Below are 57,671 nucleotides of genomic sequence, written 5' to 3'. Positions count from 1 at the left end.
TCATCCTCGATGAATTCGTAAATGGTTGAGGCTGTTTTCATAAGCGGCTCTGTTTCATCCGTTAACGTCACATGGCTGAAAGTATTGAATGAATTTTTCCCTAGCAATTCAACGGTCATCCAAGGACTTAACAGGAAGGCAGGTGTGCCAATAAAGCTCACATCTTCTAAGAATGTTCCGTAAAAAGATGATTCGTGCCATTGGAAAAGCTGCCTCTTCATTTCATTTAGCGGTACAGGCTGTCCGTCCTCTGCTTGCGCTGAAATGGTGAAAGAGAAATCTTCGGTTTGTTCTGCATGAATGACAATTTGTTTATGGCGTGTCATCAATTAATTTTCCTTTCTTCATTTCCTCTTGGAACGCACGCAGCCGTTTTGTTGAATCTTGCAGCTGCTGTACATATCTTTCCCACACCGCGGTTTTTTTCGTTTTATGATAAAGCGTACGCAGTTTTTTGAGCATTTTCACAGATTCCCGGTAAGCACTTCGATTCTTTTGATCGAGAAGCAGTGAGATTTCCCGGTGGTACGAAGGAATGAGTGCTTCAGGCTCTTCCTTTGCAATCTGTTTGATCAGTTCTTTCTCCAATTCACTGATGGAGAAACCAACGAGGCTGTGTATTTCAATCCATTCTGCATAGCGTTCTTGTGCATATAAGAGCTGACTATATTCAGTAAATGCATAAGGCATACAGATTTGGAGATAGCGTTCATACAAGAAATGATCTTTCGTCTGTTTAAAGTACGCGTCTAAATAAAAGAAGAAATCGCTGACGGCTCCACGCAGTTCTCTATAAGATAGGTCAAGCTGGCAATATTCTTCTAATACATATGTGATCTCTTGATACCAAAGTTTGAGACGCTTCCAGTCCTTGCGGTTTGTGAGATCCTTTAGCCAATTGAGCACATTTGGCAGCATATCTGCATTGAGCAATTTTAATTGCTGAAAAAGTCTTTCGTCTTCTTTTAGCAAATAATCCATATGCATCAGCCCAATGGTGCGCTCAACCGTTTGCTCCTGCTGTTGGGCGCTCTTGAGTAATTCTGTTTCTTTTTTGACCCATTTCCCTCTATTTAATATAGTTCCCCACATTTCCATAAAGACCGCAACTCGTTCATGCTGGAAAGGTCCGCTGATTTGAAGAAGTGTCCGAACGGCAGTTGGTGTGTTTTCAAGAAACGGATCGAGGGAAAAGGAAAGGGCGTATGTCCTCAAATGATCCACTGAATCAAAAATGGTGTTCATGAGCTGTTCTACATATGGATTCATTGAATAAAAGTCTTTTTCGGCATCAAGGCGGCCGAGGTCGATTAGCTCATGGAGCCTTAACCACACATCGATGGACGTATGAATCGCATACAAACTCTTGAATTCAGGTGAAGTGGGTGCGTGTTTTTTCAGGATCGATAAATAGCCGTAATACAAATGTTGTGGTGTTTGCTGGTGCTTCGGTGTCCGTTTCAGCCAGAGGTGAAATTCCTCCTGGAAAAAATTCAGCCAGCTCTGAAGTGATTGTTCATCTGGGCGCTTCACTTGGAAGTGCTGGCGAATGAGTTCTTTGCTGCGCTGTAATTCATCCTTCTCTGACCAATTTTCTGTAAAGCCGGTCACACTCTCTACTTGAGCGTATAGCGAAAAGAAAACAGCGAGGATGTGTTTACATAGTCCATCAGCTGGACATGAACAGCTGCTTCTCACTGGAAACAGCACATGAAGGTGGACTCTTGCTGCCACGACATCATGTACATAAGCTGACCATTCGGTATCAGACTCTTGCTTGAGCCGATATACGCTGTCCTGTCTATAAGTAATCAATGCTTTTTTGATGAGTTGCTTGTTTTCATCTGTTGCAGGAAGAAGTTCTTTGATCTGTTCGGCTGTTTGTTTGATTTCTTCTTCGTTGATGTTGTGCTGAAGCATTTGATCCGCTCCTAACCAAGTAAAAGATTCCAATTCTTTTATTATAGCTCAATGGTGATTTATAAAAAAGTTTTTCATGAAAATGGTCATAAATTTCAAAAGCTGTCGAATGATGTATTAGAGTATTGCATAAACCAACCATACAGCATATAATAATGAAATTAGTGGAATCGAAAGGATACAGACATGGATAATAAGGGTTTAAATCAAGAAGAGTTTTTAAAGATTTTGATGTACGCTCATGATATTGGTGAAAATTCCAATGATGTCACAACAAAAGAAATGCTTGAAAATCTGATTGCTCATATTCGAAATGGCCTTGTTTCATAAAAGTAACCCCCTGCTCTCTCAGCAGGGGGTTTTTGTATGCTTTTATGAATGGAACGAAAATTCCCGGCATACGATGACATTACAAGCATAAGGAGTATGGGGAGCTGATGTGTCATGAAGGTTGCGATTGCAGGCTGTGGATATGTAGGGCTTGTCACAGGGGTGTGTTTAGCAGAGGCGGGACATGATGTGACATGTATGGATATTGACCGGCGGAAGGTCATGCAGCTGAAGCAAGGGAATCCTCCGATGTACGAGCCGGGATTAAAAGAACTGCTCAAACGGAATATGGAGCAAGGACGCATTCGTTTTCACATGAATGGAGCGTCAGCCTATTCGCAGGCTGACGTGTTAATGATTGCTGTCGGTACCCCGCAGCAGGCAGACGGTCAAGCAGATTTGCAGTATGTCTTTCAAGCGGCAAAGGAGATGGGCTTACAAGCAAAGCCAGGCGCAGTGCTTGTCGTGAAAAGTACAGTGCCTGTCGGAACGGGCGATCAAATTGATCATTTGATTCATCACGTGTTAGGTCGTAAGGAGCCATTATCTATCGCATCGAATCCAGAATTTTTACGAGAAGGGTCTGCTATCTCAGATACGCTGCGAGCGGATCGGCTGGTGATTGGAGCCGAAACAAAGAACGGATTAGATCAGCTAGAGTCTATGTATGCGGATTTCCACATTCCATTCGTGAGAACAGATCGGAAAAGCGCAGAGATGATCAAATACGCATCAAATGCATTTCTTGCCACAAAAATCAGCTTTATGAATGAAATTGCTTCGATTTGTGGAAAAACGGGAGCTGATGTTGAGAGAGTTGCAGAAGGGATGGGACTCGATCAGCGGATTGGTGCTTCGTTTCTTAGGGCAGGCATTGGTTACGGAGGTTCCTGTTTTCCGAAGGATACAAATGCCCTTGTCCAAATTGCAGGGCATGTGTCCCATGATTTTGAGCTATTGAAGGCTGTCATCAAAGTCAACAATGAGCAGCGAGCAAGTTTTATTCGAAGTGTGAAGGAGCGGATGGGAGAAAACTTGGAAGGGAAGAGAATGGCTCTCCTTGGCCTTTCCTTTAAGCCGAATACAGATGATATGAGAGAGGCGCCGTCGATCCCAATCGCTCATCAGCTCCATCAATTAGGAGCGGAGATCGTGGCCTATGATCCTGCTGCCGCCCGCAATGCGGCTCAAGAACTGCCTGATCAAGTCTTTTTTGCTCAAACGATTGAAGAGGCGATCAAGGATGCTGATGCTGTCTGTATACTAACAGAGTGGGCGGATATTCAGTCCTTTCCACTTTCAGCTTATAAAGATTTCATGAGGCAGCCGATCATTTTTGATGGCCGGAATTGTCATACGCTTGAAGCGGCAGAAGTAGCTGGGGTCGAGTATCATTCTATTGGGCGTAGGCCTGTCTCTCCTATTTATATGTAAATGAAAAAACCGATAACAGTGAGATTATCGGTTTTTTTCGTTAATGAGGAAGAATGAATCCGCCATATAAAAATGCAGCCACAATCAGAAAGGCAGGGTGCAATTTGAATTTGGTCATAAAGAAAAATGAAATGGCAGCAATGGCAAGTGATTGCGTCCAGCCAATGGCTTTCACGGCATCTCCGCCAATTTCCCATGTTAATAAAAGCATCATCATCGCAATGACAGGCTGTACAGATAGAGTCATGCCTTTGACGACAGAAGATTGGCGAAAACGATCAATGAGTTTTAGCAATAAAATCAATCCAATAGCAGACGGCAGGACCGTCGCAAGCAGTGCAACGATAAAGCCTGGCCATCCCATGACATCATAGCCTACATAAGCCGCAATTTTCGTAGCGATTGGACCTGGAAGTGCGTTGGCTAATGCGAGCATATTGGAGAACCCTTCGTTTGTCATCCAATGAAAATGATTGACGATTTCTTCATAATTGAGCGGAATGGAGGCAGGTCCTCCGCCATACCCCAACAGATTGGATAAGAAGAATGCCCAGAATAAAAAGAGAATTAGCATCACGAAGACACTCCTTTCTCTTTATTTGTTCGAGTCCAGCGATCTTTCAGTTTGAAATGAAAGGCACCATAACATAAAAAGATGATGACAATGATTCCTGGATGAATCGAGAGTACTTGAAGACCGACAAATGCCAAAAGGAATAGGACGATTCCGAAGATCATGCCGAAGCCCTTCAACGCTTTTTGTCCAAATTCATATGCCATCATTCCTAACAGAACGGCAATCACTGGTGTCACAGCACCGATCATATTTTGAATGATGACTGAAGAGCTTAAGACGCTGACAAGTGTAACAAGTGCCACCATAGCGAGACATGTCGGTAAAATATGTGCAGCTGTTGCAACAATGGCGCCAGATACACCTTTTAATCGATAGCCGAGGTATGCCGACATTTTCGTAGCAATCGGTCCGGGTAATGCGTTGGCGATGGCGAGTGTTTCTCCAAATTCGTCATCATTGATCCATTTGTATTTGACGACCGCTTCATGGCGAATGAGCGGGATCACGGAAGGTCCTCCGCCAAATCCCAGAATACCGGTTCGCACCATGGCGATCATGAGTTCAAGATATGATTGCAAGTGGTTCAACTCCTATCTACAATTTCATGCCCATTCGGCTTTTGTATCGTTTAATGAGCATTTGACAGTCAACACTGACGACGCCTTCAAGTGGGTACAGCTTCTTTGTCAGGAACGTCTCCATTTCCTGTTCATTTTGAAAAATGCCATGCATATGCAGCTTGCTTGGTCCTGTCATATGATAAAGGCTTGTGACGGCTGTTTCCTGCTCAAGCTGAAGGGCGACTGTTTCTAAACATTTCGGCTCAACCTCTACGTTAAAAAAGACAGAGACATGAATGCCGATCTTTGCTGGATTAATGACAGCGGTGAATCGTTCAATGACACCTGCTTCAATGAGCTGCTGAATACGGGCTTGTACAGCAACACGGGAAAGGCCGACTTGTTTCCCTAGATCCGTGTAGGACATACGCCCGTCCTCGTGTAATAAGGAAAGAATTTGTTTATCTCTTTCATCTAATGTTAAGTTTGGAATGCGATATTCATGTGCCATCGTATAACCACCTTTCTTCTGTTGATATTCTATCATATTTTATTACGAATAGAATGTTTGATTTTTAATTGAGTAACGAAATGAAATGATGAAAGAAGATAATATATCTTTTTGTATGAAAAAACACCCCAGTATCACCGGGGTGTGTTCATTTTATTTTTCTGGGCTGCTTTCCGCACTGGCAATTTGCTGTGCAAGGTCAGCACGATCAATGTCTGCTTGGAAGAACTCCTGCGTATTTGGAAGGTGTAAATTCATGTGACGTTTTTGGGAAATTCGGATGGTCACTTGATCCACAGAGTAATCAAATACATGCCCGCCTACGCTGCGATCATCATCAATAAAGTGGAGATGATATCCGCTTACCGCAATGCCATGTGCGTACTGTGGTGTACGGAAGCCTGCGATCGTCCCGCGAATATGTTCAAAATCGAAAATAGGCTGTGACTTGACTGCCTCTACCATCGGAACGTAAGGTTTTTCCTGTTTTTCAACCGTACGGGTTTGAACCTTTTTGAATGACCCATCGATGCGGATCGCATAAAAGACATTTTTGCTCGGTAAGATTCGGTCGATTTCTTCCTCTAGCTCTTTGGACGTCATCGGTGCATCAATTCGATGAACGATGTCCGTTTCAAAGAATGCTAGAGAGCAGAATGGTGAATAATCTTGATCGGTTACTGGTGTGGCTGTTCCATCAGAGCGCAGTCGATAAAAAGCGCCATCAAAGCCGATTAGTTCCCCATCTAATTGATTGAATGTGCCAATGCCAAAATCACCATGCTCGGGAATATGTGATAGGGAGAAATCTCCATCGTATACGGCTTCCAGCAAGGAGGTCATGGTTGATACTTGATAGACCTCTTGCTTTTTGTCCTGCGGTATTGTGTTGTTTTGTTGATTCATTGGGTGCATCATACCCATATCCGCTCACTCCTTTAACGTAATGTATCGAAGTCTTATCTGACGTTCGTTGTGTGTTTTTCACGAAAGACTTCTGGCCATTTTTGACTGGCGAGGTCTGGGTTGTCTTGATAGTCTATCGGAATATCAATAATAACGGGTCCTTCTATGTTTATACCCTTTTGAAGGACAGTTGAAAGCTCTTCAGGTGAGTTGACACGTAATCCAGTTGCTCCAAAGCTTTCTGCATATTTCACTAAGTCGATCTGACCGAACTCAACACAAGACGTACGGTCATACTTCATTTCCTGCTGGAATGCCACCATATCGTATGTGCTGTCGTTCCAAACGAGATGAACGAGATTTGTTTTCATGCGCACGGCTGTTTCTAATTCCATGGCGGAGAAGAGAAAACCGCCATCACCTGAGACTGAAATGATCTTTTCATCTGGATTTAATATGGAGGCTGCAATCGCCCATGGTAATGCCACGCCAAGTGTTTGCATTCCGTTACTCACTAGGAACGTGTTCTGTTCATAAACACGGAAGTGGCGAGACATCCAAATGGCGTGCGATCCGATATCACATGTCACTTTCGTCTCATCTGGGATGATACGTCTCAACGTATGAATGACATCCAGCGGGTGTGATAAATGACTTTCTCTTTCTGGTGCTTTTTCGATATCACTTAACAGCTCTTGTAATTCTGTGACGAGATCTACGTTCTTTTTGCATAATGAAAGTGGAACGCTGTCGTGGGCTAGATGTTGCACCGTTTCAGATATATTGCCCACAAGCTCAAGCGTCGGTTCATAGAAATGGTCAATATCTGCCTGCATGTCATCCACATGGATGATGTGACGCTGCTGCGGTTTCAAATTCCAATGCTTCGGATCGTATTCGATTGGATCAAAGCCAATAGTTAAAATCACATCTGCTTTCTCAATGAGAAGGTCGCCTGGCTGATTACGGAATAAACCGATTCTGCCCACATATTGAGCCTCAAGCTCTCTTGAGAGAACGCCGGCTCCTTGGTACGTTTCGACAAATGGGATACCAAGTGTTTTTAATAATGTTCTTGTCGCATTTGCCGCAGCTGGACGGCTAGCTTTCATTCCCACAATTGCAACAGGTAAGTGCGCATTTTGAATTTTGGCGATGGCCGAACTGATGAGAGCATCCGGTGCAGGACCTAGTTCTGGAGAAGGGTGAGCAGACACTGGTGTTTGTGTGGTGTGTTCGGTCACGACATCTTGTGGAAAGCTGATAAATGCTGCCCCAGCTTGACCTCTTTGTGCCGCGCGAAAAGCATTTGTTAAGGCTTCTGGTATATTGTTTACGTCTTGTACTTCAACGCTATATTTTGTCACTGGTTTGAATAATGCCGCATTGTCGAGTGATTGATGTGTTCGTTTGAGCCGATCCGCACGGATGACGTTTCCAGCGATTGCAACAACAGGGTCACCTTCTGTATTGGCAGTTAATAGACCTGTCGCTAAATTGGATGCGCCAGGACCTGATGTGACGAGACAAACGCCTGGTTTGCCAGTTAAACGACCGACGGCTGCTGCCATGAATGCCGCATTTTGTTCGTGTCTGCATAGCACAAGCTCTGGACCTCTGTCTTTTAATACATCAAATACTGCATCAATTTTTGCACCTGGAATCGCAAAAACATGGGTCACACCTTGGGCAATGAGCGTATCAACAATCAACTCTGCTCCTCGTTTTGTTAGGGGTTGTGTTTGAGAATTCATTTACCCCGCACTCCTTTCGGCAAGTAAAATTTTTTATGAAAATATATTTTCATGATATGATTTACTATACATTTCACAAAATAAATTTTCCAATATATGTTTAACGTAGTTTTAATATGTTTCACGAATAAGTGTTTGAGGAGTGAAAGGATGGAACTGAGACATTTGCAGTATTTTGTCACAGTCGCGGAGGAGCTGCATTTCGGCAGAGCGGCCGCACGATTGAACATGACACAGCCTCCACTTAGTCAGCAAATTAAGCAGTTTGAGGAAGAATTGGGATTTCCTTTGTTTCACCGGTCTAAACGGGTGGTGGAGTTAACAGCTGCTGGAAAGGTTTTTTTACATGAGGTCCGGGGGGTGCTGCATCAGCTTGATAAAGCCGTTGATCATGCCCGGCATACGGCAAGAGGGGAGCTTGGGAAGATTATCATCGGTTTCGTTGGTACAGCGACATATGATATTCTGCCGCCAGTTGTCCGTGAATTCAGAGAGCTGTACCCCTCTGTCAGTATTGAGCTGCAACAGCTCTCTGTCCCGCAGCAGCTTGAGGCGCTTTTGAATGGTGAGATTGATATTGGTTTTTTGCATCCTACATCACCGCAAGAAGAATTGGTCAGTCGTTTAATGAAGCAAAGTGAATGTATTTTTGCGATTCCGAAAAACCATCCGCTGGCGGAAAAAGAAGCGGTCACGATTGAAGATATTCGTGATGAGCCGATTATTTCTTTATCAAAGGAATCATGGCCGTCCCTTTATCAGCATTTTGTCCTACTTTGTGAAAAGTACGGATTTTCACCCAATATCGTGCAGGAAGCAGCAGAATATCAAATGGTCATTGGTCTTGTCACAGCGGGAATCGGAATTGCTATCATTCCAACATCGGCCCGGCGTTTATTTAATTTAGATGTGGTGTATCGGTCAATTGAAGGTGAGCAGCTACTCGCGGAATGGACCATTTCTTATAGGCGAGAAAATCATAATCCGGCATTGTTTCATCTTGTCCATCATATTCTCCATCGTGCTGAGCCGGAATCAGGGAAGAGAGAACGGGGTATGGTATGATGTCGTTACATACAAGAGGAGGCATGTCTGAAGTGATTACATTACAAATGGATCAGTTGTCACGAAAAGAAGCATATAAAGTATTATCTGGTTCCGTCGTTCCAAGACCCATTGCATTTATTACAAGCCTTTCTAAAGAAGAAGTCGTCAATGCTGCACCATTTAGTTTCTTTAATGTCATTAGCGGCCATCCTCCGCTGATCGCTGTTTCTATTGGACGTCGTCAAGGAGAGATGAAAGATACAGCAAAACATATCATCGACAGGGAAGAATTTGTTGTCCATGTGAGTGATGAAGCGATGATTGAAGATATTAATGAAACAGCTGCTACTTTGCCAGAGGATGAGAGTGAGCTGACTCGTACCGGTCTTCATCAAGTGAAGAGCAGCGTGGTGTCAGTGCCAGGAATCAAGGAAGCACGCATTCGCTTTGAATGTCAGCTGGAAAAACATCTGACCTTTCAAAATGATGAAGGGGAGATCACAGTCGATCATATCATTGGCCGGGTGGTGTGTGCGCATTTAGATGAATCCGTCTATAATGCGGAAAAAGGATATATTTTTACGAATGAATTAAAGCCAGTTGCACGTTTAGCGGGGAATGATTATGCCCATTTAGGCACGCCATTTGTACTGAAGAGGCCGGAATAACATCTAAACCCCCGAGGCTATCGGGGGTCCAGCGTGTAGACAAACCCTCGCATTCTTTGTCAGTCCTGCGCTTCGGTGCTCACGAATGTCAATTCGCTCTGCTCCGGTCCTCGTCCTTCCTAGACTGCAAAGGTTTTCTATTACGCTGAAAAGAAAACAAAGTGCTAAAATAAAGTTCATTTCAGCCTTTGTCTACAATCTAAAACCCCCGAGGCTATCGGGGGTTTAGTGTTTATTTCTTTTGTTCTAGTTTCAATGGAGCGGCGATATTTTTTTCTACCTTTTTGCCTTTTAATACATCGTCCGCAGCGCCGACTGCCAGTTGACCGATCAGCTCTGGCTGCTGCGCGACTGTTGCAGATAGTTTTCCTGCTTTGATCGAGTTGAGTGCATCTTCGTTACCGTCAAAACCAACGACAAGAATGTCTTTTCCAGAGCTTTGGATGGCCTCTAGTGCGCCAAGCGCCATTTCATCATTGTGGGCAAAAACGGCTTTGATGTCAGGGTTTCCTTGAAGAAGGTTTTCCATCACGTTGAGCCCTTTTGTCCGGTCGAAGTCAGCGGCTTGTTTTGCTGTGACATCTAACTGTTTGTCTGCAATTTGATGGAAACCTTTTCCTCGTTCACGTGTCGCAGAAGCACCTGGTACACCTTCTAGTTCAGCCACTTTTGCTCCTTTACCGACTTTGTCGATGATAAAGTTAGCGGCCATTTCGCCGCCTTTGATGTTATCGGAAGCAACGAGCGCTTCAACCTTTCCGCTTTCTGCCGAACGGTCTAATGTGATGACCGGTATGTCTGAAGCATTCGCAGATTCGACAGCCGTTGATATGGCAGAGGAATCGGCTGGGTTAATGAGTAATGCATCAACCCCTTGTTGAATTAAATCCTCTACATCACTCGTTTGTTTGGCTGAATCATTTTGTGCATCGGCAATGACAACTTCGATGCCAAGCTTTTTCGCTTCTTTTGTCACGCCGTTTTTAAGAGAAACGAAGAATGGGTTATTTAAAGTCGAGATCGACAGTCCGATTTTCATGTCTTTTTTCTTGCCATCCTTTGTTGATTTGGCCCACTCTGGCGGTTCAAGCGAGCAGGCAGAAAGCATGAATAGTGAGAGAGTCACGATCAGGATTACATATTTTTTCATAGCAGCTGCCTCCTTAAGCAGATTTCTTTCTGTCGAGTAGGACTGCAATCAAGATGACAATCCCTTTCACAACAGACTGATAGAATGATGAAACACCAAGTAAGTTCATACCATTGTTCAAGACCCCGATAATGAGTACCCCGATGAGTGTGCCGACAATTCGTCCTCTTCCGCCGGATAGGCTTGTCCCGCCAAGTACAACGGCAGCAATTGCATCAAGTTCATACGACGTACCAGCTGTTGGCTGGGCTGAGTTGAGACGAGATGTTAAGATCGCACCTGCTAAAGCAGACATAAAGCCTGCTAATGAGTAAATCATGATTTTGACGCGTGGTACTTTAATGCCTGAGATGAGGGCTGCTTTTTCATTTCCGCCAATGGCATACGTTCTTCTGCCAAAAGGTGTTTTATGAAGCAAGACCCAAAGTACGATAAAGGTGAGAAGCATGGTGATCGCTGGAACAGGAATGCCTAAGAAATATCCACGGCCAAATAGCTGAAATGCATAGTTAGAGCCAAGCCCTGTAATTGGGTTTCCGTCTGTATAAACAAGCGTCAATCCTCTGAAAATCGTCATCGTCGCAAGTGTTGCGATAAAAGGAGCCATTTTTCCTTTTGTGATTAAAAGACCGTTGATCATTCCAAGGATGGCACCGATGATACATCCAACAATGATGGCAAGAATCGGGTCCAAACCAGATACAATAAAGCCGGCAGTCAGAGCACTAGACAGCGCTAGAATGGCACCGACAGACAAATCAATTCCTCCGGTTAAAATAACAAACGTCATGCCAAAGGCAATGAGGGCGTTAATGGAGATTTGTCTGAGTAAGTTTAAAATGTTTAATGGTTCTAAAAAGGCCGGATTTAAAATAGAAACAATGGCAACAAGGATGATGAGTCCTAAGAATGGCCCAAGCTTTTGCATGATGTTGTCAAATCGTCCATTTGAAGTAAGTGGTTTCATGTTACTTCCCTCCTGTAGCTAATGTCATAATTCGTTCTTGTGTAGCTTCTGTTTTACTTAATTCGCCGCTGATGGTTCCTTCATGGATGACAAGCACTCGATCGCTCATCCCAAGAACTTCTGGGAGTTCAGAGGAGACCATCAAAATCGCAACGCCTCGATCCGTCAACTCGTTCATGAGCTGATAAATTTCTCGTTTCGCCCCGACGTCGACACCTCTTGTCGGTTCATCTAGAATGAGTACCTTCGGTTGAATGCCGATCCATTTGGCGATGACGACCTTTTGCTGATTTCCACCGGACAGGCTGCGTGCAGAGATTTCAGATGAAGCGGTTTTGATCGTGAGTCGTTTGATAAGCAGGTCAACAAAATCCTGTTCGTTTTTCTTATCAATCAGCCCCTTTGGAGAGAAGCTATCTAAGTTAGGCAAGCCGATGTTTTCCCGGATGGATGCATCTAGCATCAGTCCTTCATCTTTACGATCCTCCGTGATAAAACCGATGCCAAGTTTGACTGCATCACTTGGTTTTTTAATAACAGCCTTTTTCCCATGAACCCAAATTTCTCCTTGATCCAGGGGATCGAGTCCAAAGAGCGACCGCATCATTTCCGTTCGGCCAGCGCCCATTAAGCCTGCAACACCGACAATTTCCCCAGCTTTGACGGAAAAACTGACATCTTGAAAGCGGCCTTTCCTCGTTGCTTGCTTCACCTCTAGGACGATATCACCAGTAGAAGGTGTGCGCTCAGGGTAACGATCGGTTAATTCGCGGCCGACCATTTTTTTGACGACTTCATGGAAATTCGTGTCTGGTATCGCTTTCGTATCGACCGTTTTTCCGTCACGCATGATGGTAATCCGGTCACAAATGGCGAAGATTTCTTCCATCCGGTGAGAAATGTAGACGATGGAAACGCCTTCTTTTTTGAGTGATTTAATGACCTGAAATAGCTTTTCAATCTCACGGTCTGTGAGAGCAGCTGTTGGTTCATCCATAATAATGACCTTTGCATCGGTCATTAACGCTTTCGCAATCTCAATCATTTGCTTTTGTCCGACAGAACAGCTTCCTGCCTCTTGATCGAGCGATAGGTTGACAGATAATCGGTCGAGCTGCGCTTGGGCGAGGGTTTTCATTTTCTTGGTGTCTAGGAGACCAAGTTTTGTATAGATTTCTTTCCCGATAAATAAATTCTCGAGTACCGTCATATCAGGCCATATATTCAGCTCCTGATGAATGAAGGCAATCCCGTTCTGCTCGGCTTCTTTCGGATTTTTGAAAGCGGTTTCTTTTCCGTCGATTTGAATCGTTCCTTGATCCAGGGGATAGAGTCCTGTCAGCAGATTCATTAACGTTGATTTTCCTGCCCCGTTTTCACCCATTAGTGCATGGACTTCACCTGTGACGAGGTCAAAGGAGACCCCGGCGAGAACGGTGTTTTTTCCAAAGGCCTTATGGATGTTATGCATTTCAATGTTCATAAGTGGCTCCTCCTTTTAAAAGATGACACCGGCATGAAGAATGCAGTTTGCGTATGGGGTGGCTTCACCCGTTCGAATCACTGCTTTTGCCTGTTTGGTCATGTCTTTAAATGTCTCGTGATCGACTTCATCTAACGGATGTGAGAACGCTTTCTTTAGAAATAAATGATCTCTCTCATTGGCTTCTTTGATTTCACTGGCGATTGTGATGTGTTCAACGGCCATTTCCTCAAGAAGGAGGGAAGTAACCTCCTGAAAGGATGGTGTGCCGATGGATAATGCAAGGTCGATCTTGACCGGGCCTTCTGGAATGGGCAGGCCACAGTCTGCGATGACAATCGTATCTGTATGACCAAGGTCAGCAAGCACCTTGGCGATATGACTATTTAAAATACCATTTTTCTTCATTTCTTATTCTCCAATTCTTCTCTTGCTGGCATGCCGCCTTGGGCACCAAATTTTGTGACTGAGATAGACGCAGCTAAGTTGGCAAAAGCAAGTGCGTCGTATAGGGATTTTCCTTCTGTCAGTGCTACAGCTAGAGCGCCGTTAAAAGTATCACCAGCGCCTGTAGTGTCGACGGCTTTCACAGGATAGCCCGGTACCAACACTTCTTTTGATCCATCAAAGTAACGAACACCATTTTTTCCTTCTGTAATGAGTAATTTGTTTGGATATTGGCGCAAAGCTTCTGCTATGGTGAGTCCATCAAACATAAGAGCTGCTTCGTGTTCGTTTGGCGTGATATAGGCAGCTTGATCTAATATTTGCTGAGAGACTTTGCGAGCTGGTGCGGGATTTAAGATGACTGGAATCCCTTTTTCGCTGCAAATGGCGCAGACGGCTTCGACTGTTTCTTCAGGAATTTCCTGCTGGATGAGGACGATTCCGATATTTTCAATAGAAGAAAGAGCATCTTTTACATAATGAGGTGTTACCTCATTGTTTGCTCCTTTGACGACAACAATGCTGTTATCTCCTTCAGCTAAAATGATATGAGCTGTTCCGCTTTCCATTTCGGTAACCGGTTTCATATAGGTGGTGCGAACACCTTGTGCTTGCAAATTGCGCATAATGTCCTGACCATACGCGTCATCACCAACTCGGCCGATCATATATACATCTGCACCGAGCCTTGCGCTTGCTACTGCTTGATTGGCTCCTTTTCCCCCAGGAACCGTTTTAAATGATTCGCCTAGGACGGTTTCTCCTGCACTAGGACGTTTATTCGATGTGACAACTAGATCCATGGAACAACTTCCTACGACAACTATTTGACTCATTGTGAATCCACCTTTCTTGTGGTCTCTCGTTCAATAAAAGAGACGGGCATTTGAATAACTGCTTGATCTATAGGCTGTTTTTGAATGGCTTTAATGATCAGCTTTGCGGCTTCTTTCCCCATATCATAGGCAGGCTGCCGGATCGTTGATAGAGATGGGAAGAGCAGTTCACTTTGCGGAATATCATCAAATCCAATGATTTGGACGTCTTCTGGAATGGCTTTTCCAATACGAAGCGCTTCGTGTACGATGGCTGCTGCGACGATGTCATTGCTGGCAATGATGCCATCTGTTTCAGGGTACAGCTTGAAAAGAGCCTTGGCGCTTTTTCGGGCTTCCTGAAAAGAAAAAGAAGCGTTAGACATCACATGAAAGTTAGCACCTTCTTCAGTCAGAACATCAAGTGCGCCTTTGAATCTTTGCCGCGCCGTTTGAAGATGAGCGGGCCCTTTTAGCAATGTAATCTGCTGACTGCCGCGTTTGATTAATTCCATTGCAGCCATTTTCCCGCCAGCCGTAGCATCTGCAAACACAGAAGGCGCATTTGGAACGGTACGATCTAAGAAGACAACAGGCAGTTCATCATCATTGTACAAATCCGATTCAGGTTCGTTTGTGACAGCGATGACACCGACCACCTGGTTTTGCTTAAAGGTTTGTAAATAGGCCATTTCCTTCTCCCGATCTTCATCACTGTTTCCGAATAATAACCGAAAGCCGTGTGCATGAATCTCATCCTCAACGCCTCTAGCCAGCTGAGGGAAGAAGGGGTTTGTGATATCAGGTAAGATGAGACCAACTAATCTTGATTCTCTTTTAAAAAGGGATCGTGCCACTTCATTGGGGAAGTAGTTTAGCTCCTGCATCGCTTGTGTCACACGGGTTTTCGTATCAATATGGACGTATCCAGTATCGTTGAGCACGCGTGAAACAGTCGCAACAGACACTTGAGCAGCTTTTGCAACATCTTTAATTGTAGCCAATGGAGTGCCTCCCTTCGTCGATGTGTAACCGTTTACACAGATAGATTATCACGAAAGCATTAAAAAGACAATCTTAAAAAAATAAAAAAAGAAAAGAAAGAGGACGTCTTCCTTTTCTTAACTAATAATGCCTGTTTGGGTAATGTTCACTTTGATTTTTGGGATGATTTTCACTTTTGGATAATCGGTGACCCAATTCATTTTCATATACTCATCATAATGTCTGACCCGGTATTTTCTGCCGAGGCTTAAGACGTCAGAATTTGCTTCTTGTAATGTAGCAACAATTTTTTCTGCTTCTTTTGTCAAGATGGTTGAAAGTCTTTTGTTCAGCATTTCAATTTTTTTGTCTGTATCTAGATTATCTTTTGGGTACTCAAGGACAGAAGTATTAAATTCAAATTTGAGTGAGTATGTTAAGTTTCGATGATCAGGATTCAGAATCTCAATGTCTCTCTTCACATCAGTGACTTGGATGGTGATGTAATTGTTTTCTTTTGACTTCATGTCGCTTCTCACTTTTTTTGTGAAGTTGGCATATTTGCCCATTTTTCCGTCCATGACGGTGAGCAGAATTGCATCTTGACCGTACAACTCGCCTTTCTTCTTCTCATTATCAAATAGAGCAACCCCCTTTACACTGATTAATTTCTTAGATTGATCGAAATGAATTAACGGCAGTGTGAAGTCTTCTCCAGTTTGGAGCATTTTAGATCGAATACTTTGAATGTTTTTAGGTGCTACTTGGGAGGAGCGTGATGCGGTTGTGATTAAGTTATTTAAATAGTCACTCACGATGAGTTTTTCCTTCAGCAGCGAGTTAATCACTTCTTCACAGGTTCCCCCTTGAACAACGGCAAGATTTGCAAGGAGAGGGCTTTTTGGATCACGATAAAACATATCTAAGTAGGGCAGAAGACGCTTTTGGGCAAATTCATCACCGATCAGCATCACCCGCATTTTCGACATGTCTATTTTTTGATCCACAATCCGGCTGAAGTTGGTTCTTGCTTTTCTTAAAGTAGGTGCTTCCGTTGTGAGAAGAGTGGTTAAAAAGCTACCTGTATTTCCTTGTTCCATACTTTGAGACTGCTGCACCTTTCGATAAGTAATCGAGTATCTTGCATTTTCATCCTCTCCCTGATCAACAGCGGAGGTTAACACAAGAGAGATGTTCTTTAATAAATTTTGATCCCAGCAGCCAGGCATGAATATGAGAGAAAGACACATAAGCAACGTCAGTATGTACTTATGACGCATGTGATTTCACCTTCCCTTTGCGATGTTTGATAAAGATGATAATGGCCATAAAGATTGGGAGTGTGTAAATAAATGAATATTGAGCGATGGTGGTAAAGTCATTAAAGCGCTGTATTCTAAAATTATCGGTTGCAAGGTAACAGCTAGCCGCATAAATCAAAATGGCAAAATATAACACATATTTTTTGTGTTCTTTTTTCTTAAGAATACTTGCCACGCCATTAGCGCAAAAGTAAAGGTAATTACTGAGAGTAGCTAAAATGACAAATACCCAGAAACTAAGAAAAATTAAATCCGTCCGCTCAATCACACCGAACGAAATGGTTTTTAACAGATACAGAACAGGGTTGGGAATGATTTTAAGCTCAATCGGACTGAAGAACATAAAACAAATCAATGTAATAAATAGGTAGTAAAGCGTCGTGCATATATTGGCAATGGTCATGACTTTATATCGTTGTTTAATGGTTCCTTTCATCAATGGAGAGATAATGAGGATCATCTCGAACCCGTTCATTGAGAGTACAACATCCTTTAATCCGAGCTGAAATTGAGAAAAATCAGTTTGAAAAAAAGGCAGGAGGTAATCGATATTGGTTCCTTTTAATGAATAGAGCATGATGAGAGATAGCATGAGCAAAAAGGGTGTCAAAACGAAGTTAAACCTGACAATGGCCGTAATTTGCTCCTTTGCAATGTAAATGATGGAGATCATCAGTAATAGATTAATGACCCAATTTGGTGTGAGCGGCAGCACCCAAATGCCAAGAATTCTTGTGAAAATGGATAAAACAACAATGCAGACGGAGGCGAAGTATAACGTATAAAGCGCCACCAAAGTCCGGCCGATCCATTTTCCGAACACTTCAATTAAGGCTTGGAAAAATGATGTATCAGGATACTTCTGAATGATGTAAATAAAAATGGTGTTAATGATTTGGATGAAAAAACAGGCTAAGATAATCGGCATCCACCCATCGTGTCCCATGTCTTTCATCAGCAAATGGGGGAGAGCTAAAATACCGACACCAATTTGAGATTGAATGACAAAAAAGACAGCTTGAGGTGGAGATATTTTATTTTTCATCTTTATTTTTCCATCCTCTCAAATTTTCAATTTGCTCTTTCTTTTTTGGATTTAAGTAAACAGGGCGCTTTTTGTACATCCACATCGGTAATCGGATCACAGTATCTTTTAAGTCCTGCCAGTTAAATGGAGCCACTGGTGATAAGTACGGGACACCTAGTGATTCGAGGCGGCATAAATTCATCAATACGATCGACAGGCCGAATGAAATGCCAATAAACCCAAACATCGATGCCATAAACATGAGGGGAAAACGCAGCATACGAATGGTTGACGTCATTTCAAAAGATGGAAGGACAAAGGAGGCAACAGCTGTCACGGCAACGACAATGACAAGGACATTCGAAATGAGTCCAGCTTTTACCACAGCGTCTCCAATCACCAAACCGCCTACAATCCCAATCGTCTGACCAATTGGCTTTGGCAGACGCACCCCTGCTTCTCGTATGAGCTCAATCGTAATTTCCATCAGCATTGCTTCAATTAACGGCGGAAAAGGAATGCCGATGATGGAATTTTTCATCGTAATCGCTAATTCATCCGGGACCACCTCATAATGAAAACCAATGACCGCAATATAAAAAGAAGGCAAAATCACTGCGATGATACAGGCAACATAGCGAAGAATACGAATAAATGTAGCCGGAATCCAGCGGCTATTATAGTCATCTGGTGATTGAAAGAAACTAAAGAACGTAATAGGCAGAATGATAGCCATTGGGCTGCCGTCCATTAAGACGACAATTCTTCCTTCAAGAATGGCGGATCTCACTTTGTCAGGTCGTTCTGTGTCAATAAGCTGCGGGAAGATGGAATACGAATCATCCTCAATCGCCTCTACAATAGAACCTGGGCTAAGCAGCGTGTCTACTTTAATAGAAGAAATTCGTTTGTTAACCTCATCTATCTTTTCTTGATTGGCAATATCAGAAATATAAACCGTCGCAACCTTTGTTTCAGATTTTGTACCGACCTTATGATACTGGATTGCAAGTTTTCGATCATTTAAGTGTGAACGCAGCAAATATAAATTGGTATCTAAGCTCTCAACAAACCCATCATGTGCGCCTGCAATAATACTTTCAGAAGAAGGTTCAGAAATGGAACGCAGAGGCGGCTGCCCAACAGCAAATATTTTGATCTGTGCGGATTTTTCATCAAGGAAGGCAATACTTCCGGCAATAATGCTGTCGACAATAAGCGTCAAGTCACCTGTTTCGAGTGAACTAAGAGATTTTGCATAGTCCTGCTTTCCAGGAGGGCCAAGCAAGTTGCCAATAATGAAGTTGTTTAATTTACTTTCATCCACTCTTGTTTTAATAAAAAACAGCACTGATTTCGTTTCATTCACCATCAATTCCCGGTATTCAAAATCAGCGCTTTGTTGAAATGCTTTTTTCAGAATCCGAATCTTTTCCTCAAAACCGCCTGATAAAAAGTGTAAGCGTGTTTGCTCATTCGTATTTGGCATCTTTAGCCTCCTCTCACAGATTTTTTAACCATAGTGTAAGCCGAGAAGATGATTTTATGCGTCATCTTTGGGGAAAGCATGACATGCACCGACAACTTTCAACTAAAATCACATTAAAAATGTTAAGAAATGATGAATCTTGATAAAAAGAAATGAATAATGTTTCATTGTTTAGGTCATAAGGAGTGAATATCGTAAAGAGAGGCTATAACAAAATGATTAATATTTGACATCTTATCCCAATTTTTTGTGACCTGGAAATAAGCAGATGACTTGATTTTTTGACAGGTGACCTTTGTCATAGGTCAACACATAGCGTTCTGACCAATGAGGATGACTTTCTAACCTGTTCATTTAAAAATATAAAATATTCTAAAACACGCACTATTCATTTAAAGCACTGATATGACTGATTTCGTAGAGATGAAAGGACTTTAAAACATTGATTCAAAATACATCTTAATAATTGTCGAAAAATTTAGGGAGAAAAGGACAAAAGATTTTTCACTGTTTGATGGTAACGCTTTCTCTTGTTTGAAGCAGAAATTCAGCCGTCATTTTGTCCGTCTTTTGGCCTTTTCATTTGAGCGTGAGGTAGGCAAATACGCCTTCTGATTAGAGGAATTTGGCATACGAGGAAGTGAAAGATTATGTTACATAATACCGATTGTGATTTTATGCTGAACCTATATACTGTTGATTGAATTTACATATCACACTCATAAAAAAAGGAGATGTAGATAAGCGATGTGGTTAATCGTTATAGCCTGTGTCATCATGTTAGGGATTGGCTTTATTGAAAAGAAGCGTCATCAGAAAAATATCGATGCCCTGCCGGTACGCGTCAATATTAATGGTATACGCGGAAAGTCTACCGTTACAAGATTGACAACCGGTATCTTAATGGAGGCAGGTTATAAAACTGTCGGCAAAACAACAGGAACGGATGCAAGAATGATTTATTGGGATACGCCAGAAGAGAAACCGATTAAAAGGAAACCGCAAGGACCAAATATCGGAGAGCAGAAAGAAGTTATGAGAGAAACAGTTGAAAGAGGAGCAAATGCCATCGTCAGTGAATGTATGGCGGTGAATCCAGATTACCAAATTATCTTTCAGGAAGAGCTGCTTCAAGCGAATATTGGCGTGATCGTAAACGTTCTTGAAGATCATATGGATGTGATGGGGCCAACTCTTGATGAAATAGCTGAAGCCTTTACAGCGACAATTCCTTACAATGGGCACTTGGTTATTACGGATAGTGAATATACAGATTTCTTTAAAGAGATTGCGAAAAAACGCAATACTGAAGTGATTGTTGCAGATAATTCCAAGATTACCGATGAGTATTTACGGAAATTTGAGTATATGGTGTTCCCGGATAATGCTTCACTTGCACTTGGTGTTGCACAAGCATTGGGAATTGATGAAGATACGGCATTCAGAGGCATGTTAAATGCGCCGCCTGATCCAGGAGCGATGAGAATTCTTCCATTAATGGATGCAAAAACACCTGGACATTTTGTAAATGGATTTGCGGCTAATGACGCAGCATCTACATTGAACATTTGGAAGCGTGTGAAGGAAATTGGGTATCCAACAGATGAACCGATTATTATCATGAACTGTCGTGCGGATCGCGTAGATAGAACGATCCAGTTTGCGGAGGATGTACTTCCTTATATTGAAGCAAGTGATCTTGTCTTAATTGGTGAAACGACAGATCCAATTGTGAAGGCATTTGAGGATGGAAAAATTCCGGCTGACCACTTACACAACCTTGAATATCAATCTACAGAACAAATTATGAACATGCTTGAGAAAAAGCTTCATAATCGAGTGGTTTATGGAGTCGGCAATATTCACGGCGCCGCTGAACCTTTAATCGAAAAAATTCAAGAATACAAAATTAAGCAGCTTGTCAGCTAGGAGGAAATATAGAAAATGTTCGGATCAGATCTTTATATCTCGTTAATTTTAGGTGTTCTACTCAGTTTAATTTTTGCAGAAAAAACAGGAATCGTACCAGCTGGGTTGGTTGTTCCAGGTTATCTGGCGCTCGTCTTTAACCAGCCAGTCTTCATTTTAGTTGTTTTATCTGTCAGCTTGCTGACATATGTGATCGTTCGTTTTGGTCTATCGAAATTTATGATTTTGTACGGACGCAGAAAGTTTGCGGCGATGCTGATTACAGGGATTGCCTTAAAGCTCATATTTGATTTCTTCTATCCAGTGGTTCCGTTTGAAATAGCAGAATTCCGCGGAATCGGAATCATCGTGCCTGGATTGATTGCGAATACAATTCAAAAGCAAGGTCTTACGATTACCCTTGGAAGCACATTACTTCTAAGTGGTGCAACATTTGCCATCATGTATGTTTACTATCTATTTTAAGATAAGGTGTGTCCAATGATGAATAAAAAATTGAGCTTTCAGGAAAAGCTGCTGAAAATCACAAAGAACCAAAAGAAAAAGACGAATAAACACGTACTGATTGCTTTACCGATTGTCATTGCTTGTACATTTCTATTTACATTTATCGGGAAAGCACAAGTACCAACTGTAGAAAAGAATCCAGAAAACATCCTGACCGCTTCGTTTGTCGGAGATATTATGTTTGGAAGAAATGTAGAGAAAGTAACAGTCCGCTATGGAAAGCAGCACCTGTTCCGCTATGCGAAGCCGTATTTTGATGTATCAGATTATGTAACTGGGAATTTTGAGCATCCAGTGGCTTCAGATAAGGAACAGGCAGCACAAAAGAATATTCATTTGAAAACAGATGAAGATTCTGTACAAGCGTTAAAGGATTTGAATTTCTCTGTACTAAACTTTGCGAATAACCATGCAGCAGACTACGGTGAAAAAGGCTTAAATAACACGATTGATGCCTTTGAAAAAGCTGACATGGATTATACAGGGGCAGGGCGCAACGTCAATGATGCGAAGCAGAACATTTCATACAAAGAAGTGAATGGCGTTAAAATCGCTACCCTTGGTTTTACAGATGTCTATGGAAAAGATTTTAAAGCAACAAATCGCAAGGCAGGTATTCTACCAGCTGATCCATCTATCTTTATTCCGATGATTTCACAAGCTGCTGAAAAGGCAGATATCGTTGTTGTTCATGCGCACTGGGGACAGGAATATAACAATGAAGTAAACGACAGACAAAGAGAGCTGGCAAGAGCGATGTCAAAGGCAGGTGCTGATATCATTATCGGTGCACACCCGCACGTTCTTGAGCCGATGGAAGTCTATAACGGAACAGCGATCTTCTATAGCTTGGGGAACTTTATTTTTGACCAAGGCTGGTCAAGAACACGTGATTCTGCCATTGTTCAGTATCATCTGAATGAAGATGGAAAAGCGACATTTGAAGTGGTTCCAATGTACATCAAAGAAGCGACACCTGCTCCAGTCAAAGCAGGATCTCTTGAATCAAAATCGATTATCCGTATGCTGACAAATGGCACGAATGCGGATTGGAAAGAAAAAGACGGACATATTTTCTTTGAAGTCGATCATTCTGATAAAGTTCAAACATTAAAAGAAAACGAGGGGAAGGATAAAAAATGAAATTCCTTAAAGCAAGCTGGCCGTTTGTTGCGTTAATTTTAGTCTTTGTCTTTATGTCTGCTTTTAAATTTAGTGACAGCCTCACAGATCATGAGAAACAAAAGATCTCGGTTGAAATGCAGAAAATTGAACAGCAAAAGCAGTCAAAAGCGGAAGCGAGTAAATAAAGAAATGATGATGAAAAGAGCACGCGAGGCGTGCTCTTTTTTGACGGAAAAAGGTGTAAAATGAAAGGGGTCATGTCGAAACTATAAAAGAAAGGAGGAAGAGAGGATGAAATGGAAAGGAATACTGCTTGGAGGATGTGCCATTGTAGGACTCATGCTTATGTCTCAAACAGAGGTGTCTGCTCAAACAACATCTCCTTTAAAACAAGCGGAAACGCTGATAGGTACGCCTTATCATAAAGGAGGAATCGATCCGAAAACGGGCTTTGATGCGTCTGGTTTTATACAATATGTATACAAAACAACAGGTGCATTTGATTTGCCGCGAAAGGTGATCGATCAATACCAAATCGGTGAAAATGTATCATGGGAAAAAGCGAAGCCCGGAGACCTTGTCTATTTTCGCAGTCTTGAAGAAACAAAAGACATCCCGACACACGTTGCTTTGTACGCTGGAAATGATCAAGTGATCCACATCACACTCAGTCAAGGGGTGGTGAAAACAGATGTCAGCAAAAGCAAATATTGGACCGATCGGTTCTATGCGGTCAAACGGCTGCCTGTCTCCCAAGAGATGTCGGATGATCAACTGGTGAAAGATGCGATGAAATATTTAGGAATCCCTTATGTATTCGGGGCATCAGATCCAAAAGTAGGATTCGATTGTTCAGGTTTTTTACAATATTTATTTGAAAAATCACTTGGGATTTATTTGCCAAGAAGTGCTGAGCAGCAATGGATGGTTGGAGAGAAAGTGGCACGAGACGATATTCGCCCTGGAGATTTTGTTTTTTTTAGTAACACGTATAAAAAAGGAATTTCACATGTAGGCATGTACATCGGAGGAGACCGCTTTATTCATGCGAGCCGTTCGGAAAGTGTGACGATTTCTTATTTGTCTGAATCGTATTGGCGTGAGAAATGGACAGGTGCGAAACGATTAACTGAGCTGAAACTAGCGAAAGAAGACCCAGTCGTATCAAAAGCCGCTACGTATATTGGAGAAGTACCTTATGTAAAAGGTGGCGCGAGCCCAAAGCAAGGCTTTGATACAGCAGGATTCACGCAGTATATCTATCAAGCAGTGCTTGGAATTGAGATGCCTCGCTATGCGCCGGGTCAAGTTAAAGCAGGTACACCTGTGAAACGATCGGAACTAAAGCCGGGAGATCTTGTCTTTTTTAAAGGGACTTCGTTGATGCCAGCCATTTATGCTGGTTCAAATCAAGTCATTCATGTGACGGTTTCAAATGGCGTTGTCATTACCAATATGAAAACAAGTACGTATTGGAAGGATAAATATGAGACGGCTGTTAGAATCAAAAAATAAAGAAAAAGCCCGATCAATGCTCGGATCGGACTTCTCGACTTCTCACTAGGCGCTGATCAGACAAGCGTCTTTTTTTCTTGAAATTGATTCTGCAAAAGCAGATCAATAAAATAGGCGACGCCATCTTCATGGTTGCCTTTTGTGATATAGGTGCTTTTTTCTTTAATGACATCCACCGCATTCCCCATCGCTATCCTGTGTCCTGCTTCATCGAACATGGATAGATCATTAGGGCTATCACCGATCGCATAAATATTGGATCGGTCTACGCCATAATGGGCTGCAAGTTTCTTGAGGGCATGTCCTTTGCCTGACTCTTTTGGCAGTACCTCAATGATATGTTCTCCAGATGAGGTCAATGAGAGCTCAGGCATCTTAGAAAGAAGATCTCGTGCTTCTTGCAGCTTATTCATATCAAATGAGAAGCATAGTAATTTATAAGTTGGTTCATTCGACTCAAAAATTTGACGGATGTCATCGACAGGTTTGATGCCAAACTGTTTAAATTGAGTCATCGCCCCTTCCCATAAATCAGCTACATCCTCGTTAGGATTGGCGCTTTTGATCATATCAAATTCAGCTTTGAGCTTTTCTTTTCCATCAAATGGGGAAAGGAGGGCATCGTCTGTATAGACCTCGAAATAAATGTTCCGTTCCACCAATTCCTTTGCAGCACGTCTTCCAGCTTCTTGATCAAGGGTGATTCTGCTGAAGAGCTTGTACCCTTCTGTATGGACAGTTCCTCCGTTTGCCGCAATAATGGGAATGTCCAAATCCCCAAGAAGCTCTTTTACATCAAAAGTCGCACGCCCTGTACAAATGGTCACAATATATCCAGCTTCTTTCGCACGAATCAATGCTTGCCGGTTTTGAGCGGATATTTCACTTTTTGTATTTAAGAGTGTACCGTCTAAATCAATCGCAATCATTTTTTTCATTGCTGTTATATCCTCCTTCATTCATGCAATAGCCTCTTCAAAGTATGTACGATTTCCTTCATTCTCATGAAAGAGTCGGATCGTGGATTCCTCTCTTTAAGGCTAAACAAAAATGGTCAATTGATCAAGGATATAAGAAAAAGCGCCCAAAAGGACGCTTCCAGCGTGTAGACAAACCCTCGCATTCTTTGTCAGTCCTGCGTGCTGGTGCTCACGAATGTCAAATTCGCTCCGCGCCAGTACTCGTTCTTCCTAGACTGCAAAGGTTTTCTATCACGCTGAAAAGAAGACAAAGGGCTAAAATCAAGTTCATTTTAGCCCTTTGTCAACAATCTGAAAGCGCCCAAAAGGACGCTTTCTGTTTTTATGATAATTCAAGCTGTTTCTTCAATTCCGTTTTGACTTCGTTCAGTTGGTTTTGATCCAATTGGTAATAATAAACGCCATTTGGCTGGTAATCAGATCCTTTTAGTTGAATCGTATCAACAGATTTCAGTGAAGTGAGTAGTGGGAAAAGACCGACTAGTTCTTTCATTGACAGGTTAGTTGAGACGTTATCACCTAGAGTATCTATGATATTGTCATAAGACGGAATGGACGTTACTGATTTTGATTTATCGAAAATGGCTTTTAAAACTTCCATTTGACGCTGTCCGCGCATGAGATCACTGTCTGCTTTTCTTGTTCTCACATAAGCGAGAGCTTGATTACCATCTAGTGTGTGAGTACCCGTTTGCAGCTGAACTTTGCCCTTTGTATCTTTAAGAATCTGTTTCACAACATATTCATCTTTAATGTTAACGGAAACACCGTTTAATTCGTTCACAATTTCCTTAAATGCTTTGAAATTACTTTCAATCACAAAGTCGACAGGGATATCTAGTAAATTCTCAACTGTACTCACCGTGAGGTCTGCATCACCAAATGCGTGTGCATGTGTGATTTTGTCATAACCATGACCTGGAATATTAACATATGAGTCCCTTGGAATACTTAATAATTTCACGGTTTTATTCGTACGATTTACTGTCGCTAATACCATTGCATCGCTTCGTGCTTGTTTGACGGTTTCGCCTGGTCTGCTGTCAATGCCAAGTAGCAAGACAGAAAAGCTGTCTTTCCCAGGATCAAATGCTTCAATCCGTTTGACAGATTGTGCACCGCGGTCTAGAGAGACTTGTGCTTTTTTCGCAGCTGTTGTCACTTTATAGTAGGCATAGCCGGTGACAGAAGCGGTTGTCAGTAAAAGAATACCAAAAATAAAAAGAGTGACTTTCACCCATGGTTTTAAACGCTTTTTGCCTTTGCGTTTACTTCTTGTTTGATCCATATATTTTAAACCCTCGCTATGATTTTATAGTAAAGATGTCCTTCTTCATGCTTACAAACTAAAACAAATATACCTTAAAACGGGATATAGTGCGACATTTTTTTCACTAACGCTTAATTGACGTTTCCTTATCTAAAAAAGTTTCAATGATACGCAAATGAAATATATTTGTCATAAAACATCGAAATGTTTGAAATGACAGGAAGTGAGGAAAATGATTTTTCATAGAGAAACATCCAGTCATTACATAGATAAAAGAGGGGTTATGATCATGAAAAATCGGAATGGGTGGCTTTATTTCTTCGGCGCACTTGGAGGCGCCTTATATGGTTATGATACAGGTGTCATTTCTGGCGCTATCTTATTTATGAAAGAGGATTTAGGTTTAAATGCATTTACAGAGGGACTTGTGGTCAGCTCGATTTTAATCGGGGCGATGCTCGGGTCTTCTCTTTCTGGAAAACTGACAGATCAATTCGGACGGAAAAAAGCGATAATCGCCGCAGCCATTTTATTTATTATCGGCGGATTTGGAACAGCCCTTGCACCGAATACGGAGGTCATGGTCTTATTTCGAATCGTGCTAGGACTTGCTGTCGGATGCTCGACGACGATTGTTCCATTGTATTTATCTGAACTTGCGCCAAAGGAATCAAGAGGGGCACTTTCCTCATTAAACCAACTCATGATCACATTTGGTATTCTTCTTGCCTATATTGTGAACTACGTTTTAGCGGATGCAGAGGCATGGCGTCTGATGCTTGGAATTGCCGTTGTTCCTTCTGTGCTCTTGTTATGTGGTATTTTGTTTATGCCAGAAAGTCCTCGCTGGCTGTTTGTCCAAGGACAGGCGGACCGGGCGAAAGAAATATTGTCAAAACTTAGACAAAGTAAGCAAGAAGTTGAAGACGAAATTGCGGATATTCAAAAAGCAGAAAGTGAAGAAAAAGGCGGTCTTAAGGAATTACTCGAACCATGGGTGCGCCCCGCTTTAATTGCTGGTGTCGGTTTAGCCTTTTTACAGCAGTTTATTGGGACAAATACGATCATTTATTATGCACCAAAAACATTTACAAGTGTCGGCTTTGGCGATTCAGCAGCCATTTTAGGAACTGTAGGAATTGGTGCAGTCAATGTTGTCATGACGTTTGTTGCGATTAAAATCATTGATCGTGTCGGGCGGAAAGCGTTACTCCTATTTGGAAATGTAGGGATGGTTCTTAGTTTGATTGTTCTAGCAGTGGTCAATCGTTTTTTCGAGGGATCAACAGCTGCAGGGTGGACGACAATTATATGTTTAGGACTTTTCATCGTCATTTTTGCTGTCAGCTGGGGCCCGGTCGTATGGGTGATGCTGCCGGAGCTGTTCCCAGTACATGTCCGGGGAATCGGTACGGGGGTATCGACCTTCCTACTGCATACAGGGAATTTGATCATCTCGCTCACATTCCCAACCTTGTTAAGTGCAATTGGCATCAGTAACCTTTTCCTTATTTATGCAGCCATCGGCATAGGTGCCTTCTTATTTGTGAAATATTTAGTCACAGAAACGAAAGGAAAAAGTCTTGAAGAGATTGAAGAAGATTTAAAAAAGAGAAACCGTGCCGTCGTGAATGACGAAGGGGAAACGGTATGAAAAAAGACCAGCTGCATGAGGCAGCTGGTCTCAGCGTGTAGACAAACCCTCGCATTCGGTGTCAGTCCTGTGTGTCGGTGCTCACGAATCTCTCATTCGCTCCGCGCCGATGCTCGTCCTTCCTAGACTGCAAAGGTTTTCTATCACGCTGAAAAGAAGACAAAGGGTTAAAAAATTCATTTTAGCCCTTTGTTAAACAAACGTTTAATCAAGAAAGGACAATCACTCATCTTCTGAACGTGCTGCCTATGACATACATATGGAACAGGCGGGCGAAAGGTGGAAATGAGATGAAAGGGAAAACGAGCATTGTGATGCTGACGTACAATGAACTGCACCTAACGAAAAAATGTATCGACAGTATCAAGGAGCATACTCGGCGTGATGAATATGAACTCATTATCGTGGATAATGCTTCATCAGACGGAACAAAGGAATATGTGAGACAACTGGAAGATGTCGTGTTGATTGACAACGAGAAGAATCAAGGCTTTGCCAAGGGCTGTAACCAAGGGGCGAAAAAGGCAACAGGAGATAGTCTTCTTTTTTTAAATAACGACACGATTGTGACCGAAAACTGGCTGTTGCCTTTAAGAGAAGCCCTTTTTGCATCAGAGCGTATTGGCATGGTAGGGCCTGTCTCCAATTATGTAAGTGGTCCTCAGCTCGTTCAGCCATCTTACACAGATGTGAAGGAGCTTCCTGCCTTTGCGAAGGCATATACGGCTTCGAAAAAAGGTCAAAGAACATATGTGCATAGACTTGTTGGTTTTTGTTTGCTGGTCAAAAGAGAGCTGATCGAGGATGTAGGGTTATTTGATGAGCGGTTTGTATATGGATCATTTGAGGATGATGACCTTTGTCTGCGCTCATTGCTGAAGGGGTACCAACTGCAAATCGTCCATGATTCTTTTGTGCATCATCACGGTCATGCTACCTTCAATGCCAATGAAGAAACGAACATCTCTACGTTGTTTGCGGAGAACAGGCTTCGTTTTTTAGATAAATGGGGCATTGATTTAAACTTGATAACGCCCCATCCATATTTTGCAGCACTGCTCCCTGAGGATGCCGGATGTGTGCTGGATGTTGGCTGTGGTGCTGGGGCGACAGGGCTTGAACTGATCAACCGGCAGTCCGTTGACATGTACGGAGTAGAGGCGGATGCATTAAAAGCAGAGATGGCAAAGGCGTATTACAAAGAAGTGATTGAGACAAAAGCGGAAGCGTATCCTTGGTCAGAGAAAGAAGCTTTTTTTGATGCTGTGATCTTTTCTGATGTGTTAGAGCATGTGTCAGATCCATGGCAGATGATTGCTCAAGCGCATGCGTCTTTAAAACCAGGTGGCGTGATCATTTGCTGCTTACCTAATATAATGCATGCGGAAGTACTGCTGCCTTTAATGACAGGTGATTTTACGTATCAAGATGTGGGGATTTTAGATCGAACACATATGAGATTTTTCACACCAAACACAATGCGGGCGCTCTTTCCAGACCATTTGTTTCATCGCGTGATTGAACAGCCCATCAATGTGCCAATTGATCAAAACGTTCAATTGTTTTTTGACGAAGTGGCGAGAGTAGGAGAGTCACTTGGCTTTCAAACAAAAGCATTATCTGATCAAGTGACGCTCTATCAGCTTTTGATCGTTGCACGTAAAAAAGGCGGTTCCCCCTCCGGGTAATCCACCTCAGCGTGTAGGAAAACCCTCGCATACTTTGTCAGTCCTGTGCGCCGGTGCTCGCGAATCCTTCATTCGCTCTGCTCCGGTACTCGTCCTTCCTAGACTGCAAAGGTTTTCTATCACGCTGAAAAGAAGACAAAGGGCTAAAACAAAGTTCATTTTAGTCCTTTGTCAACCATCTAAGGCGGATGACCGCCTTTTGTGCTACCATTTAAAGCTTTTCGTTGCGCCTTCTGCACCAAAGTTCAAAATGCTCACTTTTACGTCATATGCAATGTCTACTTCTTGAAATAGTGTATCCCATTCGTTGCGGTGCTGATCCCAAAAGTCTGGATACTTGATGCGCACCTGCCGGTTTAAAAAGATCGGGTCAACGCCCACATCTTTTTGCATGTGATTGACAGCTTTTTGAATGCGCTCTTTGATTTTGCGTTCAAAAATGCGCTCAAATCGTTTGATGTATTGCTCATCGTATGAGTTTTCAGGGGGATATTGATCTTCTGATAGTTTCCCGTTTGTTTGTACACTAATTTTAAAGGAAATCTTTCCGTTCTTCAGATAGGGTTCAATCTTGGACTTTGCTTTCTTGATTTCATACGTAATCGGAAAGCCTTTGTAGGTGGCGGGTACGACTCCGCCTGAGATGCGATTCATGACCCAGTTTAAAGATTGGACATCCTTTGCTGGTATGAATCCTATCAGTTTTCGCGTTTTCCCATGGATAATGCCTGCACCATCATAGGTGAGTTCTCCGTTTACGACATCCACACTTTGGACAAGAAAGCTTGTACCCATCTGAAAGTAATCCGACGCTCGGCCAATACGTGTTGGCAGTAAAATCTTCCCGTTAAAGCTCCGGTTTTTTGATGTTTCAAAAATATGCTCGACTGGAACCCTCTGTTGTGATTTTAATTTTTGATTGATGACTTTTGAAGCCTCATGGCGTGACACTAAGAGGTAGCTGCTTCTTCGAACCTCATCATCTCGTATAAAGTGGTTGAGTGTCCCTTGAATATCATGATGTTCAGCTTGATCTTTGCCAAACAAAAAGATTTTAAGGTGATCACTGTAAATCGGCGGGTCCTTCAAAGCGACATTGCTGACTGCTTCCAGTACATTTTTCCCCTTTGAGACGACATTCACATAGCCAGGGGAATCTGCTTCTTGTGTTCCGCCCATTTTAGGGACAAGGTTTTGATAGGTGAGTTTGACTCCGTTATCATCTTCCTCGTCAATGCCAACACCGCGCACAAACGATAATTTCTCAATATCTTTTAAGTCCCAGCAACCTGTCGATAAAAGCAAAAGACAGCAAGACAGAAAGGTGAGCCATAAACGCCGCACTTTCATGCAGATCGACCTCCCCATTTTTTACGTATCATGAGCAGAACAGCTGTTATAAAAGGAATCGCTAAAACAGCGAATAATGCATAGCCGAGTAAAGTCGAGTAGTAAAAGACTTCATTGATATTTCTCGGAAAAAGAGAGAGAGCTGAGGTCAGCAAAAACAGCAACCATAGCAGTCTCGTTAAATTGGTTGTCTTAAACACCGTTTGACAGCCTTTAATAGCAAATTGGAAAAAGCCAAGCATACAAATAAACTGCTGGCACGTCCAGATCGTCAGTAAGAAAATATCAAAGCGTTCAATGAAGACCCCTTCTAGTTCTAGCGCTTGAATGAGTGAGACAGTGGGCCAGGTGAGTGATTTCGTTTCTCCAACCGTCATGGAACCAATCACAATAAAGAGCGTGAGGGAGTAAATAAGTGTGGTGATCCCTACACCGATCGCTGCGGCCCATTTCGCTTTTGACCATTTGTCTTTATAGATAAGCGGTACGACAAACAAAATGACTTCAAAGCCTGTAAATTGAATAAATGTTTGAGAGAACAAATTACTAAAATCTTTAAACCCGTGAGCCATTACCGGGCGTAAGTAATCAAAATCAAATATTTTCAAACTAAACAGCATGAGCCCAATGTAAATGATCATGGTCATCGGATAAATATATGTCACCATTTTCACTACCGGAAAAATGCCGCTTTTTAAATGATAGATCGCCACCAGTAAAAAAATCATCACAATCACTGTCATCGGGGTCGATTGCAACAGGAAAAATTGAACCACTTCCCCCAGTACACGCGCCTCAAAGCCAACAATGGCTAGTAAATAACCGATCAGCATTAGGTTAAAGATCGTACCAAAGAAGGCACCGGCTCCTTTTGTATTCGATTCAAAAATGGTATCCGGTGCATTCTTCTCCGCAATCCAACCTAGCAAAAAAGCAACGAAAGCAAAGATGACTCCCTGTATTAATACAATGATCCAGCCATCAGGGAATCCTGAATTGGCAGAACTGCGAGGAATGGTTAAAATTCCAGCGCCTATCATTGTAGAACTGCACAGAATGGTGACTTGTAACAATGATAGCTTCTCAGCTCTGTACATCGTTTACTCTCCTTGTCTTTTGAGATTTTTTGTCTTGGCTGTTTTCGGTCTCGATTTAAATAGCCCTATTGGTAAACGAACGTACGTATCTTTTAAATCTGAAAACGGTGAAGACAAAACAGGTGTGAAATAGTCAAAACCAAAGGTCTTTAGCTGCATCAAGTGACAAAGTACAAATAAATAACACATGATGAGGCCGTATAATCCAAACATGGCTGAACTGAAGATCGCCATAAACCGCAGGATGCGTAAGGGAAAGCTGAAATCATATGATGGAGCAGTAAAATCGGCTAGTGCCGTCAGAGACACAATAATCACCATTAAAGCACTGACAATATTGGCTTGGACAGCCGCCTGTCCAATAATGACGCCGCCAATCAGTCCGATCGTCTGCCCAATCGCCCTAGGAAGACGAAGTCCAGCTTCCCGCAGCAGTTCAATCGTAAACGACATCAAAATGGCTTCCACTACAGGAGGAAAGGGCACATTTTGCCGGCTGCCTGCGATGGTCAGTGCCATTCGTGTTGGTAATAAACCAGGATGATAGGAAACAAGGGCGATATAGAGTCCCGGTAAAAAGATCGTCAAAAGCACGGCAATATAACGGAGCAAACGCAAAAGAGTCGCACTTGTCCATCTTTGATAATAATCCTCCGGTGATTGCATCAAGGCAGTGAGAGTCATCGGCATAATGAGGGCAAAGGGCGTCCCATCGAGCAAAATAGACACCTTTCCTTCGAGCACAGAGGCAATCACCCGATCAGGACGTTCTGTATTTTGAATCTGCGGGAAAATAGAGATATGACTGTCTTCAATCAGCTGTTCTATGTAGCCGCTCTCAGGAATATCATCCATTTTGATTTGCTTCATACGAGAGAATACATCATCTACTAGTTTGGGGTCTGCGATATCACGAACATACACAAGAGCAGCAGATTTCTTGTTACGAGTACCTATGTTCACCTTTTGAATGACAAGATTCGGATCGTTTGCTCTTTCACGAAGCAATGCCGTGTTTTTTTCAAGATTTTCAATAAATCCAATCCGGGGTCCTCTTACAAGGACTTCTGATTGCGGCTCCTCTACTTCTCTAAATTGAAAAAGATTCGTATGGAGCGCAAGCGCTTGAGTGGCCCTATCCACAAATAAAATAGCCCTGCCGCTGTATAACTGCTCGATGGCAAGGTTCATATCTTCCAGCACATCATTTTGAATGCCAAAGAACGTTTTAGAAAGGGAAGAAAGTGTGGTGTGGTCGACCTCGGTAATGGTCAGTTCCTTTTGCATAGGTGAAATGATTTGTTTGGAAAGCATCTCAAATTCTGTGAGTCCTTCAACGTACACGAGACATGCAGAGACAGCGGAAGGACCAAATGAAAAAGAGTGGAACACGATATCATCACTTTTGCCGGCAAAGCTTTTGACACGCTGAATGACGGACTCTATATCTTGTTCAATACGACTTTTCATAATACCTCACCCTCATGTCTTTTTTTATAGAGTGACTCGGAAGGAGAAGAATTATGCAAATAGAAAAAAGAGAATCCCCTAAAATAGGAATTCTCTTCACATGTTTATCTCGCCAGCCAGCCGCCATCTACGGCTAAAATATGACCGTTCATATAATCAGAGGCAGGGGAGCTGAGAAAGACGGCGGCACCTGCTAGATCTTCAGGCCGTCCCCAGCGTCCAGCTGGGATTCGTTTCAGAATCTCTTCATTTCGGTTCGCGTCGTCACGAATGGCTTGCGTGTTATTGGTTGCAATATAACCAGGTGCGATCGCATTGACCTGAATATGCTGACTTGCCCATTCATTTGCAAAAGCTTTCGTCAAACCTGCGACAGCATGCTTACTTGCTGTATAAGCGGGAACAAAGACACCGCCTTGAAATGATAGAAGGGAAGCGATATTGACAATTTTCCCTTGCCCTTTTTTCAGCATCTGCTGTCCGACCTTTTGCGTGAGGAAAAAGAGACTGTTGATATTCACATCCATCACAGTATGCCAGTTTTCCTCTGAATATTGAGCGGCCTCTTCTCTTTTAATGGTCCCAGCATTATTGATCAAAATATCTATTGAATGCTGCTTTAAAAGGGCATCAATATCCCGCTTTGCGGACTGAGGATCTGAAAAGTCTACTTGAATCGCATGAAATGATCTGCCGGTCTGTTCGACAAGTTCTTTTGTTTCATCAAGCGGCGTATGGTGGTAGGTGCCGATGATATCTGCACCTGAACGGGCAAGCGCTACGGCAATCCCTTGCCCAATACCAGTTCCAGGACCTGTGACAAGAGCTGTTTTGCCTTCGAGGGAAAAGAGGGACGCTACGAATGATGTCGTCGTCATCTCATTACCTCAGCTGGTCCATCGGGACAAAGTCCATATCTTTAAACGTATAGTTTTCTCCCGCCATTGCCCAAATAAATGAATAATTTGCGGTACCTGAGCCTGAATGAATGGACCAGGCAGGTGAGATGACGGCTTCTTCATTTGCTACAACGAGATGTCTCGTTTCAGATGGCTCCCCCATAAAATGAAAGACACGTGCGTCTTCCTCTATATCAAGATATAAGTACACTTCCATCCGCCGGTCATGTATATGAGCAGGCATCGTGTTCCATGTGTTATTGGTTTCAAGCTGAGTGATGCCCATCATAAGCTGGCAGCTTTGGATGCCGTCTGCATGAATGACCTGATACAGATTCCGTACGTTCGAGGCGGATGCTTCCCCTAAATGATTCGGTGTTAATTCAGCGATCGCAGCCTTTTGTGTCGGATACGCTCTATGAGCGGTGGCTGACACAAGATAAAATTTGGCCTGCTCACCTGATGAACTAGCAAACTGTACATGTTCGTGTCCAAGTCCAATATATAAGAAATCTTTATGCTCCAGCACAAATGACTCACCATCGACTGTAACCGTACCTTGGCCGCCGACATTTACAATACCAATTTCCCGTCTTTCAAGGAAATATTCTGTACGTAAAAAGTCGCCGGCATCTAGCTTGATCGGTTCTGATGTCGGCATAACACCGCCAATCACCACACGGTCCTCATGCGAATAATACAGCTTCAATTCACCACTGACAAAAAGTATCGGAATATGAAAATGACGACGAAGTTCCTCTGTTGTAAAACGCTTGACCTGCTCAGGATGTACAGCATAACGATTTTCCATTTGAGATAAGCCTCCCTTTCCATCTGAAACATATGATTATTTTATTTGGTATCGGTTTCAAGGAAAATTCTAGAGGAAAAAGAGAGCGGCGTCAACCATTAATTTGTAATCGCTTTCTTTATTTGTATAAAAGCTTTTTTTCTTCATGTTCATGAAAAAAATCTTCTGATACAGCTCAACTTGTGGTATGCTTTTTTTAAGTTTATTTGAAATCGGTTTCGAAACAAATGAGAAGATCGATCTTGGGAGTTTTTTGTATGAAAGAGAAAAAGCAAACGAAAGTCACCATTAACGATGTTGCAGCATATGCAGGTGTCTCAAAATCAACGGTATCCAGATACATCAATGGCAGAACAAATGAAATTTCTCCTGAAAAGGTAAAAAAGATTAAAAAAGCCATTGAGGAGCTCCATTATCGTCCGAGTCAGCTTGCCCAAGGATTGAAAGTAAGAAAGAGCAAGGTCATTGGTTTTATTGTGGCTGATATTACGAACCCATTCTCTGTTGCGACACTTCGTGGTGTGGAAGAGATTTGTGATGAATATGGATACAGCATCATGGTGTGCAACACAGATAATCGTCCAGAAAAAGAACGAGAAATGCTTCTGAAGCTGCATGCGCATTATATTGAAGGGCTGATCATTAATACGACGGGTCAAAACAATGACATTTTGCAAGACTTTAAGCAAAATGGTGTACCGATTGTTCTTGTTGACCGTAAGTTACCTGAACTCAAGGTCGATACCGTCACAACGAATAACCGTGACATCACGGCTCGTCTACTTCATCAAATGGTTGAAAAAGGCTACGAACATATCGCTTTCTTTACTGAGCCGGTTGATGGGATTAGTCCTCGTGAAGAACGAAAAGAAGCCTATGAACAGACGGCCATGAGTCAACATAAGACACCTATGATTGCAGAAATCAATTTAAAGCAAAAGGAACAAATGCGAGATGAGATTTGTCGTTTTTTACAATCAAACCATCAGAAAAAAGCGATTTTAGCAGGCAATGGATTACTCATGCTGAAGCTCATCAGTGAACTCGTCGATCTTGGGGTGAAGATTCCTGAGGAGATAGGCATTGCCGGATTTGATGATACAGAATGGTATAAGCTGATCGGGCCAGGCATCACTACGGTGGCGCAGCCATCTCATGAGATGGGGAGAGCGGCGATGCAAAAAATCAAGACGCGTCTTGAAGGGGATAAGAGTGCACCCCAGACCATTCAACTTGATGGAGAAATCATTGTGAGAAAATCTTTATAAACGTCAGGCAGAGAAGAGTATACATACGTGCATGCTCTCTCTTTTTCAACTGTTTTGAAACCGGTACCAAGAAAGGGGAGAAATCAGTGAAAGCATTGGATGTGATCACATTTGGGGAATCAATGGCGATGTTTTATGCAAAAGAAATTGGCGAGCTTCACCAAGTGCATACGTTTCAAAAAGCACTTGCTGGTGCAGAGAGTAATGTTGCGGTCGGCTTGGCAAGATTAGGCTTTAGCGTTGGCTGGATGAGCAAGGTCGGGGCGGACTCACTTGGTACATTTATTTTAGAAGAGCTTCAAAAAGAAGGGGTCGATACGAAGGCAGTACTCCGTTCAAATGATGGAGCCAAAACAGGGATATTGCTTAAATCAAAAGTCATCGATGGAGACCCTGATGTGACGTACTACCGAAAAGACTCTGCTGCGAGTACATTGAACCCAAGCGATTTCCCGTCCACTTATTTTCAGCAGGCAGGACATCTTCATATGACCGGAATCCCGCCTGCTGTGTCTAGTGAAATGAGAGCGTTTTCTTTTCATGCCCTTAAAGAAATGAAAGAAGCAGGAAAAACCATTTCCTTTGACCCGAACCTGAGACTTCAACTATGGGAAGAGGAAGAAGACATGATTCATACGGTGAATCAGATGGCTGCTCAAGTAGATTGGTTTTTCCCAGGGCTTGCAGAAGGTCAAAGACTCACGGGATGTGATGATCCGGAAGCAATTGCGGATGTTTATTTACAAAAAGGCGTCAAGCTTGTGGTCATTAAACTGGGAGCGGAAGGAGCCTATTTCAAAAGTGCATCCGGCCAAGGTGTAGTGGATGGTTTCCATGTGTCTCATGTCGTGGATACAGTCGGAGCTGGTGATGGATTTGCAGTGGGAGTGATGAGCGGTCTGCTGGACGGTTTATCATATGAAAAATCGGTAGCAAGAGGCAATGCCATTGGAGCACTTGCAGTCATGTCCCCAGGAGATCACGAGGGACTGCCGACTCGAAAAGAGCTTCAGGCATTTATAAAAGAAGCCAAACGATATCAAAGGCGACACGATATGAAGGGAGATGAGAGGTATGGGAAAGTCAGCAAGTATGAGCGTTAAAGAGAAGCTCGCAGCTTGTAAACTCATTGCGGTGGTCAGAGCAGGTAGTGAAGCAGAGGGGATAGAGATGATTGCTCGTTTAAAGAAAAAAGGGGTGCGGGCCATCGAAGTGACATATACCACGCCCAAAGCAGAGCGGATCATTGCATCTTACCAGCATGACCACGACTTGATTGTCGGAGCCGGAACGATTACAACACTTGAGCAGGCACAATCAGCCATTGAAGCCGGCTCTCAATTTATCGTCAGCCCGGGATATCTTCCTGTCATCGGAGAGCACCTATCTTTTCACGATACACTTTACGTTCCAGGTGTTTTGACCCCGAGTGAAATTATGCAGGCAAAAGCAAATGGATACAGCGTGTTAAAGCTTTTTCCGAGCGGCGCCTTCGGTTTGTCCTATATGAAAAATTTGCAAGGCCCGTTTCCAGAGATTGAGTTCATCCCAACAGGAGGCATTCATCCAGTCGATGTGCCAAAGTGGCTTGAAGCAGGAGCCGTGGCAGTAGGTGTCGGCAGCCAGCTTGAAAGCAGTACAGCAGAAGAATTACAAGCTGTTCTTTCTTCCACCATCATGTAGTTCACATAAACAACCGGCGGATGACTGCCGGTTGTTTGTTCGTTTATCTGACATAAAAGATGGGAAGGCGCTTCTTTTCACATAAAATGAGCATAAAGGAGAGGTCGATATGTACATTCAAGAAGATGAACTAAAAGATGGTCAAATTGAACAATTGATTAAAGCTCATTTAGAAGAGATGAAAAAACATTCACCGCCAGAAAGCATTCATGCCCTTCCGTTAGACGATCTGAAAAAACATGATGTCACAGTGTGGAGTGCAAGGGATGGAGAGGTGCTTCTTGGCTGCGGAGCCATCAAGGAGCTATCAAGTGAACATGGTGAACTCAAATCGATGAGAACGGCAGCAGCCCATATGCGAAAAGGCGTGGCGAAGCATCTGTTGACCCACCTTCTCCAAGAGGCGAAGCGGCGGGGGTATAAAAGAGTCAGCCTTGAAACAGGTGCGATTGCTTTCTTTGAACCGGCAAGAAAATTATATGAAAGCTTTGGATTTCAATATTGTCCGCCTTTTGGTTCATACCAAGAAGATCCGAACAGTTTATTTATGACAAAGGAATTATAGAGGTCGAGAGAGTATGCTTTTATAAGCAACTCTTTTTTTATGCGGCAACAATGGAAGGAGGAGAATGTGAATGAAATGGTCGAAGTTGTTCGGAATGGGCGCATTTCTCACATTTTGTGTCGTATCTGTTCTTTTTTTATCTATATTAGGTCAAGATTTAGTTAAAATTGAAAGCGCTTCCGACGAGACGGTATCAACTTATCAATATCACTTTGTTCTTGTACCGGAGGAACTTGATAATGAATATTGGCAATTGGTGCAAAAGGGAGCTGCTGATGCGGCGGAAGTTCATCGGGTGTATCTTGAATACCTAGGTCCAAAGCAAGCTGATTTGGATGATCACCTGAAAACCATTGATATGGCGATTGCTGGTCATGTGGATGGCATTATGACGCAAGGGCTTGATGCAAAGAGATACAAACCGCTCTTTCAAAAAGCAAGAGAGAAAGGTATAGATGTCGTCACAGTCGATACCGATGCAGAGGGGAGCAAACGTCAAGTGTATGTCGGAACAGATAACTATTATTCTGGCTTTATCGCCGGACAGGCACTCATCGCCGATACAAAAGGCGAACAGTATGTGGGCATTGTGACGGGACGGCTTGATGCGATTCACCAGAAGCTTCGCGTGAAGGGGTTTCGAGATGCCGTTTCTGGTGAGAAACGCATTCATATTGCTGGAATAGAAGAGTCGGCGATTACGAAATCAGGTGCTTCCGGTGCTGCGTATAAATTGTTAAATGATCATACGCAGCTCACCGCATTTTATGGAACAAGTGCATTAGACGGTGTCGGCATTATTCAAGCAACAGAGCAATATCATTCATCTAAAGATGTTTATGTGCTCGCATTTGATACTCTGCCTGATACGATTCAAGCGCTGGATGATGGGAAAATTGATGCAGTGGTTGTACAGCACCCTTATGAAATGGGCTATCAAGCGGTTGAATCTCTTGTTCGTTTGCAACAAGGGGATAAACAAGAACCGCTTCAGTACACAGGGACGAGTGTGATTCGGCGAGGAGACCTGCCCCTTCATCAAACAGAAAGACCACAGGGGGTTCAGCCATGAGAAAAATACGAAGTAAATTATTATTGGCATTTTTAATTCTTGTGCTCCTTGGTAATGTGGCCGCTTTTTTTGTGTATTGGAGCAGTTCAAAAATCACATCAGAATATAGCAAGAGCTTTCGTTCCTTTCTCCTGCTGAATGATATTTCGACAGAGGCAAAAACGATGTATGAAAAGGTCAACGCCTTTGCCATCGAAAAGGATCAGGCGTTTGCCAAGGGCTATGCTAAATCAAAACGGAAAATGACATCATATGATCAAGCATTACTCAAAGATGCTGGGCTTCATGCCGCCATCCCGTCCATTGAAAAATATCAATATATGATGCGGACGCTCATAAACGAAAGTGATGCCACAATGAATCATGTCAAAGAAGGGAAAATCAAAGAATATGCTGCAAGTGTGAAGGAAGTAAGAACCGTGTCCTCTTATATACAAGAGCAGACAATGACTCTTTTGGATGATGAATTATCTGAGTATCAAGTACTCTACCAATCCCTTCAAAAAAGACATCAAACGTATGCGCTTTTTACTCTATGTCTGTTTACATTATCGATAGGCATCGCTTTATGGATGGCCTATATCATTGCGGGTGGAATCTCAAGACCGATCGTTCATCTGTCTCGAAGTGCCAAAGAAGTATCAGAAGGGAATTTTGATGGTCCGAATTTGCATGTGTCATCAAAGGACGAAATCTCTGTGTTAAATCATGCCTTTGAGCGAATGCGGCGAGAGATGAAGGTCATGATTGAAGAGATGAAACAAAAGGCTGCTTTAGATCAGAAAATTAAAGACATGAAGCTGAAAACACTACAAAACCAAATGAATCCACATTTTTTATTTAATACATTAAACATCGTTTCACGTATGGCGTACTTAGAATCAGCTGATGCGACATCGAGATTGATACAATCCGTTTCTACGCTGATGCGGTATTCGCTATCTCCTCTCAGCGCATCTGTTACGTTAGAACAAGAAGTGAAAGTGGTAAAAGAATATTTTCATATACAAGAAACAAGATTTTCCGATCGTATTACATGCAAAACGGCCATAGATGAGTCGTGTCTATCTGTTCACATTCCGAGCCTTACATTGCAGCCGCTTGTCGAAAATGCCTTTATTCATGGGGTAGAACCAAAAGAGGAAGGGGGGCTTGTAGAGCTCTCTATTGATCGAGATGATGGCTTTGTCATGATTCGGATTCGGGATAATGGACTTGGCATCAGTGATCAAGAGAAAAAGAGATTGCTATCGCAAGAGGAAGAAGATCATTCAGACACACGTAGTAAAGGTCACTCGACAGGAATTGGTCTTCGAAATGTGATGTCGAGGCTGCGTTTGTTTTACGGAGTGCAGGATGCCCTTCAAATTGATTCAAAGCCAAACGAAGGGACCACCATTCAATTGACAATACCAATCAAGGAGGAACGAGCATGCTGAACGTGCTGATTGTGGATGATGAAAAAATTGAACGAATGGCGATGCGTAAGTTCATGACCGAATGGCTGCCAGACTGTCATATTGCAGGGGAAGCTGCGAATGGAAAAAAGGCGGTGGAATTGGCGCGGTCTAAGCCAATTGACCTTGTGCTCATGGATATTCAGATGCCTGGCATGGATGGACTCACAGCGATCAAACAGATCAAAGCAAGCTGCCCTTATACTAAATTTATTATGCTGACAGCCTACGATACATTTGATTATGCCAAGCAAGCCATGCAGGAAGGGGTCAAACAATACCTTGTCAAACCAGCTGATAAAGACGAAACCATTACAGCGATTCGTTCTGTTGCGGCAGAAATTCAGCAGGAGGTCTCCCTGCGGCAGGCGGAGAAAGTCAATCAGCAGTCGAAATGGCTGGAAGCCCATGTGTTGAATGGTCAATCTTATACTTCAACAGCGTTTGAGCGGCTGTTTCAGGATTTTCAAGCAGGTCTAGTGATCGCTGTTCAGCGGACAGGTGGGGATCAACTCCTGAATCATTTGCAGGAGTCTGCTCTTTTTCAAGCAGTGCCTATCCAAGTGAGCGGTGAGCTGTTTACATGCTTGATTTACAGCCATCAATCACCTGGTCACCTAAAGGCGAATGTACTGCAAGCCATTCGCGCTGCTATGACAAGCGAGCAGCATTCCTCTGTCGTTGGCATGGGTCATCCTGTCTCAAATCCACTTCAACTTCAGAAAAGTGCAGCAGAAGCGAAGCTTTCCTATTATCAGCGAAAAAAAGATGACGGCGCTGTTCGTTATGGCTTTTACCATACAGATAGACAATCTTACGTATTGATCAACTTGCCTGAGCTTGCCGATGACATGATGCTGGCACTAGAAGAAGGGAGAAGAGATGATGCTCTTGCTTACTATGATGCCTTCCAATTAGAAGGGGCAACCATTTCTCATGTGAAAGAGCTGCTCATTTTACTCAAATCACGACTTCGTGCAGATGTTCCTATCCTGGCTATCACTACAGAAACAGAATGCCGCCAATGCTGTGACCATTTATTTGATCTGTATGAAGCAAGAACCCAGACGGTGAATGATATAGAACGGGCGAAACGATACATTCAAACACACTTTTGCGAACATATCACGCTGGAGCAAACGGCCGCCTATGTTGATTTAAGCCCGACGTATTTCACCAAACGCTTTAAGGATGAGACAGGTCTGACGTTTAAAGAATATGTGACGACCTGTAGGATGGATAAAATGAAGAAGCTACTGAAAGAGAGTTCGCTTAGTTTAAAAGAAATCACCTATCAAGCAGGATATACTGATCCGAATTACGTCAGTCGTGTGTTTAAAAAAATGGTTGGCTGTTCGCCGAAGGAATATCGAAAACAGGTCGTAAAAAAATGAAGAATTTCATAAAAAAGTGAAGAAGTTTGCCTGAAAAAAGGCAAGGATCTGCCAGTATACTTATTTTGATAACGCTTACAAAATAGGGATGGGGGATCCATGATGAAGTTTAAATTAGGCTTTACTTTATTGGCACTCTGTATGCTGGTCGTCTCTGCTTGCAGTTCATCGACGAACTCAGATGCAAAAAAAGAGGGCGGAGCGGAGAAACTAGAAATTTTCTCTTGGTGGACTGGTGCAGGTGAGGAAGACGGGCTGAAGGCACTCATTCAATTGTTTGAAGAGAAAAATAAAGACATTCCAATTGAAAATGCAGCTGTCGCTGGTGGCGCTGGTACGAATGCAAAGGCTGTTCTAACAAGCCGGATGCAAGGAGATGATCCGCCAGCTACTTTCCAAGTACACGGGGGAGCAGAGCTGAATGAGAGCTGGGTAGCCGCAGGTAAAATGGAGCCGCTGGATGACCTTTATGAGAAAGAAGGCTGGAAGGATAAATTTCCAGAATCACTGATTGACCTTGTGAGCAAAGACGGGAAAATCTATTCCGTTCCAGTGAATATTCATAGAGGCAATGTGCTTTGGTATAACAAAAAAGTATTTGAAGATCAGGGCTTAGAGCCGCCAACGACGTTTGATGAATTTTTCAAAACAGCCGATGCCTTAAAGAAAAAAGGGATTACTCCACTTGCGCTTGGGGATAAAGAACCTTGGGCAGCGACTCATTTGTTTGAGAGCGTTCTTCTAGGAGTACTAGGTGCAGATGACTATCAAAAACTTTGGGCGGGCGACTTAAAAATGGATGATGCAAAAGTGAAGGAAGCGGCAGACATCTTTGGACGTATGCTCGAATACGTCAACGACGATCATAGCTCGCGTAACTGGCAGGATGCCTCACAACTCGTGGCAAAAGGGGAAGCTGCAATGAATGTCATGGGCGACTGGGCAAAAGGATATTTTGTGAATGATCTAGATTTGAAGGTGAATAAAGACTTTGGATACGTGGCAACTCCTGGTACGGAGGGCAGCTTTATGGTCATCACGGATACATTCGGACTGCCGAAGGGTGTCAAACAACCAGAAAACGTGAAAAAATTCTTATCTGTCTTAGGGTCTGTGGAAGGACAGGATGCGTTTAATCCGCTGAAAGGGTCAATTCCGGCTCGTGTGGATGCAGACGTATCAAAATATGATGAATACGGAAAATCAGCAATGAAGGCGTTTAAAGAGTCAAAGCTGGCACCGTCTCTTGCGCATGGCTCAGCTGCTGAAGAAGGTTTTGTCACGAAGGCGAACCAAGCCGTCAATATTTTCGTGACACAAAAAGACAGCAGTCAGTTCGTTTCTTCTTTAAAAGATTCAATGAAATAAAGATGAAAGAGGCGGCCGTTAGGCACCGCCTCTTTTTTAAAAAAAGGAGTGTAGCTTCATGCGCATGGACACATCGCCGATCACAAAAACACCAGCAGCAAAAGTGAAACGTGTTCGGAAAAAATGGAATGGAGACCAGCTGCTTGCCCTGCTATTTTTAGCACCGTCAGCTGTTTTATTATTCATTTTTGTTTATGGATTTATTGGCTGGACAGGATATGTTTCATTATCGAACTGGACCTCGATTGTTCCTGATTTTTCTTTCGCAGGTATGAAAAATTATGTCATGCTGTTTCAAGATTTTCGCTTTCAGTCAGATCTTCGAAACACGGTCTTTTTTACATTATTCTTTATTGGAGCAGTCATTGCTTCTGGGCTTGTACTAGCCATTTTACTAGACCAGAAGATCAAGGGGGAATCACTTTTTCGGAATCTCTTCTTCTTTCCGATGGCCCTTTCCTTTGTGGTCACAGGTGTTGTGTGGCAATGGATCCTAAATCCATCAACTGGGGTGAATCTGTTTTTAAAAACTCTCGGCATCCAGCCCAAGTGGTACACGGATACGAACATTTTAGCTGGATTTGTCTGGGGGAAAATTGAGTTTGGTGTACCGGCAGCAATGATTGCAGTTGTCATCGCTGCTGTGTGGCAGATGACAGGGTTCTCACTTGCGATGTATTTGGCTGGTCTTAGAGGCATTCCAGAGGAAGTGAGAGAGGCTGCTAGAATGGATGGCGCAACCGAGTGGCAAATCTACTGGAAAATCATTTTCCCGCTGTTAAAACCAATCACAGCGAGTGTCGTCATTATCATGGCACATATTTCTTTAAAGATCTTCGATTTGATTTACTCGATGACAGGACCAGGTGCAAACTTTGTCACCGATGTGCCAGGTGTTTATATGTTTGAAATGACCTTTAGAGGAAACCATTATGCAGGTGGTGCCGCCATTGCGATCGTTATGCTGATTTCTGTTGCGGTCTTTATCGTGCCGTATCTCCTGTCTAGCCGGAAGGGGGCTTCATCATGACCGCAAGAGGGTTTGTCCGTCCAGTTCTTTATGCGTTATTAATACTGTGCAGTTTGTTTTTTCTCATGCCTGTTTATGTCATGCTCGTCACAAGCTTAAAGCCATTAGGTGAAGTGACCCTTGAGCGAATGTGGTCGCTTCCATCTACACTAGATTTCTCAAGCTACAAAATCGCTTTTGAAAAGTTATCACCCAATTTAATGAACTCTCTTTATCTAGTCATTCCTGCTACCTTATTGTCAGCTGTATTAGGTGCGATGAATGGCTATGTGCTGTCTAAATGGCGCTTTAAAGGATCAGAAGTGGTGTTTACCTTCATGTTGTTTGGTATGTTTATTCCATATCAAAGTATCCTCATTCCACTTATTCAATTTTTACGTGAAATCGGCTTGTATAACTCCATTCCGGGACTTGTGCTTGTCCATGTCGTATACGGCCTGCCAATCACAACACTCATGTTCCGCAATTTTTATGTGAGCATTCCTGATGAAATGATTGAATCAGCGAAGATGGATGGGGCCGGATTTATCGGGATCTTCAGACATATGATTCTTCCGCTTTCCATCACAGGGTTTGTCGTGGTTGCCATTTGGCAGTTCACAAATGTGTGGAATGAGTTTCTATTTGCGGTCACTATGACCACGGCAGAGAATCAGCCGGTCATGGTTGCACTGCAAAATTTATCAGGCAGTCAAATTGTGCAATGGAATGTTCAAATGGCAGGTGCCATCTTGGCTGCGCTGCCGACACTTTTGGTCTATATTCTACTCGGAAAATACTTTGTGAAAGGGCTTCTTGCAGGCTCTGTCAAAGGGTAAATTGATTTTCTTGTTATCGTTTTCATTTGGTGTACTGAAAGGATTGACTTCTCTTTAGATAGCGTCATAATAAAAGTTGAGACTTGCTAGTTTTCATCATGCTAGGCAAGGATTATCAAAGGGTAGCAAAGGGAGGAGTCATCCTGAATGAAGCAGTCACCAATTTTTTTACTGCCTGAATTGAAGGAGAGAATATGGGGAGGCACAGCCTTAAGGGATCAATTTGGCTATGATATTCCTTCTGATCAAACGGGAGAATGCTGGGCAATTTCTGCTCATCCAAACGGACCAAGTGTCGTGCAAGATGGTCCATATAAAGGGAAAACGCTGATCGAACTATGGGACAATCACAGAGAATTGTTTGGGGGAATAGAAGGCGATCGCTTCCCGCTCTTAACAAAAATTTTAGATGCAAACCAAGACTTATCCGTTCAAGTTCATCCAGATGATGATTATGCGGAAAGACATGAAAATGGCGAGCTTGGAAAAACAGAGTGCTGGTATATCATTGACTGCAAAGAAGGCGCAGAAATGATCTACGGTCATAATGCAAGGACGAGAACTGAGCTTGTGACCATGATGAACAGCGGAGATTGGGAAGGCCTTTTGCGGCGAGTGAAAATTAAGCCGGGTGATTTTTATTATGTGCCTAGCGGTACCATTCATGCACTATGTGAAGGCACACTGGTTCTCGAAACGCAGCAAAGTTCAGATACGACCTATCGGGTGTATGATTATGAACGAAAAGACCAAAATGGCCATGAACGTGAACTTCACTTCACGCAGGCCATTGATGTCACAACGGTTCCTCATGTAGACGGTTATGCAGATGAATCAGTAGAAACTCGTCCAGGGGTGACCATTAGAACATTTGTAGAAGCAGAATACTTCTCTGTGTATAAATGGGAAATTGATCAAAAAGTAGAGCTATCGCAAGATTATCCGTTTTTGCTGTGCAGCGTTATTAATGGGGAAGGGTCCTTAGAGCATAATGGACATACATATCCGCTGCCAAAAGGAGCCCATTTTATCCTGCCGGCTGAAACAGGGAACTTCACCATTGAAGGATCTTGTGAACTGATTGTGTCACATATATAAAGAAAAAGACTTTCAAGCATGGAATAGAGCTTGAAAGTCTTTTTTAGTTAATTTAACACTTTATAAAAAGTATCCATTGCTTTTTTATTGTACTCTTTATAATTGAATGGAGCATAAGCAGGATTTGTATGATTACTAAAGTTATTTAGCCCTCCTACAAGTCCATCGACACTGTTATTGACTAAAGCACCATATTTGCCATTCTCTAAAACTGTTCGATTTGCAATAATATCTGTTGCCAAGATATCCATTCCTAACGTCATGGCTTCTAAAAGTACCATTGGCTGGCCTTCATAGTGTGATGATAAAACAAAGCAGTCACACATTTTTAGGACGGTAAATGGATTTTCAACTTGGCCAACTAAAAACACATAGTTTTGCAATTCTAATTCGTCTATTAACTTTAGAAGGTCATTTTTAAGAGGACCATCGCCGAGAATATATAGTCTGCTGTTTGCATTTGTTTCTAAATGTTGTTTAAAAGCAGTAATTAAATTATCTTGCCCTTTTTCTGGAGACAGACGTCCCATATTAACAAAATTATAGTGTTTTTTGGAAGGGTAAGGAACAAATTCATTTCCTATTTCAAACCCTCGAACTTCAAGAATTTCAATCGCTTTTTTATCTACCCAGCCTACTTTTTCGTTATTAAACACTATGGAACAGTAAGTTGATATAGGTGTGGTAATTTCTTCTGTAATATCAACTTCTTTTTGATTGTAAAGATAAAAATCTTTCAAGACTTTAAACCTAGTATCTTCGTTCGTTTTGCTATAAATTTTAAATTCGTTCAAATGAAGAGAAGCAGAGTAGCTCACTTCTTTACGATTTAAAATAGTTTGATGATCTAATGTTTTAAACGCTTTTACATGTAACCATCCAATCACTTTTTTATCTAAAGAGAATTGGTAATATGTCGCTTCTTTTGTTTTATGGCTCTTGTGTACAGTCACAATAGCACCTTTATATAACTCAGCGCTGCAAACTTCTTCATATCCGAAATTTGGATATGCTTTTGTCCATATTGTATGATTCTCTGTATGGACAATTTTCATTTTTTTATTTATATTTCTTTCTAAAAGTGTTCTATTAGGCAATGAGCGAATAAACTCTGCATGTTCGTGGTAATTTTTGTTCAATAATGTTTGTATTTCTTTTTCCATCATGACTTGCTTTTCCTCAGATTGAACACTATTTACTTCATAATTCTTCAGTATTTTTAGTGCAGATGAGTCTATCCAGCCTATTAGTTGTTTGTTGATATAGAATCTGCAGTAGAGTGAACGTTCAGTTCTAGCTTCTCGGTCTATCTCTACCATAATATTCTTATAGGGGTGACTCGAAGAAACCTTTTTAATTCCCCTCGTTTTAAAGGGTTTCGTCCAAATATCATTATGTTTAGGGTTGGTGATTAATGCTAATTTATGAACTTCTTCTTCACATATAATACTATCTGGAAGAAGTTTAAAAGCATCTTTATTTAGCCATCCCACAACATGATCTTCATAAGAGAACTTATATAAAACTTCGTTTTGTTTTGTTACAGCTTTTCTTGTAATCATCACTACATTGTTTTCAAACTCTTTGCTTGAAAAAGTGGACAGGTTATCTTCTACTAACGTAGTGAAGATTTTATCATGTTTGCTGCTTAGAATTTTTGCTCTTGATTTAAAAGGTTTATTCGATTGGATAAGGCTTGATGTGTTTTGGTCACCAGATTGTAATTCTATTCCTAATATTTTGTCTGGATTGATTGAGTTCATCACATAATCAAACTTACTTTCATCTGCATAGTGAGATAAATTTTGTTTGTTCAATTCCATTGTGCCTTTAGAAACACTGACCAATTTATCAAATTTATGATATATGGTGAATAAACCTCTCAAATTTATTTTATGAGGCTTCTTACCATTGATCGTTCTTTCGCTATCAGAGAGAAGATCATTATGCATAAAACATATTTTTGTTTTAGCATCTGCAGAAACGAGATATTTAGCCCAATATAAACTATATCCGCTAAAATCAATGACATGGTCAAAAGTGGATTTTCCGAAAAGGCGACTAAATTCTCTGGAATAAGCATCTTGTGGATAGAGCTTTTCCCCGAATTTACTGGTTACTCCACGATTATGAATGAATTTATCTTTATAAACTTCTTGTAAAGTGTAGACAGGTAGGCCTGGCTTGAAAATAAACCTGACATTTTTATTGACTTTTGCAATATTATTTAATACCTCTTTGGAGTTTGGTGTGCTCATATAGCAACTAACATCATATTTATGATAATCAATATTTTGTGTTAAATTAATGAAAGAGGAAGTGATACCATTATTTTTCATTCCCCCAGGGTAAATCAATATCTTTTCTTTCTTTTCATGAAGAGCATTGATGAAACGGATGTCTTCCGTTTCATTGTTGAAAATAGATTTAACAACTCTCTCAGTCACTTTACCATCGTCATGTTTTGTGAAGTCATGTTTAAATTGATCATACTGACGTTTAAATTGTGAATTTATGTCTTCTATATGAGCAATCGAATCTGCCAAATTTTTAATGTTATAAAGGCGGGGACCAGGAAGGTCTTTAAGATTAAAATACATGCCTCGCTCTTCATTATATTCATCTGCATCCCACATATAAAAAAGAACGGGTTTATTTGTAACTAGAAAATCAAAAAATATACTTGAATAGTCAGTAATCAATAAATCGGTCGCACTTAGCAGCATATTTGTATCGATAAAGTCTGGTATCAGCCGACCTTGTAATTCTGCTGATTGACTGGCTTGGTGATACAGAAATGGATGAAGCTTAAGAAGGATATTATATTCTTGACTAAAGCGTTCATGTAAGTAATTCAGGTCAGAAGTGATCTGAGTTAAATTGTTTTTAACTTTACCTACACTTGTCCCTTTCCAAGTAGGTGCATATACAATGGTTTTTTTGTCTAAAGAAAGGTCTACTCCAAAAGAGTGAAGATCTTTTTTAAATTCAAGGGAATCAGTATTCAACGTTAAATCAATTCTTGGATACCCTTCTTCTATAATTTTTCCCGAGAAAAGATGTTTCAACTTATAGCTATTTATAAACATACTTGTTGTATGTTCATTTGGGCTAATGAGATAATCTGAGCTCAAAAAATTTCTCAATACATTCTGAGAATGTGCAGGGTTTCCTGGAATATCAAAGCCCATATATTTCAATGGTGTGCCATGCCATGTATTGATATAGACTTGTTCCTTTTTACATATAAAAAATGGTTGAAAAGTAGAGTTGTTTATTAAATATTTTGCAGTTGCTAAGTATTTCAAATAATCTTTAGAATTTCGCTTTACAAAAATGATGTTTTTATAATCGGTATACTTATCTAAAATTGGTTTTAATATTTCAAAATCATCAATTGACCAAATATGTGTATAGTCTTTGAAATGAGGCTGATGTAACAAATATTCAAAAATGGCTAATGGGCTATCGGTCATACTTTTTCCGTCTCTAGATTCATATAGTACGGTTTTTTCAACAACATCAAAACGTTGATAATAGTATGCATATAAATTGTTTCTTTGGTGTCTTTTATCCTTTATAAAATTCATTAAAGGGTCTTTCAAAAATTTTATTTTTCGTTTTAATATTTTTTTCTGACGTTTAAAAATTTTCTTGTTCATCATTATGACTCCTTTGGAGATTACTATTGAAAAAGTCAAGAAATTCGTTGTGATATAAAATACAAGTGAATTTGAAATTTCTATAAATTCTAATGATGCTAAATGATACTAAATGATACCATACCTTTAAAGGGAAATTAAGAAATCACTATATCTTTAAAGTAAATTTAAGATGATGTATTGAGGTGAAAGTCCCCCAAAAATGTCACTTTTCATAGGTGAATTTAAATATATTAAGCTTATTTTGTTAAAAAAGTCTGGTGTTTTTGTCGATAAAGAGATTAGTAGACTATTATGCAAAGTTAAGAGAGGGACAGGGACCGTGAAAAAAACCATCAAGATTATGTTACTCGCAGCTGCCTTTGGTATGACATTACACACAGGTAAAGAAGTGCAAGCAGCCTCCTATGTCGATCAATCCATTTATACGATTAGCACCTCAAAAGTATTTACAACAGAAGCAGAAGTGAAAAAAGCGGTTGACACGTTGAAAAAGGACAAAAAGTGGACAGCCACTTATCAAACGTCAGGAAATACATCGACTTATCAACTAACTGCCTCAGGATATGACTCACAAGTAGCAGCTAATGCAAGTGCCGCTGCATTAAAAAAAGAGTTAGGCATGAGCGGTACGGTGTCTCCAGTAGGTGACCGCCTTCCTTTACAGAAAATCGTATCTGATCCAATCAACGATGAAAGTCAGGCGAAAAAACTGACGCTCGAGCTGACGAAAACATCAGGACTCAATAGCACGTATGAAGCTATCAATCAAAGCAGACCATCTTATCAGGTCATTTCAGGAGCCATTGATTCTGAAACGAAAGTCAAAAATATTCAAACCGAACTACAAAAACAGGCCGGAGTCACTAGTACATATCAAACCGAAAACAAAGCGGGCACTGTGTATCAGCTGATCTCAGGCAATATGGTTGGACAGAGTAAGGCAAATACCATCCTGCAAGGTTTTCAAAAGGAATCTGGTTTAAAAGCAGTACTCCAAACGGTAGCAGCAGGCAAACCGTATTACATCGTCACATCTGCTGCACAAACGAATCAGTCTAAAGCGCAAACCCTTCTGACCCAGCTGCAAAAAGAAGCGAAAATTAGCGGAAAGATTCAGAAGGCTGGAGCTGTTAAAAATGTATATAGCATGGAATCAGGCTATTTCAAAGACAATAAGCAAGCAGCCTCAGCGGCGGCTCAGATTAAGAAACAAGCTGGTGCGTCAGGTACTGTACAGCGAGTAGGAAAAACGAAAAATTATATCGTAAAGCTCAATCAATTAAATGACACAACTTACGCAAAAACAGTTGCCTTTTTCAAGAAAAAGAAATGGCGCTATACATCTAAAAAGATCTCCTCTACACAGCCATATCAAGTAGTGACTGGGAATCTTTTGGGCGATGATCAAGCGAAAAAAGCAACGGCATTTTTCCAAAAGAAAAAAGTATCCGCCACAACGAAAAAAACAGGCAAAGCATCTGACAGCACGTATCGACTTGTTGTGAATCAGGCAACGGATCAGACAAAAGTAAATAAAGGTGCTGCATACTTAAAAGCACAAAAGGTGACAAGCAGCATCACAACAGGCAAGGGACAAGCCGTCAGTAAAGCATACAGCCTAATGACAGCCCCTGTATATGATCAAAGCAAAGTAAAGCAAGCGCAAGAGATCATCAAGAAAAATGGAGTTGCCAGCAGTACAAAAACATTAACAGAAGCTGTTAAGCAATACCGTATTACGACAGAGGCGACTGTGAATCAGACAAAACTGAATCAAGCCTTAAGTTATTTAACCAAACAAAAAATGAAAGCAGCCGCTCAGAAAGCGGGAGCAACTGATTATGGTCAATATCAGATCAAAACAGGGGTCATTTCGACTGCTACGTTAAGAGATCAAGGCATGACATTCTTCAAAAAGCGAAATGAACCAGCTGCTTATACAACAACGACAAAACCGGCATATAAAATCAACATCACACAGCAGTTTACAGGTTTACCAAATGCGAATGCGGCCATTGCTTTTGTGAAAAGCCAATACGGCTGGACAGCCACAGCGACCAAAATCAAAAACGGTCCAATGGTGATGCAGACGAATTATAACCTCACAGTCAATGAGATGGTAAACAAACAAATGAAGGTGTCACCGCAGACAGATGGTGCAGCCTATGTCTATGCGACATATGTAGACCCAGCGACGTCCACAGTGAATACAGACGGGCTAAATGTACGTTCTACACCTGATTCAAGTTCGGCTAGCAACATCGTCGCACAGCTGAACAAAGGAACAAAAGTGAAGCAGCTTGGAAAAGAAGGCAACTGGATCAAGATCAGCCTCGGCTGGAGAAATGCCAGTTCAGCAGAAGTATTAAAATATGTAGACCCAGCGAATATCGCGGAGGGCACTCAATCTTATTTTCAATTTCTCAAACTCTCTGAAGCTGCAAATCTCAATCCGACTGAAGTGAATACGAAGATTTTAGCAGGGAAAGGGATTCTTGCCGGAAAAGGACAAGCCTTTATCACAGCAGCAAAAACGTATCATATTAACGAAATCTATCTGATTTCACATGCATTGCTTGAAACAGGAAACGGCAGTTCCATTTTAGCGAACGGTACGAAGTTTAATGATAGAATCGTGTACAACATGTATGGCATTGGTGCATATGACAGTAACCCGAATTACCTCGGAGCAAAATATGCGTATGAACAGCAATGGTTCACACCAGAGGCAGCCATTATTGGCGGAGCAAAATTCATTGGCAACAGCTACATCAATAATGCCACATACAAACAAGATACCATTTACAAAATGCGCTGGTCTGCGACAGCCACTCATCAATATGCAACAGATATTGGCTGGGCTTCTAAACAGGTCACTCGTATGTATAGTTTGTATAACTTACTTGATAACTATACGCTGTATTATGATATCCCCGTGTATAACAAATAAAAAAACGTCCGTGCTTCTTAATGAGAAGCCGGACGTTTTTTGTGTAAGAGCTGATGTTCAATAAAGGAAAGAAGCTGCAGACTTGATTCCCCTTTTGAATATTGATTCCATTCCTCAGCAAAGGTTTTCAATAAGTCTTGATTGGCTGATTCGTTTAGCTGCTTAAGCTCCGTTAAGAGCATAGCTTGAGTGACACAAGCCTTTCCTGGAATGATGTCTTCATAACGTTCGACTAAGCCGCGTTTTGTGCGATAAGTCTCTAGATCGTAAGTGAAGAACAACACAGGCTTTTGGAGCAGCGCATATTCAAACACAATAGACGAATAATCTGTAATCAGGACATCGCATACAGAGAGCAATGGAAAGAGCGGCTGATCGGACACATCAAATATCCACTCACCATCTGTTTCTGCTTTGGCTAAATGTTTCACTGCAGGATGAAGTTTGACGAGCAGGATATAGTCACCATTCAGCTCTCTATGCAATTGTTCTTTAGAAAAAGGTAAGACAAGACCGTCCATTGCAAAGTCCCGGTAGGTCGGCGCATACAGCAGCACTTTTTTGCCTTTTGGAAAAATATCCGTCTGAAAGGAAATAGGGCGCTCATCATAGTACGCATCTGTGAATGGTACACCTGTTGGCAGAAAACGATCGTCCTTGACGCCAAATGAAGTTTTGAAAATCTCGCGCATGTGATCTGAGCCTGTAACGATATAATCGAAAGACGCATAGACCCGCTTGAAACGCTGCAGATCACGAGAACTACGGTGATGATTTGAAGCGTCTTCAAGACCGAACTTTTTCAAAGCACCATTGGCGTGCCACACTTGAATACAAGTGGTAGAAGGTCTATTTCTTAGCACACTTGTCATCAGAAAATAATTATCTGTGACGACAACTTTGCTTTTTAGCATCGTATAGATACATTGAATGAGATGGAAGGGATTTTTTTCATGAAAATAGCGAAATGACACATGAGGCACGTTCTTTTCTATCACGGAAGCATGCTTCGTATAGAGGACAGTGAGCTTCATTGTCATATTCGCCTGTTGTTGATAAGTATCAATGAGAGCAGCTGCATTCTCTTGGAATGAAACAAGCAGCGTCACCTGATTGTCACGAGGTTTCACGCCGCTCATGAGCCATCCAGCAAAAGAAACAAAAGCTGCATAGCATGAGATGATCATTGAGCGTATATTCATCATGTATCAGTCTCTCACAGCTGCTTCGTCTGATCTTTTACTTGCTCAGGATAGTAGCGCTTTTTCCCTTTGTTTTCTTTTAATACGGCAAAAGCGTACTTTGGGATATTCAGCATTCGTTTCCATCTCCACGGATTGACAATGAGTCTGTACAGCCATTCCGTATTTGTTTTAATCATCCAGCGTGGTGCACGCTTCACCGTACCGCTAAATACATCAAAGCTTCCACCTAAACCGATGCAAACAGCTTGCGGGAACAAAAGACGGTATTCATAAATAAAGTTCTCTTGGTTTGGATAACCTAAAGCAACAAACACCATATCTGCTTTTGAACGAGCAATTTGTTTTGCCACAAATCGTTTATCCGCTTGATAACCATCACAGCTGCCTGCAATCACCACATTCGGATATTCCGTATCAATTCGCTGTTTGACAGCCTCAAGCACTTCTTTTTTCGCCCCATATAAAAAGATACTTTTAGATTGCTTGTTTGCGAGATCAAGCATAGACATAAACACATCAAAACCTGCAATTCTTGATTTCAATGGACTTTGCGTCATGCGTGACATCAACACAACACCTACACCATCCGGCAGTACATAATCCGCGGAAGAAACGACTTGATGATATGCATCATCCTTCATGACAGCATAGCCGATCTCTGGATTCACTGTCGCAATCATGGCGCCTCTTCTCTTGGAAATATGATGCTGGTTGATATAGTTAATAAATTCATCTAAGTCACCATTTACATAAGAAAGGTTAGAGACCACTTCTGTTTGCATTGTTCAGACCTCCTTTTTCATTTTGTTATCTATGAAACGTTCATTGTAAATTCATTCTTCGCCTACTCATCATTTTATCACAGTTGCTCCATGAAATATTAACAATAACTTTACAATCCTTTAAATTTCGTGACATTTTCATTAATTCATATGGACGATCCTTTGTGAAATATTGATTTCTCGGTGTTCTACTCCTGCACCCAATAAATTGGAAATAGTTTGTCTTTACATTTTCTTAACCTTTCATAGGCGTTGTGATATAATGAAGTTCCGAAGAGCGAAAAAATGATCGATGATAATAGGATTACGGATAACATTACTGCTTGAAGCAGACGAATAAGGATGAAAGAAAGGAGTTCATGTTTGCAATGAAGAAAGTTATTACTTACGGTACATTTGATTTATTACACTGGGGGCACATTAAGCTGCTAGAACGTGCAAAGCAGCTCGGAGATTACTTAGTGGTGGCCATCTCTACAGACGAGTTTAATCTACAAAAATCAAAAAAAGCTTATCACAGTTACGAGCATAGAAAGCTGATTCTTGAAACTATTCGTTATGTAGACGAAGTTATTCCAGAAAACAGCTGGGATCAAAAAGTCCGCGATGTACAAGAACATGACATTGATGTCTTTGTCATGGGAGATGACTGGGAAGGTAAATTCGATTTCTTGAAAGAGCATTGCGAAGTCGTTTACTTGAAGAGAACAGAAGGTATCTCGACAACTCAAATTAAGGAAGAAATTGCTGGACTTTAATAGATGAAAAAAGTACTTCTTATCTTTTGGTGAGAAGTGCTTTTTCATGTGAAATACAATGAGCGAGTTATCATGAATTTTAAGGAGAGCTTTCTTTGTTTCAAAATTGGATGAAGAAAAAAGTTAAAGATACATTGGATCAACCTGAACAAAATGAAACGATGGCATTAGTTGAAATTCCTGATATGGACTACTACTTTATTGTAGGTGACGTACCAAATGAGGAAGACGGCTTAACGAAGTCTTTAAAAGCAAGAATAGAGCCATTGGCTGAGAAACATAAACATACTTCGATTTTAACTTTGAATTTCGATGTAAATGTGAAGGACCGTATTCGCCGCTTGGAGGAGACGTTTCATCCTCAAATTGACATCCTGAATGTATTTGAACATTACATTCTGCCAGAGAGCGGAAGTAAAAGATATTATTCGGAGTTTATTGCAGGTGAAGTACCTCAATCCATTAATGAAGCAGTCATACCGGCAGATACATCAACCATTCAGGTGACGAGATATGAACTGCCTTCTTCCCCAATCTGTATGATTGATCAATATAATGAAGAGCAACAATTATTGAAGAGAGAAGAATACAATTGGCAGGGAGCTTTACGCAGAGTTCAAAGTTTTGTTCCTCATACAGGTGCCCTCTATTTAGAGGAATTGATCAAGGACGATGGCAGCATTTTTATGGAGATCATCTATGCTGGTGATGCAAAAAAGAATCCAGTTCGGCACATAAATTGGTATAAAAGTACAGGAATTCAAACATTTACAAAGAAGACGGATATAAAACAACAATGGCTATCCAGCATTCAATTACAAAATGACCGGTTAAAACTGATGGTCACAGAGGACCGGGACCAGGACCGCCAC

General features: G+C 41.8%; 51 protein-coding genes (2 of these 51 cut by a window edge). 25 read left to right on the top strand and 26 right to left on the bottom strand.

The genetic code is table 11. From position 1 onward, the window contains the following. A protein-coding gene (locus NST09_RS16935; RefSeq protein ID WP_008343293.1) for a DEAD/DEAH box helicase crosses the window boundary here: on the bottom strand, positions 1–326 show its 5' end (the start). 2,452 nt of this gene lie to the left of the window's left edge; the window shows 326 of its 2,778 coding nt (coding positions 1–326); it begins with the start codon at positions 324–326; its stop codon lies off the left edge, out of view. Continuing rightward, positions 313–1,920 (bottom strand): SWIM zinc finger family protein, encoded by a 1,608-nt coding sequence (locus tag NST09_RS16930; protein WP_017360013.1) that lies wholly within the window; start codon positions 1,918–1,920, stop codon positions 313–315. Before NST09_RS16930 ends, NST09_RS16935 begins: the two co-directional genes overlap by 14 nt. A gap of 186 nt (positions 1,921–2,106) precedes the next feature. Between NST09_RS16930 and NST09_RS16925 the strand changes: the two genes are divergently transcribed. Beyond that, on the top strand, positions 2,107–2,250 hold the full coding sequence (locus tag NST09_RS16925) for a hypothetical protein (RefSeq protein ID WP_003214884.1): 144 nt from the start codon (positions 2,107–2,109) through the stop codon (positions 2,248–2,250). Between the two features lie 114 nt (positions 2,251–2,364). Next, positions 2,365–3,684, top strand: coding sequence for a UDP-glucose/GDP-mannose dehydrogenase family protein (locus tag NST09_RS16920; RefSeq protein WP_342493147.1), 1,320 nt, complete (start codon positions 2,365–2,367; stop codon positions 3,682–3,684). Positions 3,685–3,724: 40 nt separating this feature from the next. On the opposite strand, the gene NST09_RS16915 is transcribed toward NST09_RS16920, so the two are convergent. The 5 genes from NST09_RS16915 to alsS form a co-directional block, all read right to left on the bottom strand. After that, positions 3,725–4,258 carry a chromate transporter gene (locus tag NST09_RS16915; protein ID WP_007497548.1) on the bottom strand — a complete coding sequence of 178 codons (534 nt, stop codon included), beginning with the start codon at positions 4,256–4,258 and terminating at the stop codon, positions 3,725–3,727. Continuing rightward, positions 4,258–4,818 carry a chromate transporter gene (locus NST09_RS16910; protein ID WP_034647433.1) on the bottom strand — a complete coding sequence of 187 codons (561 nt, stop codon included), beginning with the start codon at positions 4,816–4,818 and terminating at the stop codon, positions 4,258–4,260. Before NST09_RS16910 ends, NST09_RS16915 begins: the two co-directional genes overlap by 1 nt. A 37-nt stretch (positions 4,819–4,855) precedes the next feature. Beyond that, positions 4,856–5,332: an Lrp/AsnC family transcriptional regulator gene (locus NST09_RS16905; RefSeq protein ID WP_017360010.1), complete on the bottom strand. Its 477-nt coding sequence runs from the start codon at positions 5,330–5,332 to the stop codon at positions 4,856–4,858. 153 nt (positions 5,333–5,485) lie between these two features. Beyond that, the gene (gene budA / locus NST09_RS16900; RefSeq protein WP_342493557.1) at positions 5,486–6,238 is read right to left on the bottom strand and encodes an acetolactate decarboxylase; all 753 of its coding nucleotides are present in this window, start codon (positions 6,236–6,238) and stop codon (positions 5,486–5,488) included. A 53-nt stretch (positions 6,239–6,291) separates the two neighbouring features. Further along, positions 6,292–7,992, bottom strand: coding sequence for an acetolactate synthase AlsS (gene alsS / locus NST09_RS16895; RefSeq protein ID WP_250026672.1), 1,701 nt, complete (start codon positions 7,990–7,992; stop codon positions 6,292–6,294). 150 nt (positions 7,993–8,142) lie between these two features. On the opposite strand from alsS, the gene alsR reads away from it, so the two are divergent. Together alsR and NST09_RS16885 are read left to right on the top strand one after the other, a co-directional pair. Beyond that, a complete protein-coding gene (gene alsR / locus NST09_RS16890) occupies positions 8,143–9,057 on the top strand; it encodes an acetoin biosynthesis transcriptional regulator AlsR (RefSeq protein ID WP_224558772.1) in 915 nt (304 codons plus the stop codon). A 32-nt stretch (positions 9,058–9,089) separates the two neighbouring features. Then, the gene (locus tag NST09_RS16885) at positions 9,090–9,707 is read left to right on the top strand and encodes a flavin reductase family protein (protein ID WP_342493146.1); all 618 of its coding nucleotides are present in this window, start codon (positions 9,090–9,092) and stop codon (positions 9,705–9,707) included. Positions 9,708–9,939: 232 nt separating this feature from the next. Here NST09_RS16885 and rbsB read toward each other — a convergent pair whose 3' ends face one another. The 9 genes from rbsB to NST09_RS16840 form a co-directional block, all read right to left on the bottom strand. Next, the gene (gene rbsB, locus NST09_RS16880; protein ID WP_008343273.1) at positions 9,940–10,857 is read right to left on the bottom strand and encodes a ribose ABC transporter substrate-binding protein RbsB; all 918 of its coding nucleotides are present in this window, start codon (positions 10,855–10,857) and stop codon (positions 9,940–9,942) included. Between the two features lie 13 nt (positions 10,858–10,870). Then, positions 10,871–11,824 (bottom strand): ribose ABC transporter permease RbsC, encoded by a 954-nt coding sequence (gene rbsC / locus NST09_RS16875; RefSeq protein WP_007497532.1) that lies wholly within the window; start codon positions 11,822–11,824, stop codon positions 10,871–10,873. 1 nt (position 11,825) lies between these two features. Next, the gene (locus NST09_RS16870) at positions 11,826–13,307 is read right to left on the bottom strand and encodes a sugar ABC transporter ATP-binding protein (RefSeq protein ID WP_342493145.1); all 1,482 of its coding nucleotides are present in this window, start codon (positions 13,305–13,307) and stop codon (positions 11,826–11,828) included. 15 nt (positions 13,308–13,322) lie between these two features. Next, positions 13,323–13,715, bottom strand: a complete 393-nt coding sequence (gene rbsD / locus NST09_RS16865; RefSeq protein WP_017360008.1) for a D-ribose pyranase — start codon at positions 13,713–13,715, stop codon at positions 13,323–13,325. Further along, positions 13,712–14,590, bottom strand: a complete 879-nt coding sequence (rbsK, locus tag NST09_RS16860; RefSeq protein ID WP_342493144.1) for a ribokinase — start codon at positions 14,588–14,590, stop codon at positions 13,712–13,714. Before rbsK ends, rbsD begins: the two co-directional genes overlap by 4 nt. Continuing rightward, positions 14,587–15,573 carry a LacI family DNA-binding transcriptional regulator gene (locus NST09_RS16855; RefSeq protein ID WP_342493143.1) on the bottom strand — a complete coding sequence of 329 codons (987 nt, stop codon included), beginning with the start codon at positions 15,571–15,573 and terminating at the stop codon, positions 14,587–14,589. The genes rbsK and NST09_RS16855 overlap by 4 nt, the downstream gene beginning before the upstream one ends. Positions 15,574–15,690: 117 nt before the next feature. Beyond that, on the bottom strand, positions 15,691–16,833 hold the full coding sequence (locus NST09_RS16850; RefSeq protein WP_342493142.1) for a Ger(x)C family spore germination protein: 1,143 nt from the start codon (positions 16,831–16,833) through the stop codon (positions 15,691–15,693). Further along, positions 16,823–17,920, bottom strand: coding sequence for a GerAB/ArcD/ProY family transporter (locus tag NST09_RS16845; protein ID WP_342493141.1), 1,098 nt, complete (start codon positions 17,918–17,920; stop codon positions 16,823–16,825). Before NST09_RS16845 ends, NST09_RS16850 begins: the two co-directional genes overlap by 11 nt. Then, positions 17,910–19,391, bottom strand: a complete 1,482-nt coding sequence (locus NST09_RS16840) for a spore germination protein (protein ID WP_008343262.1) — start codon at positions 19,389–19,391, stop codon at positions 17,910–17,912. Before NST09_RS16840 ends, NST09_RS16845 begins: the two co-directional genes overlap by 11 nt. Positions 19,392–20,138: 747 nt before the next feature. Between NST09_RS16840 and pgsB the strand changes: the two genes are divergently transcribed. From pgsB to NST09_RS16815, 5 genes are all read left to right on the top strand, one after another. After that, on the top strand, positions 20,139–21,320 hold the full coding sequence (gene pgsB, locus NST09_RS16835; protein ID WP_007497522.1) for a poly-gamma-glutamate synthase PgsB: 1,182 nt from the start codon (positions 20,139–20,141) through the stop codon (positions 21,318–21,320). A 15-nt stretch (positions 21,321–21,335) separates the two neighbouring features. Further along, complete coding sequence (gene pgsC / locus NST09_RS16830; protein WP_007497520.1) at positions 21,336–21,785, top strand: poly-gamma-glutamate biosynthesis protein PgsC; 450 nt, start codon at positions 21,336–21,338, stop codon at positions 21,783–21,785. Positions 21,786–21,803: 18 nt separating this feature from the next. Next, positions 21,804–22,970, top strand: coding sequence for a CapA family protein (locus NST09_RS16825; RefSeq protein ID WP_342493140.1), 1,167 nt, complete (start codon positions 21,804–21,806; stop codon positions 22,968–22,970). Next, a complete protein-coding gene (locus NST09_RS16820) occupies positions 22,967–23,137 on the top strand; it encodes a hypothetical protein (RefSeq protein WP_008343253.1) in 171 nt (56 codons plus the stop codon). Before NST09_RS16825 ends, NST09_RS16820 begins: the two co-directional genes overlap by 4 nt. Positions 23,138–23,243: 106 nt before the next feature. Beyond that, positions 23,244–24,467, top strand: coding sequence for a C40 family peptidase (locus NST09_RS16815; RefSeq protein ID WP_342493139.1), 1,224 nt, complete (start codon positions 23,244–23,246; stop codon positions 24,465–24,467). A 56-nt stretch (positions 24,468–24,523) separates the two neighbouring features. On the opposite strand, the gene NST09_RS16810 is transcribed toward NST09_RS16815, so the two are convergent. Beyond that, positions 24,524–25,405: a Cof-type HAD-IIB family hydrolase gene (locus tag NST09_RS16810; protein ID WP_172673031.1), complete on the bottom strand. Its 882-nt coding sequence runs from the start codon at positions 25,403–25,405 to the stop codon at positions 24,524–24,526. A gap of 364 nt (positions 25,406–25,769) precedes the next feature. Continuing rightward, positions 25,770–26,735, bottom strand: a complete 966-nt coding sequence (locus NST09_RS16805) for an LCP family protein (RefSeq protein ID WP_035389731.1) — start codon at positions 26,733–26,735, stop codon at positions 25,770–25,772. Between the two features lie 271 nt (positions 26,736–27,006). Here NST09_RS16805 and NST09_RS16800 point away from each other — a divergent pair, with 271 nt between their 5' ends. Beyond that, complete coding sequence (locus NST09_RS16800; RefSeq protein WP_089374136.1) at positions 27,007–28,371, top strand: sugar porter family MFS transporter; 1,365 nt, start codon at positions 27,007–27,009, stop codon at positions 28,369–28,371. Between the two features lie 290 nt (positions 28,372–28,661). Next, positions 28,662–30,059, top strand: coding sequence for a bifunctional glycosyltransferase family 2 protein/class I SAM-dependent methyltransferase (locus tag NST09_RS16795; RefSeq protein WP_342493138.1), 1,398 nt, complete (start codon positions 28,662–28,664; stop codon positions 30,057–30,059). A 204-nt stretch (positions 30,060–30,263) separates the two neighbouring features. Here the strand turns inward: NST09_RS16795 and NST09_RS16790 are convergent, their stop codons facing one another. The 5 genes from NST09_RS16790 to kduI all read right to left on the bottom strand — a co-directional run bounded on the left by NST09_RS16790 (position 30,264) and on the right by kduI (position 35,686). After that, positions 30,264–31,409 carry a Ger(x)C family spore germination protein gene (locus NST09_RS16790; RefSeq protein WP_342493137.1) on the bottom strand — a complete coding sequence of 382 codons (1,146 nt, stop codon included), beginning with the start codon at positions 31,407–31,409 and terminating at the stop codon, positions 30,264–30,266. Beyond that, a complete protein-coding gene (locus NST09_RS16785) occupies positions 31,406–32,506 on the bottom strand; it encodes a GerAB/ArcD/ProY family transporter (protein WP_326110026.1) in 1,101 nt (366 codons plus the stop codon). Before NST09_RS16785 ends, NST09_RS16790 begins: the two co-directional genes overlap by 4 nt. A 3-nt stretch (positions 32,507–32,509) precedes the next feature. Continuing rightward, the gene (locus NST09_RS16780; protein ID WP_035702242.1) at positions 32,510–33,976 is read right to left on the bottom strand and encodes a spore germination protein; all 1,467 of its coding nucleotides are present in this window, start codon (positions 33,974–33,976) and stop codon (positions 32,510–32,512) included. 104 nt (positions 33,977–34,080) lie between these two features. Continuing rightward, positions 34,081–34,854, bottom strand: a complete 774-nt coding sequence (kduD, locus tag NST09_RS16775) for a 2-dehydro-3-deoxy-D-gluconate 5-dehydrogenase KduD (RefSeq protein WP_046344629.1) — start codon at positions 34,852–34,854, stop codon at positions 34,081–34,083. A 4-nt stretch (positions 34,855–34,858) separates the two neighbouring features. Further along, complete coding sequence (kduI, locus tag NST09_RS16770) at positions 34,859–35,686, bottom strand: 5-dehydro-4-deoxy-D-glucuronate isomerase (RefSeq protein WP_008343239.1); 828 nt, start codon at positions 35,684–35,686, stop codon at positions 34,859–34,861. Between the two features lie 257 nt (positions 35,687–35,943). On the opposite strand from kduI, the gene NST09_RS16765 reads away from it, so the two are divergent. The 11 genes from NST09_RS16765 to manA all read left to right on the top strand — a co-directional run bounded on the left by NST09_RS16765 (position 35,944) and on the right by manA (position 47,439). Continuing rightward, complete coding sequence (locus tag NST09_RS16765) at positions 35,944–36,954, top strand: LacI family DNA-binding transcriptional regulator (protein ID WP_342493136.1); 1,011 nt, start codon at positions 35,944–35,946, stop codon at positions 36,952–36,954. Positions 36,955–37,040: 86 nt separating this feature from the next. Then, positions 37,041–38,057 carry a sugar kinase gene (locus NST09_RS16760; protein ID WP_082181667.1) on the top strand — a complete coding sequence of 339 codons (1,017 nt, stop codon included), beginning with the start codon at positions 37,041–37,043 and terminating at the stop codon, positions 38,055–38,057. Then, a complete protein-coding gene (locus NST09_RS16755) occupies positions 38,029–38,637 on the top strand; it encodes a bifunctional 4-hydroxy-2-oxoglutarate aldolase/2-dehydro-3-deoxy-phosphogluconate aldolase (protein ID WP_060781495.1) in 609 nt (202 codons plus the stop codon). Before NST09_RS16760 ends, NST09_RS16755 begins: the two co-directional genes overlap by 29 nt. A 109-nt stretch (positions 38,638–38,746) precedes the next feature. Further along, positions 38,747–39,202: a GNAT family N-acetyltransferase gene (locus NST09_RS16750; RefSeq protein WP_282900723.1), complete on the top strand. Its 456-nt coding sequence runs from the start codon at positions 38,747–38,749 to the stop codon at positions 39,200–39,202. Positions 39,203–39,272: 70 nt separating this feature from the next. Further along, positions 39,273–40,274 carry a sugar-binding protein gene (locus tag NST09_RS16745; protein ID WP_216942885.1) on the top strand — a complete coding sequence of 334 codons (1,002 nt, stop codon included), beginning with the start codon at positions 39,273–39,275 and terminating at the stop codon, positions 40,272–40,274. After that, the gene (locus NST09_RS16740; RefSeq protein ID WP_342493135.1) at positions 40,271–41,713 is read left to right on the top strand and encodes a sensor histidine kinase; all 1,443 of its coding nucleotides are present in this window, start codon (positions 40,271–40,273) and stop codon (positions 41,711–41,713) included. The genes NST09_RS16745 and NST09_RS16740 overlap by 4 nt, the downstream gene beginning before the upstream one ends. Continuing rightward, positions 41,707–43,125 carry a response regulator gene (locus NST09_RS16735; protein WP_217816101.1) on the top strand — a complete coding sequence of 473 codons (1,419 nt, stop codon included), beginning with the start codon at positions 41,707–41,709 and terminating at the stop codon, positions 43,123–43,125. The genes NST09_RS16740 and NST09_RS16735 overlap by 7 nt, the downstream gene beginning before the upstream one ends. Positions 43,126–43,224: 99 nt before the next feature. Next, the gene (locus NST09_RS16730) at positions 43,225–44,493 is read left to right on the top strand and encodes an ABC transporter substrate-binding protein (protein ID WP_035389707.1); all 1,269 of its coding nucleotides are present in this window, start codon (positions 43,225–43,227) and stop codon (positions 44,491–44,493) included. 58 nt (positions 44,494–44,551) lie between these two features. After that, the gene (locus tag NST09_RS16725) at positions 44,552–45,523 is read left to right on the top strand and encodes a sugar ABC transporter permease (protein WP_342493134.1); all 972 of its coding nucleotides are present in this window, start codon (positions 44,552–44,554) and stop codon (positions 45,521–45,523) included. Continuing rightward, the gene (locus tag NST09_RS16720; protein WP_008343219.1) at positions 45,520–46,341 is read left to right on the top strand and encodes a carbohydrate ABC transporter permease; all 822 of its coding nucleotides are present in this window, start codon (positions 45,520–45,522) and stop codon (positions 46,339–46,341) included. Before NST09_RS16725 ends, NST09_RS16720 begins: the two co-directional genes overlap by 4 nt. 147 nt (positions 46,342–46,488) lie before the next feature. Continuing rightward, positions 46,489–47,439, top strand: coding sequence for a mannose-6-phosphate isomerase, class I (gene manA / locus NST09_RS16715; RefSeq protein ID WP_007499909.1), 951 nt, complete (start codon positions 46,489–46,491; stop codon positions 47,437–47,439). A 47-nt stretch (positions 47,440–47,486) separates the two neighbouring features. Here manA and NST09_RS16710 read toward each other — a convergent pair whose 3' ends face one another. After that, entirely contained in the window at positions 47,487–51,101 is a 3,615-nt protein-coding gene (locus NST09_RS16710) for a CDP-glycerol glycerophosphotransferase family protein (protein ID WP_057078970.1), read from the bottom strand. 322 nt (positions 51,102–51,423) lie between these two features. On the opposite strand from NST09_RS16710, the gene NST09_RS16705 reads away from it, so the two are divergent. Continuing rightward, positions 51,424–54,054, top strand: coding sequence for an N-acetylglucosaminidase (locus tag NST09_RS16705; protein WP_342493133.1), 2,631 nt, complete (start codon positions 51,424–51,426; stop codon positions 54,052–54,054). Positions 54,055–54,071: 17 nt separating this feature from the next. Here the strand turns inward: NST09_RS16705 and NST09_RS16700 are convergent, their stop codons facing one another. Both NST09_RS16700 and NST09_RS16695 read right to left on the bottom strand, forming a co-directional pair. Further along, positions 54,072–55,259 carry a CDP-glycerol glycerophosphotransferase family protein gene (locus NST09_RS16700; protein WP_342493132.1) on the bottom strand — a complete coding sequence of 396 codons (1,188 nt, stop codon included), beginning with the start codon at positions 55,257–55,259 and terminating at the stop codon, positions 54,072–54,074. A gap of 11 nt (positions 55,260–55,270) precedes the next feature. Beyond that, positions 55,271–56,041 (bottom strand): WecB/TagA/CpsF family glycosyltransferase, encoded by a 771-nt coding sequence (locus tag NST09_RS16695; RefSeq protein WP_216942873.1) that lies wholly within the window; start codon positions 56,039–56,041, stop codon positions 55,271–55,273. A 368-nt stretch (positions 56,042–56,409) separates the two neighbouring features. Between NST09_RS16695 and tagD the strand changes: the two genes are divergently transcribed. Together tagD and NST09_RS16685 are read left to right on the top strand one after the other, a co-directional pair. After that, positions 56,410–56,799: a glycerol-3-phosphate cytidylyltransferase gene (gene tagD / locus NST09_RS16690; RefSeq protein ID WP_008343212.1), complete on the top strand. Its 390-nt coding sequence runs from the start codon at positions 56,410–56,412 to the stop codon at positions 56,797–56,799. Between the two features lie 95 nt (positions 56,800–56,894). Further along, positions 56,895–57,671, top strand: partial view of an alpha-glucosyltransferase N-terminal domain-containing protein gene (locus tag NST09_RS16685; RefSeq protein ID WP_116306323.1) — the 5' portion only. The gene runs 690 nt beyond the window's last position; only the first 777 of its 1,467 coding nucleotides appear in the window; it begins with the start codon at positions 56,895–56,897; the stop codon falls past the right edge of the window.

Source organism: Bacillus sp. FSL W7-1346 (genome assembly GCF_038593335.1).
Taxonomy (GTDB): domain Bacteria; phylum Bacillota; class Bacilli; order Bacillales; family Bacillaceae; genus Bacillus; species Bacillus altitudinis.
Note: the sequence above shows the minus strand (reverse complement) of the source record. Positions and strands in the feature narration are given on the sequence as shown.

What these genes read in the sequence shown, in the direction of transcription:
- NST09_RS16805 (WP_035389731.1), bottom strand. Translation starts at nt 26,735, where the DNA reads ATGGATCAAACAAGAAGTAAACGCAAAGGCAAAAAGCGTTTAAAACCA.
- NST09_RS16720 (WP_008343219.1), top strand. Translation starts at nt 45,520, where the DNA reads ATGACCGCAAGAGGGTTTGTCCGTCCAGTTCTTTATGCGTTATTAATA.
- NST09_RS16930 (WP_017360013.1), bottom strand. Translation starts at nt 1,920, where the DNA reads ATGCTTCAGCACAACATCAACGAAGAAGAAATCAAACAAACAGCCGAA.
- alsR (WP_224558772.1), top strand. Translation starts at nt 8,143, where the DNA reads ATGGAACTGAGACATTTGCAGTATTTTGTCACAGTCGCGGAGGAGCTG.
- NST09_RS16695 (WP_216942873.1), bottom strand. Translation starts at nt 56,041, where the DNA reads ATGCAAACAGAAGTGGTCTCTAACCTTTCTTATGTAAATGGTGACTTA.
- NST09_RS16745 (WP_216942885.1), top strand. Translation starts at nt 39,273, where the DNA reads ATGAAATGGTCGAAGTTGTTCGGAATGGGCGCATTTCTCACATTTTGT.
- budA (WP_342493557.1), bottom strand. Translation starts at nt 6,238, where the DNA reads ATGAATCAACAAAACAACACAATACCGCAGGACAAAAAGCAAGAGGTC.
- NST09_RS16810 (WP_172673031.1), bottom strand. Translation starts at nt 25,405, where the DNA reads ATGAAAAAAATGATTGCGATTGATTTAGACGGTACACTCTTAAATACA.
- NST09_RS16845 (WP_342493141.1), bottom strand. Translation starts at nt 17,920, where the DNA reads ATGAAAAATAAAATATCTCCACCTCAAGCTGTCTTTTTTGTCATTCAA.
- NST09_RS16785 (WP_326110026.1), bottom strand. Translation starts at nt 32,506, where the DNA reads ATGTACAGAGCTGAGAAGCTATCATTGTTACAAGTCACCATTCTGTGC.
- NST09_RS16750 (WP_282900723.1), top strand. Translation starts at nt 38,747, where the DNA reads ATGTACATTCAAGAAGATGAACTAAAAGATGGTCAAATTGAACAATTG.
- NST09_RS16820 (WP_008343253.1), top strand. Translation starts at nt 22,967, where the DNA reads ATGAAATTCCTTAAAGCAAGCTGGCCGTTTGTTGCGTTAATTTTAGTC.
- NST09_RS16795 (WP_342493138.1), top strand. Translation starts at nt 28,662, where the DNA reads ATGAAAGGGAAAACGAGCATTGTGATGCTGACGTACAATGAACTGCAC.
- NST09_RS16910 (WP_034647433.1), bottom strand. Translation starts at nt 4,818, where the DNA reads ATGATCGCCATGGTGCGAACCGGTATTCTGGGATTTGGCGGAGGACCT.
- kduI (WP_008343239.1), bottom strand. Translation starts at nt 35,686, where the DNA reads ATGGAAAATCGTTATGCTGTACATCCTGAGCAGGTCAAGCGTTTTACA.
- NST09_RS16815 (WP_342493139.1), top strand. Translation starts at nt 23,244, where the DNA reads ATGAAATGGAAAGGAATACTGCTTGGAGGATGTGCCATTGTAGGACTC.
- rbsD (WP_017360008.1), bottom strand. Translation starts at nt 13,715, where the DNA reads ATGAAGAAAAATGGTATTTTAAATAGTCATATCGCCAAGGTGCTTGCT.
- NST09_RS16730 (WP_035389707.1), top strand. Translation starts at nt 43,225, where the DNA reads ATGATGAAGTTTAAATTAGGCTTTACTTTATTGGCACTCTGTATGCTG.
- alsS (WP_250026672.1), bottom strand. Translation starts at nt 7,992, where the DNA reads ATGAATTCTCAAACACAACCCCTAACAAAACGAGGAGCAGAGTTGATT.
- kduD (WP_046344629.1), bottom strand. Translation starts at nt 34,854, where the DNA reads ATGACGACGACATCATTCGTAGCGTCCCTCTTTTCCCTCGAAGGCAAA.
- tagD (WP_008343212.1), top strand. Translation starts at nt 56,410, where the DNA reads ATGAAGAAAGTTATTACTTACGGTACATTTGATTTATTACACTGGGGG.
- NST09_RS16915 (WP_007497548.1), bottom strand. Translation starts at nt 4,258, where the DNA reads ATGCTAATTCTCTTTTTATTCTGGGCATTCTTCTTATCCAATCTGTTG.
- NST09_RS16825 (WP_342493140.1), top strand. Translation starts at nt 21,804, where the DNA reads ATGAATAAAAAATTGAGCTTTCAGGAAAAGCTGCTGAAAATCACAAAG.
- NST09_RS16870 (WP_342493145.1), bottom strand. Translation starts at nt 13,307, where the DNA reads ATGAACATTGAAATGCATAACATCCATAAGGCCTTTGGAAAAAACACC.
- NST09_RS16850 (WP_342493142.1), bottom strand. Translation starts at nt 16,833, where the DNA reads ATGCGTCATAAGTACATACTGACGTTGCTTATGTGTCTTTCTCTCATA.
- NST09_RS16710 (WP_057078970.1), bottom strand. Translation starts at nt 51,101, where the DNA reads ATGAACAAGAAAATTTTTAAACGTCAGAAAAAAATATTAAAACGAAAA.
- rbsC (WP_007497532.1), bottom strand. Translation starts at nt 11,824, where the DNA reads ATGAAACCACTTACTTCAAATGGACGATTTGACAACATCATGCAAAAG.
- NST09_RS16735 (WP_217816101.1), top strand. Translation starts at nt 41,707, where the DNA reads ATGCTGAACGTGCTGATTGTGGATGATGAAAAAATTGAACGAATGGCG.
- NST09_RS16765 (WP_342493136.1), top strand. Translation starts at nt 35,944, where the DNA reads ATGAAAGAGAAAAAGCAAACGAAAGTCACCATTAACGATGTTGCAGCA.
- NST09_RS16725 (WP_342493134.1), top strand. Translation starts at nt 44,552, where the DNA reads ATGCGCATGGACACATCGCCGATCACAAAAACACCAGCAGCAAAAGTG.
- NST09_RS16755 (WP_060781495.1), top strand. Translation starts at nt 38,029, where the DNA reads ATGGGAAAGTCAGCAAGTATGAGCGTTAAAGAGAAGCTCGCAGCTTGT.
- manA (WP_007499909.1), top strand. Translation starts at nt 46,489, where the DNA reads ATGAAGCAGTCACCAATTTTTTTACTGCCTGAATTGAAGGAGAGAATA.
- NST09_RS16840 (WP_008343262.1), bottom strand. Translation starts at nt 19,391, where the DNA reads ATGCCAAATACGAATGAGCAAACACGCTTACACTTTTTATCAGGCGGT.
- NST09_RS16920 (WP_342493147.1), top strand. Translation starts at nt 2,365, where the DNA reads ATGAAGGTTGCGATTGCAGGCTGTGGATATGTAGGGCTTGTCACAGGG.
- NST09_RS16780 (WP_035702242.1), bottom strand. Translation starts at nt 33,976, where the DNA reads ATGAAAAGTCGTATTGAACAAGATATAGAGTCCGTCATTCAGCGTGTC.
- NST09_RS16700 (WP_342493132.1), bottom strand. Translation starts at nt 55,259, where the DNA reads ATGATGAATATACGCTCAATGATCATCTCATGCTATGCAGCTTTTGTT.
- NST09_RS16790 (WP_342493137.1), bottom strand. Translation starts at nt 31,409, where the DNA reads ATGAAAGTGCGGCGTTTATGGCTCACCTTTCTGTCTTGCTGTCTTTTG.
- NST09_RS16925 (WP_003214884.1), top strand. Translation starts at nt 2,107, where the DNA reads ATGGATAATAAGGGTTTAAATCAAGAAGAGTTTTTAAAGATTTTGATG.
- pgsC (WP_007497520.1), top strand. Translation starts at nt 21,336, where the DNA reads ATGTTCGGATCAGATCTTTATATCTCGTTAATTTTAGGTGTTCTACTC.
- NST09_RS16905 (WP_017360010.1), bottom strand. Translation starts at nt 5,332, where the DNA reads ATGGCACATGAATATCGCATTCCAAACTTAACATTAGATGAAAGAGAT.
- NST09_RS16740 (WP_342493135.1), top strand. Translation starts at nt 40,271, where the DNA reads ATGAGAAAAATACGAAGTAAATTATTATTGGCATTTTTAATTCTTGTG.
- NST09_RS16800 (WP_089374136.1), top strand. Translation starts at nt 27,007, where the DNA reads ATGAAAAATCGGAATGGGTGGCTTTATTTCTTCGGCGCACTTGGAGGC.
- rbsK (WP_342493144.1), bottom strand. Translation starts at nt 14,590, where the DNA reads ATGAGTCAAATAGTTGTCGTAGGAAGTTGTTCCATGGATCTAGTTGTC.
- rbsB (WP_008343273.1), bottom strand. Translation starts at nt 10,857, where the DNA reads ATGAAAAAATATGTAATCCTGATCGTGACTCTCTCACTATTCATGCTT.
- pgsB (WP_007497522.1), top strand. Translation starts at nt 20,139, where the DNA reads ATGTGGTTAATCGTTATAGCCTGTGTCATCATGTTAGGGATTGGCTTT.